General features: G+C 71.6%; 47 protein-coding genes and 1 riboswitch (2 of these 48 only partly in view). Of the genes, 26 read left to right on the forward strand and 21 right to left on the reverse strand.

What is annotated here, in order from left to right:
• Positions 1-143, reverse strand: the 5' portion of a protein-coding gene (locus ACZ7LU_RS00415) for an alpha/beta hydrolase-fold protein (protein WP_471915200.1). The gene continues 1,039 nt to the left of window position 1, outside the view; 143 of the gene's 1,182 nt are visible here — the first part of the coding sequence; it begins with the start codon at positions 141-143; the stop codon falls past the left edge of the window.
• Positions 144-263: 120 nt separating this feature from the next.
• Here ACZ7LU_RS00415 and ACZ7LU_RS00420 point away from each other — a divergent pair, with 120 nt between their 5' ends.
• A complete protein-coding gene (locus tag ACZ7LU_RS00420; protein WP_468085096.1) occupies positions 264-476 on the forward strand; it encodes an MbtH family protein in 213 nt (70 codons plus the stop codon).
• Positions 477-549: 73 nt separating this feature from the next.
• Positions 550-2,115, forward strand: a complete 1,566-nt coding sequence (locus ACZ7LU_RS00425; protein WP_471915201.1) for an amidohydrolase — start codon at positions 550-552, stop codon at positions 2,113-2,115.
• A 42-nt stretch (positions 2,116-2,157) separates the two neighbouring features.
• Here the strand turns inward: ACZ7LU_RS00425 and helR are convergent, their stop codons facing one another.
• Complete coding sequence (gene helR, locus ACZ7LU_RS00430; RefSeq protein ID WP_471916445.1) at positions 2,158-4,368, reverse strand: RNA polymerase recycling motor ATPase HelR; 2,211 nt, start codon at positions 4,366-4,368, stop codon at positions 2,158-2,160.
• Between the two features lie 354 nt (positions 4,369-4,722).
• Between helR and ACZ7LU_RS00435 the strand changes: the two genes are divergently transcribed.
• On the forward strand, positions 4,723-5,280 hold the full coding sequence (locus ACZ7LU_RS00435; RefSeq protein WP_471915202.1) for a GNAT family N-acetyltransferase: 558 nt from the start codon (positions 4,723-4,725) through the stop codon (positions 5,278-5,280).
• A gap of 118 nt (positions 5,281-5,398) precedes the next feature.
• Here the strand turns inward: ACZ7LU_RS00435 and argB are convergent, their stop codons facing one another.
• The 4 genes from argB to ACZ7LU_RS00455 are packed head-to-tail and all read right to left on the reverse strand — an operon-like array spanning position 5,399 to position 9,327.
• Positions 5,399-6,406: an acetylglutamate kinase gene (argB, locus tag ACZ7LU_RS00440; protein WP_471915203.1), complete on the reverse strand. Its 1,008-nt coding sequence runs from the start codon at positions 6,404-6,406 to the stop codon at positions 5,399-5,401.
• A gap of 17 nt (positions 6,407-6,423) precedes the next feature.
• The gene (gene argJ, locus ACZ7LU_RS00445; RefSeq protein ID WP_471915204.1) at positions 6,424-7,575 is read right to left on the reverse strand and encodes a bifunctional glutamate N-acetyltransferase/amino-acid acetyltransferase ArgJ; all 1,152 of its coding nucleotides are present in this window, start codon (positions 7,573-7,575) and stop codon (positions 6,424-6,426) included.
• Complete coding sequence (gene argC / locus ACZ7LU_RS00450; RefSeq protein ID WP_471915205.1) at positions 7,572-8,612, reverse strand: N-acetyl-gamma-glutamyl-phosphate reductase; 1,041 nt, start codon at positions 8,610-8,612, stop codon at positions 7,572-7,574. Before argC ends, argJ begins: the two co-directional genes overlap by 4 nt.
• A 58-nt stretch (positions 8,613-8,670) precedes the next feature.
• Complete coding sequence (locus ACZ7LU_RS00455; RefSeq protein ID WP_471915206.1) at positions 8,671-9,327, reverse strand: isochorismatase family protein; 657 nt, start codon at positions 9,325-9,327, stop codon at positions 8,671-8,673.
• Positions 9,328-9,574: 247 nt separating this feature from the next.
• Between ACZ7LU_RS00455 and ACZ7LU_RS00460 the strand changes: the two genes are divergently transcribed.
• The 7 genes from ACZ7LU_RS00460 (at position 9,575) to ACZ7LU_RS00490 (ending at position 20,241) form a co-directional block, all read left to right on the forward strand.
• On the forward strand, positions 9,575-10,948 hold the full coding sequence (locus ACZ7LU_RS00460; RefSeq protein WP_471915207.1) for a DUF4192 domain-containing protein: 1,374 nt from the start codon (positions 9,575-9,577) through the stop codon (positions 10,946-10,948).
• 162 nt (positions 10,949-11,110) lie between these two features.
• Positions 11,111-13,183: a glycogen debranching N-terminal domain-containing protein gene (locus tag ACZ7LU_RS00465; RefSeq protein ID WP_471915208.1), complete on the forward strand. Its 2,073-nt coding sequence runs from the start codon at positions 11,111-11,113 to the stop codon at positions 13,181-13,183.
• Positions 13,184-13,300: 117 nt separating this feature from the next.
• Positions 13,301-14,062: an NUDIX hydrolase gene (locus ACZ7LU_RS00470; RefSeq protein ID WP_362992694.1), complete on the forward strand. Its 762-nt coding sequence runs from the start codon at positions 13,301-13,303 to the stop codon at positions 14,060-14,062.
• Positions 14,063-14,215: 153 nt separating this feature from the next.
• Positions 14,216-16,183 (forward strand): ATP-binding cassette domain-containing protein, encoded by a 1,968-nt coding sequence (locus ACZ7LU_RS00475; RefSeq protein ID WP_471915209.1) that lies wholly within the window; start codon positions 14,216-14,218, stop codon positions 16,181-16,183.
• Positions 16,184-16,345: 162 nt separating this feature from the next.
• Positions 16,346-17,233: a FadR/GntR family transcriptional regulator gene (locus ACZ7LU_RS00480; RefSeq protein ID WP_398305134.1), complete on the forward strand. Its 888-nt coding sequence runs from the start codon at positions 16,346-16,348 to the stop codon at positions 17,231-17,233.
• A gap of 468 nt (positions 17,234-17,701) precedes the next feature.
• Positions 17,702-19,246, forward strand: a complete 1,545-nt coding sequence (locus tag ACZ7LU_RS00485) for an RNA polymerase sigma factor (protein ID WP_468085107.1) — start codon at positions 17,702-17,704, stop codon at positions 19,244-19,246.
• 164 nt (positions 19,247-19,410) lie between these two features.
• Positions 19,411-20,241: a S1 family serine peptidase gene (locus ACZ7LU_RS00490; RefSeq protein WP_471915210.1), complete on the forward strand. Its 831-nt coding sequence runs from the start codon at positions 19,411-19,413 to the stop codon at positions 20,239-20,241.
• A gap of 174 nt (positions 20,242-20,415) precedes the next feature.
• Here ACZ7LU_RS00490 and ACZ7LU_RS00495 read toward each other — a convergent pair whose 3' ends face one another.
• Entirely contained in the window at positions 20,416-20,646 is a 231-nt protein-coding gene (locus ACZ7LU_RS00495; RefSeq protein ID WP_362992703.1) for a DUF7455 domain-containing protein, read from the reverse strand.
• Between the two features lie 443 nt (positions 20,647-21,089).
• Between ACZ7LU_RS00495 and ACZ7LU_RS00500 the strand changes: the two genes are divergently transcribed.
• From ACZ7LU_RS00500 to ACZ7LU_RS00510, 3 genes are all read left to right on the forward strand, one after another.
• Complete coding sequence (locus tag ACZ7LU_RS00500; protein ID WP_398305143.1) at positions 21,090-23,213, forward strand: type IIA DNA topoisomerase subunit B; 2,124 nt, start codon at positions 21,090-21,092, stop codon at positions 23,211-23,213.
• Positions 23,214-23,345: 132 nt separating this feature from the next.
• Positions 23,346-23,876, forward strand: a complete 531-nt coding sequence (locus tag ACZ7LU_RS00505; protein WP_471915211.1) for a DUF485 domain-containing protein — start codon at positions 23,346-23,348, stop codon at positions 23,874-23,876.
• Complete coding sequence (locus ACZ7LU_RS00510; RefSeq protein ID WP_471915212.1) at positions 23,873-25,465, forward strand: solute symporter family protein; 1,593 nt, start codon at positions 23,873-23,875, stop codon at positions 25,463-25,465. Before ACZ7LU_RS00505 ends, ACZ7LU_RS00510 begins: the two co-directional genes overlap by 4 nt.
• 46 nt (positions 25,466-25,511) lie before the next feature.
• Here ACZ7LU_RS00510 and ACZ7LU_RS00515 read toward each other — a convergent pair whose 3' ends face one another.
• From ACZ7LU_RS00515 to ACZ7LU_RS00530, 4 genes are read right to left on the reverse strand one after another with little or no spacing between them, the layout of a single operon-like run.
• Entirely contained in the window at positions 25,512-26,189 is a 678-nt protein-coding gene (locus ACZ7LU_RS00515) for a response regulator (RefSeq protein ID WP_471915213.1), read from the reverse strand.
• Positions 26,186-27,877 carry a sensor histidine kinase gene (locus ACZ7LU_RS00520; RefSeq protein WP_468562725.1) on the reverse strand — a complete coding sequence of 564 codons (1,692 nt, stop codon included), beginning with the start codon at positions 27,875-27,877 and terminating at the stop codon, positions 26,186-26,188. Before ACZ7LU_RS00520 ends, ACZ7LU_RS00515 begins: the two co-directional genes overlap by 4 nt.
• A gap of 28 nt (positions 27,878-27,905) precedes the next feature.
• The gene (locus tag ACZ7LU_RS00525; RefSeq protein WP_471915214.1) at positions 27,906-28,922 is read right to left on the reverse strand and encodes a sucrase ferredoxin; all 1,017 of its coding nucleotides are present in this window, start codon (positions 28,920-28,922) and stop codon (positions 27,906-27,908) included.
• A gap of 36 nt (positions 28,923-28,958) precedes the next feature.
• Complete coding sequence (locus ACZ7LU_RS00530) at positions 28,959-30,215, reverse strand: citrate synthase family protein (protein WP_468562721.1); 1,257 nt, start codon at positions 30,213-30,215, stop codon at positions 28,959-28,961.
• A 120-nt stretch (positions 30,216-30,335) separates the two neighbouring features.
• Between ACZ7LU_RS00530 and ACZ7LU_RS00535 the strand changes: the two genes are divergently transcribed.
• Positions 30,336-31,541: a citrate synthase/methylcitrate synthase gene (locus ACZ7LU_RS00535; protein ID WP_471915215.1), complete on the forward strand. Its 1,206-nt coding sequence runs from the start codon at positions 30,336-30,338 to the stop codon at positions 31,539-31,541.
• A 143-nt stretch (positions 31,542-31,684) separates the two neighbouring features.
• Here ACZ7LU_RS00535 and ACZ7LU_RS00540 read toward each other — a convergent pair whose 3' ends face one another.
• From ACZ7LU_RS00540 to ACZ7LU_RS00555, 4 genes are all read right to left on the reverse strand, one after another.
• On the reverse strand, positions 31,685-31,930 hold the full coding sequence (locus ACZ7LU_RS00540; RefSeq protein WP_471915216.1) for a hypothetical protein: 246 nt from the start codon (positions 31,928-31,930) through the stop codon (positions 31,685-31,687).
• A 132-nt stretch (positions 31,931-32,062) separates the two neighbouring features.
• On the reverse strand, positions 32,063-32,725 hold the full coding sequence (locus ACZ7LU_RS00545; protein WP_471915217.1) for a DUF6082 family protein: 663 nt from the start codon (positions 32,723-32,725) through the stop codon (positions 32,063-32,065).
• A gap of 116 nt (positions 32,726-32,841) precedes the next feature.
• Complete coding sequence (locus ACZ7LU_RS00550; RefSeq protein ID WP_471915218.1) at positions 32,842-33,078, reverse strand: hypothetical protein; 237 nt, start codon at positions 33,076-33,078, stop codon at positions 32,842-32,844.
• Positions 33,079-33,217: 139 nt separating this feature from the next.
• Complete coding sequence (locus ACZ7LU_RS00555; protein ID WP_471915219.1) at positions 33,218-33,715, reverse strand: DUF6082 family protein; 498 nt, start codon at positions 33,713-33,715, stop codon at positions 33,218-33,220.
• A gap of 388 nt (positions 33,716-34,103) precedes the next feature.
• On the opposite strand from ACZ7LU_RS00555, the gene ACZ7LU_RS00560 reads away from it, so the two are divergent.
• Positions 34,104-35,168 carry a CobW family GTP-binding protein gene (locus ACZ7LU_RS00560; RefSeq protein ID WP_471915220.1) on the forward strand — a complete coding sequence of 355 codons (1,065 nt, stop codon included), beginning with the start codon at positions 34,104-34,106 and terminating at the stop codon, positions 35,166-35,168.
• 57 nt (positions 35,169-35,225) lie between these two features.
• On the opposite strand, the gene ACZ7LU_RS00565 is transcribed toward ACZ7LU_RS00560, so the two are convergent.
• The gene (locus ACZ7LU_RS00565; protein ID WP_398305173.1) at positions 35,226-37,679 is read right to left on the reverse strand and encodes a DNA topoisomerase (ATP-hydrolyzing) subunit A; all 2,454 of its coding nucleotides are present in this window, start codon (positions 37,677-37,679) and stop codon (positions 35,226-35,228) included.
• A gap of 213 nt (positions 37,680-37,892) precedes the next feature.
• Here ACZ7LU_RS00565 and ACZ7LU_RS00570 point away from each other — a divergent pair, with 213 nt between their 5' ends.
• The 4 genes from ACZ7LU_RS00570 to ACZ7LU_RS00585 all read left to right on the forward strand — a co-directional run bounded on the left by ACZ7LU_RS00570 (position 37,893) and on the right by ACZ7LU_RS00585 (position 42,696).
• Positions 37,893-39,248: a M16 family metallopeptidase gene (locus ACZ7LU_RS00570; protein ID WP_398305176.1), complete on the forward strand. Its 1,356-nt coding sequence runs from the start codon at positions 37,893-37,895 to the stop codon at positions 39,246-39,248.
• Positions 39,245-40,630, forward strand: coding sequence for a M16 family metallopeptidase (locus ACZ7LU_RS00575; RefSeq protein ID WP_471915221.1), 1,386 nt, complete (start codon positions 39,245-39,247; stop codon positions 40,628-40,630). Before ACZ7LU_RS00570 ends, ACZ7LU_RS00575 begins: the two co-directional genes overlap by 4 nt.
• A gap of 206 nt (positions 40,631-40,836) precedes the next feature.
• Positions 40,837-40,998, forward strand: a riboswitch (cyclic di-AMP (ydaO/yuaA leader).
• A 13-nt stretch (positions 40,999-41,011) separates the two neighbouring features.
• Positions 41,012-41,815 carry a M23 family metallopeptidase gene (locus ACZ7LU_RS00580; RefSeq protein WP_468085119.1) on the forward strand — a complete coding sequence of 268 codons (804 nt, stop codon included), beginning with the start codon at positions 41,012-41,014 and terminating at the stop codon, positions 41,813-41,815.
• A 194-nt stretch (positions 41,816-42,009) separates the two neighbouring features.
• A complete protein-coding gene (locus ACZ7LU_RS00585) occupies positions 42,010-42,696 on the forward strand; it encodes a GntR family transcriptional regulator (protein ID WP_471915222.1) in 687 nt (228 codons plus the stop codon).
• Between the two features lie 176 nt (positions 42,697-42,872).
• On the opposite strand, the gene ACZ7LU_RS00590 is transcribed toward ACZ7LU_RS00585, so the two are convergent.
• Entirely contained in the window at positions 42,873-43,154 is a 282-nt protein-coding gene (locus tag ACZ7LU_RS00590; protein ID WP_362992734.1) for an HPr family phosphocarrier protein, read from the reverse strand.
• Positions 43,155-43,306: 152 nt separating this feature from the next.
• Between ACZ7LU_RS00590 and ACZ7LU_RS00595 the strand changes: the two genes are divergently transcribed.
• Genes ACZ7LU_RS00595 through ACZ7LU_RS00610 form a run of 4 tightly spaced genes read left to right on the forward strand, consistent with a single transcriptional unit; the run spans position 43,307 to position 48,724 of the window.
• A complete protein-coding gene (locus tag ACZ7LU_RS00595; protein WP_471915223.1) occupies positions 43,307-46,168 on the forward strand; it encodes a bifunctional acetate--CoA ligase family protein/GNAT family N-acetyltransferase in 2,862 nt (953 codons plus the stop codon).
• 47 nt (positions 46,169-46,215) lie between these two features.
• Positions 46,216-46,803, forward strand: coding sequence for a DUF5998 family protein (locus ACZ7LU_RS00600; protein WP_362992738.1), 588 nt, complete (start codon positions 46,216-46,218; stop codon positions 46,801-46,803).
• Positions 46,803-47,990 carry an alkaline phosphatase family protein gene (locus ACZ7LU_RS00605; protein WP_471915224.1) on the forward strand — a complete coding sequence of 396 codons (1,188 nt, stop codon included), beginning with the start codon at positions 46,803-46,805 and terminating at the stop codon, positions 47,988-47,990. Before ACZ7LU_RS00600 ends, ACZ7LU_RS00605 begins: the two co-directional genes overlap by 1 nt.
• 53 nt (positions 47,991-48,043) lie before the next feature.
• Complete coding sequence (locus tag ACZ7LU_RS00610) at positions 48,044-48,724, forward strand: thymidine kinase (protein WP_468085122.1); 681 nt, start codon at positions 48,044-48,046, stop codon at positions 48,722-48,724.
• Here ACZ7LU_RS00610 and ACZ7LU_RS00615 read toward each other — a convergent pair.
• Positions 48,707-49,432 carry a VOC family protein gene (locus tag ACZ7LU_RS00615; RefSeq protein ID WP_470977699.1) on the reverse strand — a complete coding sequence of 242 codons (726 nt, stop codon included), beginning with the start codon at positions 49,430-49,432 and terminating at the stop codon, positions 48,707-48,709. The genes ACZ7LU_RS00610 and ACZ7LU_RS00615 overlap by 18 nt on opposite strands.
• A 498-nt stretch (positions 49,433-49,930) precedes the next feature.
• On the opposite strand from ACZ7LU_RS00615, the gene ACZ7LU_RS00620 reads away from it, so the two are divergent.
• Entirely contained in the window at positions 49,931-50,758 is an 828-nt protein-coding gene (locus tag ACZ7LU_RS00620) for a sulfurtransferase (protein ID WP_471915225.1), read from the forward strand.
• A 53-nt stretch (positions 50,759-50,811) separates the two neighbouring features.
• Here ACZ7LU_RS00620 and sepH read toward each other — a convergent pair whose 3' ends face one another.
• Positions 50,812-51,912: a septation protein SepH gene (sepH, locus tag ACZ7LU_RS00625; protein WP_362992748.1), complete on the reverse strand. Its 1,101-nt coding sequence runs from the start codon at positions 51,910-51,912 to the stop codon at positions 50,812-50,814.
• Between the two features lie 481 nt (positions 51,913-52,393).
• Here sepH and ACZ7LU_RS00630 point away from each other — a divergent pair, with 481 nt between their 5' ends.
• Positions 52,394-53,629, forward strand: coding sequence for a hypothetical protein (locus ACZ7LU_RS00630; protein ID WP_471915226.1), 1,236 nt, complete (start codon positions 52,394-52,396; stop codon positions 53,627-53,629).
• Positions 53,630-53,638: 9 nt separating this feature from the next.
• Here ACZ7LU_RS00630 and ACZ7LU_RS00635 read toward each other — a convergent pair whose 3' ends face one another.
• Both ACZ7LU_RS00635 and ACZ7LU_RS00640 read right to left on the reverse strand, forming a co-directional pair.
• Positions 53,639-54,964 (reverse strand): D-arabinono-1,4-lactone oxidase, encoded by a 1,326-nt coding sequence (locus ACZ7LU_RS00635; RefSeq protein WP_468085127.1) that lies wholly within the window; start codon positions 54,962-54,964, stop codon positions 53,639-53,641.
• Entirely contained in the window at positions 54,918-56,162 is a 1,245-nt protein-coding gene (locus ACZ7LU_RS00640; protein ID WP_398305208.1) for an MFS transporter, read from the reverse strand. The genes ACZ7LU_RS00635 and ACZ7LU_RS00640 overlap by 47 nt, the downstream gene beginning before the upstream one ends.
• A gap of 165 nt (positions 56,163-56,327) precedes the next feature.
• On the opposite strand from ACZ7LU_RS00640, the gene ACZ7LU_RS00645 reads away from it, so the two are divergent.
• Positions 56,328-57,417 carry the 5' portion of a ferrochelatase gene (locus tag ACZ7LU_RS00645; RefSeq protein WP_471148510.1) on the forward strand. The gene runs 38 nt beyond the window's last position, so the window shows 1,090 of its 1,128 coding nt (coding positions 1-1,090); it begins with the start codon at positions 56,328-56,330; its stop codon lies beyond the right edge, outside the window.

Consider the following 57,417-nt stretch of genomic DNA (forward strand, 5'->3'; position numbering starts at 1 on the left):
ACACCATCCCCGTCCCCGTCCCCGTCGTCGTCGGCGGCCACGCACACAGGGGTGCGAGCAGCCGCCCAGAACGCCTCGGTGCCGGGTTCGCCGGCCAGTCCGAACTCGGCGAAGGCGCTGTCCGTGTCGGCCGCCAGGCGCATGAACGTCTCCTTGTGAGAGGGAAGGAAGAAAGGCTAAGCTCGCATTAATTTAGGGGAGCCTAACCTAATCCCTCGGTCCTGCCCAAGATACGTCCGTCCCGCCCAAGGAGGCACCGACACATGAGCACCAACCCCTTCGACGACCCCGATGGCCGCTTCCTGGTCCTGGTGAACGACGAGGGGCAGCACTCGCTCTGGCCGTCCTTCGCCGAGGTCCCCGGCGGGTGGACCATCGCCTTCGAGGAGAACACGCGGGACGCCTGCCTGGCGTACATCGAGACCAACTGGACCGACCTGCGCCCGCGTTCCCTCGCGGCCTCCGTGGACGGCTGACCTCCTCGGCGCCCCGCGCCCGGCGCGCCCCGCCCGCCCCGTACGCGTTCCACACCGCGGAGGGACACCGTCGATGCTCTGCACCAGACTGACGAACGCGCGCTTCCTCACCATGGATCCGGACCACCCCGTCGCCCACGACCTGGGGATCTGGCGGGGCCGGATCGCGGGCCTGGACGAGGCCGTGACCTCGCTGCCCGCGCGCGAGGTGATCGACCTGCAGGGCGCCACCGTGCTGCCCGGCTTCGTCGACGCCCATGTGCACCTGGCCTGGACCGGGCTCAAGGAGGCGACCCCGAGCATCGCGGGCCGCACGCGGATCGACGACGTGCTCGCCGTGGTGGACGCGGTGGCCGCCCGCGAGGGCGCCCCCGGCTCCTGGCTGAGCGTCGCCGGCTACGACCAGCGGCCCCTCGGCCGCCATCTGACCGCCGCCGAACTGGACCGGGTCAGCCACGGCCGCAAGGTGTTCCTGCTGCACGACTCCGGGCACGGGTGCGTCGTCAACTCCGCCGTACTGGACCTGCTCCCCGCCGATGTCCCGCACGAGAACGGCTTCCTGGCCGAGGGTGCGATGGGCGCCGCCCGCGCGCTGCGGCTGCCGTATTCCCAGCGCGAGTTGGCCGAGGCGATCGGGCGCGCCGCCCGGACCTGTCTGGCCGAGGGCGTCACCGCCTGCGCGGAGGCGGGCATCGGCGGCACCCTCTTCGGCCACAGCCCGGTTGAGCTGGGCGCCTACCAACTGGCCCGTGATGAGGGCCTGCTGCCGCTGCGCGTCCAACTCATGGTCTCCGCGGACCGGCTGAACCCGGTCGCCGCGCACCCGGCCGACGGCATCCCCAGGGCGCTCGACCTCGGCCTGCGCACCGGGTTCGGCGACGACCGGCTCTCCGTGGGCGCGCTCAAGATCTACACCGACGGCGGCATGATGGCCCGTACCGCCGCGCTCACCTGTCCGTACGAAGGCCTCGACCACGCGGGCCAGTTGCAGGACGACCCGCGGGCGCTCGCCGACACGATCGTGGACGGTCACCTGGCGGGCTGGCAGCTCGCCGTCCACGCGATCGGCGACCGCGCGGCCGACCTCGCTTTGGACGCCCTGGAGCGCGCCCAGCGCCTGCGGCCGCGCCCGGCGGCCCGGCACCGTGTCGAGCACGCCGGACTGATCCGCCCCGACCAGCTCCCGCGCTTCGCACGGCTCGGCGTCACTGCGGTCGTCCAGCCCAACTTCCTGCGCTACTTCGGCGACGACTACGCGGCGATCATGGGTGAGGAAAGGGCACCCTGGCTCTACCGCGGCCGAGGCTTCCTCGACCACGGCATCCCTCTCGTCGGCAGCTCCGACCGGCCCGTCACGGACGGCTCCCCGTTGCGCGCCGTCCAGTTCATGGTCGAGCGCGCCTCAGCGTCGGGCCAGGTGATCGGCCCGGACGAGGGCATCACGGTCGACGAGGCCCTGCACGCCTACACGGTCGCCGGCGCCCACGCCTGCCACTGGGAGGACACTTTGGGCAGCCTCACCCCGGGCAAGCGCGCCGACCTGGTCGTCCTCGGCGACGACCCCCGCCGCGTCGACCCGTCGCGCATCGGCGCCATCGAGGTGGCGGCGACGTACGTCGACGGGCGCGCGACGGGGTAGTAGGCACACAGTGACACGGCAGCAGGCGCGCCGCCCCCGGCCTCAGGAGCCCGTGAGGATCACGAGTTGCCGGGTCGCCCGCGTCATCGCGACATAGCGGTCGACCGCCCCCTCGATCCCCGCACCGAACGTGTCCGGCTCGACGAGGACGACCAGGTCGAACTCAAGGCCCTTCGACAGCTCGGGGGTCAGGCAGCTCACCCGTGGCGGGGCCTGGAACTTCTCGTGGAACGCGGGGTTGCCGATGACGCACGCCACCCCGCCCTCGTGCGCGGCGAGCCAGTCGTCGAGGACCGACTCCAGGTCCACGACCGCCCCGTGGACGACGGGGACGCCGCTGCTGCGGATGGACGTCGGCACGTTCGCGTCAGGGAGCTCGGCCCGGATGACCGGCTCGGCCTCCGCCATGACCTCTTCCGGCGTGCGGTAGTTGATGCTCAGGGAAGCCATCGTGATCCGGTCGATCCCGGCCCGTGCCAGACGCTCCTCCCACGACTCGGTGAAGCCGTGCCTCGCCTGGGCGCGGTCGCCGACGATGGTGAAGCTCCGGGACGGGCAGCGCAGCAGCAGCATCTGCCACTCCGCGTCGGTCAGTTCCTGCGCCTCGTCCACGACGACGTGCACGAACGGGCCCGCGAGCCGGTCCGGGTCCTCGGTCGGCAGGGCGCTCTCGTCGATCAGGCTGTCCTGGAGGTCCTTGCCGTGCAGCATGCGCACGGCGCCTTCGCTGTCGTCACCGGCCGAGGCGAAGTCGGCGGCCGCCAGGATCTGGTCGATGACGCCGGACATGCGCTCGCGCTCGGCGGCGACCGCGATGTCGTGCCGCCGCCTGCGCCGCGCGGCCGCCGGGTCGCCGAGCCGCTGCCGCGCCGCGTCCAGGATCGGCAGGTCGGACACGGTCCAGGCCTGGGGGGCGTCCTTGCGCTGCAGCCGCATGACGTCGTCACGGTCGAGCCAGGGCGCGCACATCCGCAGATACGCGGGGACCGTCCACAGGTCGGAGACGACATCGGCGGCTTCGAGCAGCGGCCACGCGCGGTTGAGAGTCGTGACGAGTTCCCTGTCCTGCCGCAGCGACCGCAGGAACATCTCGGGGGATACGCCGTCCTCCTCCTCGTCCATGCCCTGCTTGTCCATGAGGATCGTGGCCAGCTCCTCCCAGATCAGCTCACGCGCCTCGTTGTGCGCGGTGGCAGGACCCGGTGCCCGGAACGCCTCGGCCCAGTCCGCTTTGCTCACCCTCACCTCGGACCAGGGTGTCCTGACCGTGACGGCCTCGGTCGGCGGCTCCTCGTAGAACGCGACGGCCTTCTCGACCGCCTTCACCATGTCCGCCGACGACTTCAGGCGGGCCACCGCGGGATCGGCCTCCGGGGCCGCCGCGGCGCCCTCGGCGACGAGGTCCCGCAGCGTGCAGGTCTGCACGCCCTCCTCGCCCAGGCTGGGCAGGACGTCGGCGACGTAACCGAGGTAGGGCTCGTGCGGCCCGACGAAGAGCACGCTGCCGCGGCGGTTCTTGCCGAGGCGGGGGTCGGAGTAGAGGAGGTACGCGGAGCGGTGCAGCGCGACGACGGTCTTGCCGGTGCCGGGACCGCCGTCGACGACGAGGGCGCCGCGGGAGCTCGCGCGGATGATGGCGTCCTGGTCGGCCTGGATGGTGCCGAGCACGTCACGCATCCGGGCCGACCGGTTGCCGCCGAGGCTGGCGATGAAGGCGGACTGGTCGTCGAGGGCGGCGTGGTGTTCGAGGCCGTCGGCGGTGAACACCTCGTCCCAGTAGTCGCTGATCCGGCCGCTGGTCCAGCGGTACCTGCGGCGGCTCGCGAGACCCATCGGGTTGGCGTGGGTCGCCGCGAAGAACGGCTCGGCCGCGGGCGACCGCCAGTCGACGAGGAGCCGGTTGCCCTCGCTGTCGGTGAGGCCGAGCCGTCCGATGTAGAGGGGCTCCGCGTCGGCGTCGTCCGTGGTGACGACGTGCCCCAGGCACAGGTCGAGACCGAAGCGGCGCAGGGTGCGCAGCCGGCTGCTCAGCCGGTGGATCTCCGAGTCCCGGTCCATCGCCTCCCGGCCGATGCCGCCGGGCGCCTTGCGCAGGACGTCGAGACGGCCGGAGAGTTCGCCGATGGCCTGGTCGAGGCTCTCCGCGATGGCGGCGAAGTGTTGTTCGTCGCGGCCGATCAGCGCCGGGTCGGCCTTGGCCGAAAGGTTGGCGGGCAGGTTGAACGCACTGGTGGTCAGGGGGGTCTCCGATATCCGCAGGATCAGGCCTAGGCCCAGGATCAGGCTTAGGCGAGTGATTGTCCGGGACGACCGGGGCCTTGCCGCAAGCCCCCCAGTGCGCTATAAGTTGAGAGTGGCAAGAGGTGAGTACACCCTCTTGCCTTTCGTTGTTTTCGGACCTGTGCTCCCTCGATGCCCTGCGCTCCCCGTCGGGGATCGCCTCGTGCTCCCCGGTCGGCCGTGCCCGTCGAGGTGGAAGATCACCCCAACTGGACTCGCTAGTTAGGTAAGGCTAGCCTTATCTCGCTTGTCCCGTTGACGTGACACGGCAGTGAAACACGGCGACGAGCCGTTCTCCTACCGTGGAACACCGAGGAAGGTACAGCCTTGATCACGGCTACGCCGCGCCCAGCCCCGCCGCAGTACGAGCTCCCAGCCCCGCTGCGGCACGAGTTCCCCGAGGGGATGCCCACCGTGCGCGCCGCCCGTGAGGAGGACGCCGCCGCGCTCGTCGCCCTGTCCCGGCCCTTCGTGCGCTCCGGTGCGCTGCGGGAGCGCCCGCCCTCGCTCTACGCGGCCCATGCCGCCGACTTCCTCGTGATGGACGTGCCAGGCAGCCCTCTTGAAGGCTGCGTGGGCCTCCGCGTGCACCCGGCCGAGCCTGCGGAGGGCTGTGAGGAGGGCCGTGGGGCCGCCGGCGTCCTGTACAACTTCTGCGTGGCCGGGCACCGGCAGGGCCGCGGAGTGGGCGCGGGGCTGCTGCGCGCCGTACTGGCCGTGGCGCACGCCAAATCGCTCACCGCCCTGTTCACGGCGACGACGGGCGGTGGCGACCTCTTCCTCCGGTACGGCTTCGCCCCCGCGGACGCGCGCCTGGCGCCCCCGTCCTGGACACGCTCCCTCGACCCCCGGCGCAACGCGCGGATACTCGCGCGGCACCTCTGACACGTCGCGACACGTACGGCTCCCGTCCCGGATCACACCCCGGGACGGGAGCCTTCGTCTTCCTTCGTCCGCTTCCTTCGTCCGCTTCCTTCGTCCGCTTCCTTCGTCCGCGACGCGCTCAGACAGCGCACTCCGCGAGGTCCGCACTGCTGTCGGGAACCACGGTCGTGCCGGGGCTGGTCCTGCCCAGGACGCCCCGCAGCACCGCGTGCGGCACCCGCCCGTCGAGGACGTGCGCCTTGCGCACGCCGCCGCGGACGGCCCGCAGGCACCCCTCCATCTTCGGCAGCATCCCGCTCGCCAGCTCCGGCAGCAGCCCGTCCAGCGCATCGGCCGTCAGGCGCTCGATCACCTCGGTGCTGTGCGGCCAGTTCGCGTACAGGCCCTCCACGTCGGTGAGCATCACCAGGCGTTCGGCGTCGAGGGCCACGGCGAGGGCCGACGCCGCGAGATCGGCGTTGACGTTGTAGACCTGCCCGTCCTCGCCGCGTGCCACGGGCGAGACGACCGGTATGTGCCCCTGCTCCAGAAGCGTGCGCACCGCGCCGGTGTTCACGTCCACGATGTCGCCGACGAGACCGATGTCCACCGGCCGTCCGTCCACCCGGGCGGACCGCCGCACGGCCGTCATGGTGTGCGCGTCCTCGCCCGTCATGCCCACGGCGAAGGGCCCGTGGGCGTTGATGTGGCCGACCAGATCCCGCTGGACCCGGCCGGTCAGCACCATGCGGACCACCTCCATGGTCTCCGGCGTGGTCACCCGCATGCCCGCCGCGAACCGGGTCTCCAGGCCGAGGCGGTCGAGCATCGCGTTGATCTGCGGGCCGCCCCCGTGCACGACGACGGGGCGCAGGCCCGCGTGCCACAGGTCCACGACGTCACGCGCGAAGGTCCGCTGCAGATCCGCGTCCACCATGGCGTGACCGCCGAACTTCACGACGACCACGCTGCCGCGCAGCTCCTCGGGGACCTGCGGTTCCCCGGAGCCTTGCGGTGCCTCCGACCGGAGAAGCGAGGCGACGGCTGAATCCGCCGCGCCCGAACCCGTGCCCGAATCCGCGCCCGAACCCGCGCCCGCATCCGTGTCCGAGGCAGGACCCGCGTGCTCCCTGACGACCGTTCGCATGTCTGTCCCTACTCCGTTCACGAGCTGTACGCGCTGTTCTCGTGGACGTACGCCGCGGTGAGGTCGTTCGTCCAGATCGTCGCCGACGCCTCGCCCGAGCGCAGGTCGACGGTGACCGTCACCTGGCGCCCCGACAGGTCCACCCGGTCCCGCGGCTCGCCCGCCGCGCCGTCCCGGCACACCCATACGCCGTTGATCGCCACGTCGAGGCGGTCCGGGTCGAAGACGGCGGAGGTCGTACCGATCGCCGAAAGGACCCGGCCCCAGTTCGGGTCCTCGCCGTACAGGGCGCACTTGAGGAGGTTGTTGCGGGCCACCGACCGGCCGACCGTCACGGCATCCTGCTCGGACGCGGCGCCGACCACTCGTATCTCGATGTCCTTGGAGGCGCCCTCCGCGTCCGCGACGAGCCGGAGCGCCAGGTCGAGACAGACGCGGTGCACGGCCTCGGTGAACTCGGCCGGGTCCGGCCGCACCCCCGAGGCGCCCGACGCGAGCAGCAGCACGGTGTCGTTGGTGGACATGCAGCCGTCGGAGTCCACCCGGTCGAAGGTGGTGCGCACCGCCTCCCTGAGGGTGGAGTCGAGCACCGGGGCGGTCACGTCGGCATCAGTGGTGAGGACCACCAGCATGGTCGCGAGGCCGGGGGCCAGCATGCCCGCGCCCTTCGCCATGCCGCCCACGGTCCAGCCGGGGCCGGAGGCCACCGCTGTCTTATGGACCGAGTCGGTCGTCTTGATCGCCACGGCGGCGTGTTCACCGCCGTCCTCCGACAGCTGTGCCGCAGCGGCTTCGATGCCGGCCGTCACGCGCTCCATCGGCAGCCGAACACCGATGAGCCCGGTGGAACACACCGCGACCCGCCCGGGTTCGGAGCCCACCGCACGCGCCGTGCGCTCGGCCATCACCCGGGTGTCGTCCTCGCCCGCCGGGCCCGTACAGGCGTTGGCGCCACCGGAGTTGAGGACGACCGCGGTCAGCGTGCCGTCCGCGAGCACGCGCCGGGACCAGCGCACGGGTGCGGCCTGGACGCGGTTCGAGGTGAAGACGCCGGCCGCGGTGCTCGAAGGGCCGCGGTTCACCACCAGCGCCAGGTCCGGGGCGCCGGACTCCTTGATCCCGGCGGAGACTCCGCTCGCGAGGAATCCCCGGGCAGCGGTCACGCTCACGGAGCCACTCCGTTCATGGGCAGGCCCGTTCCTTCGGGAAGGCCGAGGGCGACGTTCATGCTCTGCACCGCGCCACCCGCGGTGCCCTTGGTCAGGTTGTCGATGGCGCTGACACAGACGACGCGACGAGCGGCCGTGTCCACCGCCACCTGCAGCTGGGCGGTGTTGGAACCGAGGACGGCGCCCGTCGACGGCCAGGCGCCGGGCGGCAGCAGGCGAACGAAAGGCTCGCCGGCGTAGGCGTTTTCGTAGGCGGCACGCACCTCGTCCTCGGCGGTGTCGGCCGGTATGCCCGGGCGCAGGCGCGCTGAGCAGGTCGCCAGGATGCCCCGGGGCATCGGTGCCAGGGTCGGAGTGAAGGACACGGTCACGCGCTCACCCGCGACGTGGGACAGGTTCTGCGTCAGCTCCGGGGTGTGCCGGTGGCCGCCGCCGACTCCGTAGGGCGTCATCGAGCCCATCACCTCGGAACCGACCAGGTGGGGCTTGGCCACCCGGCCCGCCCCCGACGTGCCGCTGGCGGCGACGACGACGGCTTCCGGCTCCACCAGCCGTGCCAGGAAGGCCGGGAAGAGCGCCAGGGTCACCGCCGTCGGATAGCAGCCCGGCACGGCGACGCGGTCGGCCCCCTTCAACGCCTCCCGTGCTCCCGGTAGTTCGGGAAGCCCATAGGGCCAGGTCCCGGCGTGCGGGGAGCCGTAGAACCGCTCCCAGTCGTCCGGGTCCCGCAGCCGGAAATCCGCCCCGCAGTCCACGACGAGCGTGCTCGCCTCCAACTGGCGAGCCAGTGCGGCGGACTGGCCGTGCGGCAGCGCGAGGAACACCACGTCGTGGCCGCGCAGGGACGCGGCCGACGTCTCCTCCAGGATCCGGTCCGCGACGGCGGACAGGTGCGGTTGTACGTCCCCGAGTCGCCGCCCCGCGCTGCTGTGCGCGGTCACCGCGCCGATCTCGACCTCCGGATGCGACAACAGCAGGCGGAGGATCTCCCCGCCGGCATAGCCACTGGCTCCGGCCACCGCGGCCCGTACTGTCATGGTCTCCGTCTCTCGTGGTGTCCGTCTGTCCGTGCGCCCTTGCGTGTCTCGGCGTGCCTCAGGCGTGGTTCGGCTCCCTGTGCAGGAGCAGGCCGCGCAGCAGGCCGTCCGTCGTGCAGACCATGCCGGTGCGTGCCGCCCAGCGAAGCGCCAACGTGTGTTCCTCGGCGGAGAGGTCGGCCACCGCGTCGGCGACAACGAACGGCTGTATGTCGTTCATGAAGGCGTCCGCCGCGGTCAGCAGGACACCCAGGTGTGCGTACACCCCGCAGATGATCAGCTGGTCGCGGCCCTTCGACCGCAGCAGCCTGCCGAGGTGGCTGCGCAGGAAGGCGTTGTGGCGCACGTTCGACAACAGGTGCTCGCCCGGGCGGGGCGTGAGCGGCGCGACGATGGCGGCGGCGCCCGGCTCGTCCCCGATGCCAGGCCCCCACATGTCGGCGACCAATCCTCGCTGCCCGGGGCCCTGCTCGGCCGGCTCCGCGCTGAAGACCACGGGTATGCCCAGGGTCGCCGCGAGTTCCCTGAGTGTGGCGATGTTGTCGACGAGCTCCACCACCGGGGAACGCCCCGTGGGGAACGCGCCCACGAAGTGGTTCTGCATGTCGTGGACCAACAGCGCGGCACGCACCGGATCGATCCTCCAGGAGACATGCGACCGGGGGAGGGCGGTGCGGTCCGGCATCGGGTAGGAGCCGATGGCGGGTAGGCCCATGGGTGATTTCCCTCCCCTGAAGACGCGCGCACCGCTGGGTCCGAACTGCGAATTGACCTTAGCTTAGCCTAACCTAAATAGCCTCATGGCTGGTTGGGTCGGCCGGTCAGCCGTGCGCTGGTGTGAGACACATCCTGACGCCGGAGCGGGCTAGTTCGCTGAGCCTGTGGATAACCATTGGCGTGCTCCTGGCCGGGGTTATCCACAGGGCCAACAGGAATCCCGCGATCCGCGGGAGAGTCGGCGCATGACGAATCACAGCGAAGCAGCCGACTCGCTCGACGAGCCGGTGGTCACCCTGCGCACCCCGGCCGAACTGGCGGACGCCTTGCCGTACTTGCTCGGATTCAAGCCCGAGGAAAGCGTCGTGCTCATCGCCCTGCACGGCGAGCGGGGGCGGTTCGGCGGTCGTGTGCGCCTCGGCGTTCCCGAGCGCGCGGGGGACTGGCCCTGCGTCGCGGAGCAGCTGGCGCAGTGCCTGGTGAGCGGATGCGAGAGGAGGGGAGAGCGCCCCGACGGGATCGTCGCCTTCCTCTGTCAGGAGCCCGTCGGGGCGGAGACCGGACAGCAGGTCGTGGCGCGCCTGCGGCCGCTGGCCCAGGTGCTGCGCACCGCGTGCGGCCGCCTCGACGTCCCGGTGCTCGAAGTCGTGTGCATCTCGGCAGGCCGCTTCTGGACGTACTGCTGCCCGGACACCCGCTGCTGCCCGCCGGAGGGCACCCCTCTGCTCAGGCCGGGCACCTCGGTCCTGGCCGCCGCCGCGACCTACATGGGCGTCCGGGCGAGCGCCACACAGAGCGAGATCAGGGGACGGCTGACCCCTTGGAACACCGCCGCGGCGACGGACCAGGAGCGAGCGCTCGACGCGGCAGCACGCGAACTCGTTCCCAGAATGCTGAGCGAGGAGGGCCTCGAATACGACGGAGGCGATCAGGACGTCCACGGAGTCGCCGCCGAGACACTCGACCTGGCCCGCCGGATCATGGCACGGCTGATGGCCGGTCCCGCGCTGCCCCATCCCCTCGACGCGGACAACAGGGACGACGAGCTGATCGCGCACGACGAAGCGGCTGCCCTGATCCTCGGCCTCCAGGACAGGGAGACCCGCGACCGCGCGGCGGAATGGATGGAGGGCGCCGACGGGCCGCCCGCACTGCGCCTCTGGAGGGCCCTGGCCAGGCGCTGTGTCGGTGCGTATGCAGAGCACGCGGCCGCACCGCTGTCCCTCGCCGGCTGGGTCGCCTGGTCCCTCGGAGACCTCGCGGAAGGCCAGGAGGCCCTCGACATGGCGCTGCGCGCCGACGCCGACTACACCTTCGCCGTGCTCCTCAACCGCGCCTGCAACGAAGACTTGGACCCCGAGTCGATCCGCCGCTGCCTGCGCAGGAGGCGCGACGAACGCGGCGGCGAGGCGGCGCCGGGCGCCCCGGCCCCCGAGACAGCGGAAGACGCTTCTCCCCGGCGCCGCCGCCGACGGCCGCACCGCCCGGCGGCGGGCGACGGACCCCGGGCTTCCGGCGGCCCTCGGACAGTCGGCGGTCCGCGCACCCCCGGCGGCCAGGGCCAAGGCTCGCGCAATCGCCGCCACACCACCAGGCGCGGTGCGAGGGACGACCAGTGAGCGCACGGTTCCGGTGCTGGGCCAGATGGTCGGCTTCCTGGCAGGGGGCGTTACTTGGGGCCGGGTCGGCCCGTTCACCTGAGTGGCGGTACCCGCAGGCGGGTCGCGCCGCCGCACCGCCCCCGACCTCCCGTAGCGCAGACAACGCAGAAGAAGCTGCCCATGTCTCTTCCCGCTCCGTCTTCCGTCTTCGACAGAGAGGGGCGGCGGCGAGCCCCGTCGGCCCCCGCCCCCTTCTCCGGCGGACCGGCACCGGCTCTGCCGCCGGCCCCGGTGCCGCGCGGCCCCGGCGAGCTCCCGCCCGCGCACGCCGTGCTGACCTGCGTCGCCCTGCCCGCCTTCGCGATCTCGACCGACCAGGGACAACTGACCGGCCGAGGACTGGAGGGTTTCTACCGCGCGGGGCGCCGCACCCTGTCCCGGTGCCAGGTGCGCGTGGCGGGACGCGAGCCGGTCGCCGTGCAGGCCCGCATGCTGTCCGCGGACAGCGCCCGCTTCGTCGCGACGCTGCGCCTATCGACGGACAGCGGCCCGGACCCCGAGATCGTCGTCGAGCGGATCCGCCACGCCGACGGCACGGAGCGCATCACACTGCACAGCGCGTCCGGGCGCCCCCTGCGGCTGCCCCTCGAAGTCTCACTCGGCACGGACCTCGCCGAGGTCGGCGCGGTTGCCTCGGGCAGAGCCGGCCCCGAACTGCCCGCCACCGTGCACGACTCCGGCATGCGCTGGTCCTCCGCCACGGCCCACTGCCTCGTCACGGCCGACCCCGCGCCCGCGGACGCCCTGGCCTCCGCGGGCCTGCTGCGCTGGGAGATGCACCTGCCGCCGGGCGCCTCCCGCAGTGTGGAACTGCGGGTGCGGCCCGACGGCGCCGGGCCGGTCCGGGCCGCGGCCCACGGCGCGTCGCGCTCGGGACCCGGGGCGCGGGCCGTCGGGGACGACCCGCGGGTCCAACCGCTCCTCGCCCGGTCCGTCGAGGATCTGCAGGCGCTGCTGCTGCGCGACCCCCGGCATCCGACCGACCTGTATCCGGCCGCGGGGGCGCCGTGGCGCTGCGGACTCGCGCCGGCCGAGGCACTGGCCGCCGCCCGCATGGCGCTGCCGCTGGGCACCCGCATCGCCACCGGGACGCTGCGCACTCTCGCCCGCAGCCAGCTCACGGAATCGGGCCCCCGCTCCGGCATGATCCCCGGCCCGTTGCGGGACGCCGGACCCCACCTGCCACCCGGCTGCACAGGCACCGAGGCGACCCTGCTCTTCCCTGCGCTCCTCGCGGAGGCATGGCGCTGGGGGCTCCCCGAGCCCGAGGTCGAGGAGCTGCTGCCCGCCGCGGAGCGGTGCCTGCGGTGGCTGCGCACCTCGGTCGGCGACGGCACGTTCCTGTCCGACGCCCGCCCGGGTGGGCTCGCGCGCGGCGAGATCCAGGCCCACGCCCACCGCGCCGCGCTCCTCGGCGCCGACCTGCTCGACGCGCACGGCCGCGCGGACCCCACCGGACTGCGGCAGTGGGCCGCACGGCTGCGGTCCGCGTTTCAGGACGAGTTCTGGGTGGAGGACCGGGCCGGTGGCAGACCTGCCGCCGCCCGCCTCGCCGACGGACGGCCCGTGCCCCACCTCACCGGCGGAGCCGCCCACCTGCTGGACACCGGCCTGCTCGGATCCGGCACCCACGCCCCCGGACTGCTCGACAAGGTCAGGACCGAACAACTCGCCCGGCTCCTCGGCGGCCCCGCCATGGACTCCGGTTGGGGGCTGCGCAGTCTCGGCGCGAAGGAAGCCGCGTACAACCCGTTCGGACACCGGGGAGGAGCGGTCCGCGTGCACGAGACGGCGATCGCCGTCTCGGGACTGGCCACGGCGGGATACGAGAAGGAGGCCGACTCGCTGCTGCGCGGCCTGCTCCGCGCGGCCGAGTCCTTCGACCACCGGCTCCCCGAGATGTACGCGGGGGAGCAGCGCACCGAAGGCGGGGCTCCGCTGCCGCACCCAGCTGCCTGCCGCCCGGCCGCCACCGCCGCGGCCGCAGGGGTGCACGTCCTCGCGGCACTCGCGGGGATCCGGCCCGACGCGCCCGCCCGCACGGTGAAGCTGACCCCGGTCCGCAGCGCCCCGCTGGGCGAGCTGGGGCTGAGCGCGCTGAGCGTCGCGGGTGCCCCGTTCTCCGTGCGGGTCACCAGGCTCGGCCTCGCCATGGTCGAGGAGGCGGCCGACGGGCTGCAGTTGGGGGTGTGACCCCGCCGAACCACGCGGCGGCGCGCGGAGGAACGGCCGGGCGGGCCCGGTGCCCCGAACCGTGAAGCAATGGACGAAGGAGGTGTTTATCGTCAGGCAGACGACTATGATCGCGGCATGTCGCCCTACGACCCGTCGGCCTTTCCGCCCTTCGCAGTCACCGTCGACCTGGTCGTGCTGACCGTGCGCCGGCACGCGCTCTGCGCGCTGGCCGTGCGGCGTGGTGAGCAGCCGTTCCAGGGACGTTGGGCGCTCCCCGGAGGTTTCGTACGAGCCGATGAGGACCTGTCGGCGGCGGCCGCGCGCGAGCTGATCGAGGAAACGGGCCTGTGCGCCCACGACCCCGACGCACCCGCCCAGGCCAACGGAGCGCATCTCGAACAGCTCGCCACCTACGGCGACCCCAAGCGCGACCCGCGCATGCGCGTGGTCAGCGTGGCCCACCTCGCCCTCGCGCCCGACCTGCCCGCGCCCCGGGCCGGCGGCGACGCCCACAGCGCCCGCTGGGCCCCGGTCGAGGCCCTGCTCCAGCAGGGGGGCTATGGCCGCGAGGACGAACAGGCCGCGCCGCTCGCCTTCGACCACGCCCAGATCCTCGCGGACGGCGTGGAGCGCGCCCGCTCCAAGATCGAGTACTCCTCGCTGGCCACCGCGTTCTGCCCGCCGGAGTTCACCGTCGGCGAGTTGCGGCGGGTGTACGAGGCGGTCTGGGGCGTCGTCCTCGACCCGCGCAACTTCCACCGCAAGGTCACCGGCACGCCGGGCTTCCTCGTGCCCACCGGCGGGACCACCACCCGGCAGGGCGGCCGCCCCGCCCAGCTCTTCCGCGCCGGCGGCGCGACGCTTCTCAACCCGCCGATGCTGCGCCCCGAGGTCTGACAGCGGTCAGGCAGGGACACAACTGGCCCAAGCCCTGACCGAAAAGCCGTAAATGTCGCGTTATCTTGCTGCAGTACCCACGGGGTTCGTCCGTCCCCGATCCGGCGGACGGGCCCCGGCCGCCGAGCGGTCGCACATCCTGCGAGAGAAGCGATGATCCAGGCCATCGGACTGACCAGCAATCCCCGCCAGGAGCTCCCGCCCGCCGTGGACGACGTGTCCTTCGAGGCGCGCACCGGCCGCGTGACGGCGCTGCTCGACGCCGACACCGCCGACGCGACCACGGTGCTGCGGCTGATGCTCGAACTCCAACAAGGCCGTGGAATCACCTACTTCAGAGGCCGCCCACTGCACCGCATCGCCCGGCCCTCGCGCGAGGTGGGCGTCCTCCTCGGCGAGGTCCCCGGTCACCCCGCGCGCTCGGTCCGCGGCCATCTGCGCATGCTCTGCGCGGCCGTGGGCGTGCCCGCCGGGCGCGCCGACGACGTCCTGGAGGTCGTCGGACTCGTCAGCCTCAGGGAGGAGCGCCTCGGCACCCTCTCACGCGGCATGGACCGCCGTCTGGGGCTCGCGTGTGCGCTGCTCGCCGACCCGCACGCGCTCGTCCTGGACGGGCCGGGTGACGGTCTCTCGGCCCGCGAGAGCGCGTGGCTGCACGGAATCCTGCGGGCCCACGCCGACCGCGGCGGCACGGTCCTGTTCACCACCAACGATTCCAAGGAGGCCGCCCGGACCGCCGACCGCGTCGTCACTCTGGAGTCGGGACGGCTGGTCGCCGACCAGGAGGCCGCGGACTTCGCCCGGACCAGGCTCCGCCCCCGCGTCGCCGTCCGGAGCCCGCACGCCGCCCGCCTCGGCGCCCTGCTCGCCAAAGAGGCACGCGCCGGTCGACGCTCGATCGAGGTGGTCACGGAGGACGGCAACAGGCTCTCCGTGTACGGAAGCAACTGCGCCGACGTGGGGGAGACCGCGTACCGGCACGGCATCCTCGTCCACCAACTCGCCGACGAAATCGGCGACACGAGCCCGCAGCCGCCATCGGAGCCGCAGCAGCCGCAGCAGCCGGAGCCCGCGGAGCCACCCCGCACCGCCATCACGGTCGCTGCCTCCACCGAACCCGACACCCCACTCGACACTCCACTCGGCACCGCGCGCGACACCGCACCCGGCGCCGACCCCGACCCCGGGCTCCCCGCCAGGGCCCCGCAAGAAGCCCTATCGCTCACGCTCCCGCTCCCAGTCGAAGGCGACGACACCGTCCCGCTCTCCGAGGTCGCGCACGTCGCGCAGGCCCCGCACGCCCCGCGAGGCGCGCTGTCCCCCCTGCCGCCCCCCATCACCGTCCGCCCCAGCCGAAGCCCCCTCAACCCCCTCCGCTACGAAGTGCGTCGTCTGCTGGGCGTCGGCGCGGGCTACTTCACCCTGGCCGCCGTCCTCGCCGGCTCCGCCCTGCTCTGCGTCCTCCTGGCGCGGACCGGACACACGCCACAGCCGCGCCTCCTCGCGGCCTGGCCGCACGAACTCCCCCTGCCGCCCGCGGCCCTTGGCGCCGGGCTGCTGGGAGCCCTCGCCTTCGGCGACGAGTTCCGCCATCCCGCGCTCGCCGCGGACCGGGGCACCGTCCCGCGCCGCCTCGGGCTGCTCGGCGCCAAACTGCTCGTCGCGGCCGCCACCGCACTGCTCCTGAGCATCGTCGCGGTGGCCTCCGACGCCGCGCTGCTCCACCTTGTATACGGAGACGAGCTCACAAAGGTTCCCGCCGACTGGCTTTCCTTGGGCGCGAGTTGGGTGGCGCTGGTGACGGGCTGCGCCTGGGCCGGGGTGCTGGCCGCGGGTGTCTTCCGGTCCACGGCGGCCGGCCTCGCCGCAGTGCTCGCGGTGCCGATCGTCGTCGTACCCCTCGTACAGAAAGCCGTCGAGGGGCCGTCTGTGCGATCCGCGGCCGGACTTCCCGCGCGGCTCAGGGACCTCGCTCTGGTGCAGTGGCCGTTCGGTGCCGAGCGGTATCTGGCGGCGGGAGTGCGCATGATCGCTCAACCCGTGGGCGGCGCGCTGATGTTGTCGCTGACCGCTCTGCTCTGCACGTATCTGCTCACGGCGACGCGTGCCAGGGTCCGCTGAGGGCCGTCCGTGGCCTTCCGGTGAGGCGTTGTGCACAACTCCCCGGAGGGCGTCCGTTTCTTTCCGATAAGGCGTCAATTGCGGCGGGGTAAGCGATCACCCTTTCGTGTGCTTTTCACCAAAGACCTCAAGGGAGTTGGAGGCAACGCCGACAACTGATCCGTGAGTACCCTTGCGCACACCATGATGACCACCGCCCGCTCCGCCGACTCCGGCCTCGCAGGACCGGGCGACCTCGACCGATACCCGTACGCGGAGCCCGCCGGTGGCGACCGCGTCGTCGCCCCCGTGTGGGACGGCCCCGACCAGGATCTGGGGCGCATGGGCCGGCGCGCCGCCGGAAGTCGCGGCCGCGGGCTGCACGGCCAACTCGTCCAGCAGCTGGGCCAGATGATCGTCTCCGGCGACCTCGGAGCCGACCGCCCCCTCGTTCCCGAGGAGATCGGCCAGCGCTTCGAGGTCTCCCGGACCGTCGTCCGCGAGTCCCTCCGCGTGCTCGAGGCCAAGGGCCTCGTCAGCGCCCGGCCCAACGTCGGCACGCGCGTGCGCCCCGTCAGCGACTGGAACCTGCTCGATCCCGACATCATCGAGTGGCGGGCCTTCGGCCCGCAGCGCGACGACCAGCGGCGCGAGCTCGGCGAGCTGCGCTGGATGATCGAGCCCCTCGCCGCCCGCCTCGCCGCGGGCCACGGCCGCGAGGAGGTGCAGCAGCGCCTCTCCGACATGGTCGAGATCATGGGGCACGCGCTGGGCCAGGGCGACGTGATCACCTTCTCCCGCGCCGACGCGGAGTTTCACTCGCTGCTCATCCAGGTCGCGGGCAACCGCATGCTGGAGCATCTGTCCGGCATCGTCTCGGCCGCCCTCCAGGTCTCGGGCGGGCCGATCACCGGCTGCGACCGTCCCAGCGAGGCCTCCCTCGTGCACCACTCCCGCGTCGTCGAGGGCCTCGCGGCGGGCGACGGAGCCGGGGCCGAGGCCGCCATGCGGCAGCTGCTCGTCGTCCACCCCGAGGTGGAGCGCGTCGTGCCCGCCCCGCGCGAGCACTGACCGCGCGGCCACCCCGGCGCCGCTGTCGTGCGCGTGCCCCGCGGCGGCGCTGAGCCGTCGCGTACGCCACTCCGCGACCGTCGACCACTCCCGCCCCGCTGTCCCGTGTCGCCGGACCTCCGCGGGCTCCTCAGGAGCCCCACGGAGTCCGGCGACACGATTGTGGGGGTTTCTTCGCCGGGCATCCGGGGATCATTCGTGCATGCGTATAGGTGGCTTCTGACCGTGTCTGGATGCTTTTGTGCGCTTACGTGGTGTGACTCGGGCCACGTAGATTGGGCGTAACGCTCCAAGGAACAGCGCGATGACCTAAGAGGTGATAGCCGAGGAGGGAATACAGACGTCGTCCGCGACGCTGTGCAGCTCCCCGGCCCCCGCCCGCGCCGTCGGCACAATCCCCAGCCGCCGGTCGTCGGCTCCGGTCCACAATGGACGGGGCCGGAAGCCGTTTTCCAACGTTCCGAGAGGTTGTTCGTGTCGGCCAGCACATCCCGTACGCTCCCGCCGGAGATCGCCGAATCCGTCTCTGTCATGGCGCTCATCGAGCGGGGAAAGGCTGATGGGCAGATCGCCGGCGATGACGTGCGTCGTGCCTTCGAAGCTGACCAGATCCCGGCCACCCAGTGGAAGAACGTTCTGCGCAGCCTCAACCAGATCCTCGAGGAAGAGGGTGTGACGCTGATGGTCAGTGCCGCGGAGCCCAAGCGCCCCCGCAAGAGCGTCGCAGCGAAGAGCCCGGCCAAGCGCACCGCGACCAGGACGGTCGCCGCCAAGGCCGCCACGGCGAAGCCCACCGCCACCGCCGCCACTGAGACACCGACCGCGGACGGTGCCTCCGAGGACGCGCCCGCGAAGAAGGTCGCAGCCAAGAAGACGACGGCAAAGAAGGCCGTCGCCAAGAAGACCACCGCCAAGAAGACGGCGGCCAAGAAGACCACCTCCAAGAAGGACGCCGACGAGCTCCTGGACGAAGAGGTCACCGAGGAGGCACCCGCCGCCGGCAAGCCCGGCGAGGGCGAGCCCGCCGAGGAGGGCGCCCAGGGCTTCGTCCTGTCCGACGAGGACGAGGACGACGCGCCGGCCCAGCAGGTCGCCGCGGCCGGCGCCACCGCCGACCCGGTCAAGGACTACCTGAAGCAGATCGGCAAGGTCCCGCTGCTCAACGCCGAGCAGGAGGTCGAGCTCGCCAAGCGCATCGAGGCCGGCCTGTTCGCCGAGGACAAGCTGGCCAACGCCGACAAGCTCGCCCCGAAGCTCAAGCGCGAGCTGGAGATCATCGCCGAGGACGGCCGCCGCGCCAAGAACCACCTCCTGGAGGCCAACCTCCGCCTGGTGGTCTCCCTGGCCAAGCGCTACACCGGCCGCGGCATGCTCTTCCTGGACCTCATCCAGGAGGGCAACCTCGGTCTGATCCGCGCGGTCGAGAAGTTCGACTACACCAAGGGCTACAAGTTCTCCACGTACGCCACCTGGTGGATCCGTCAGGCGATCACCCGCGCCATGGCCGACCAGGCCCGCACCATCCGTATCCCGGTGCACATGGTCGAGGTCATCAACAAGCTGGCCCGTGTCCAGCGCCAGATGCTCCAGGACCTGGGCCGTGAGCCCACTCCGGAGGAGCTGGCCAAGGAACTCGACATGACCCCGGAGAAGGTCATCGAGGTCCAGAAGTACGGCCGTGAGCCGATCTCCCTCCACACCCCTCTGGGTGAGGACGGCGACAGCGAGTTCGGTGACCTCATCGAGGACTCCGAAGCGGTCGTGCCGGCCGACGCGGTCAGCTTCACGCTCCTCCAGGAGCAGCTGCACTCCGTCCTGGACACCCTCTCCGAGCGTGAGGCGGGCGTGGTCTCCATGCGCTTCGGCCTCACGGACGGCCAGCCCAAGACCCTCGACGAGATCGGCAAGGTCTACGGAGTGACGCGTGAGCGCATCCGTCAGATCGAGTCGAAGACGATGTCGAAGCTGCGTCACCCGTCGCGTTCGCAGGTCCTGCGCGACTACCTCGACTAGGCACGTCGGCCGCCCCGGCGGCTGACGAAGCACTCCACGAAAGGCCCGGAGCCCGCCACACGCGGCTCCGGGCCTTTCGCGCGCATGCGCGGGGTGCGGGTGCGGGGCGGGTGATACTGCATGACTCTGGGGTACTAACTGGCAACCCAGAGTGAGGAGATCGCATGCGTCGTCCCTTCGCCCGAGCGTGGACCGGGGCGCTGGTCGCGGCGGCCACAGCCGCCGCCCTGCCGCTGGCCGCACCGGCGCCCGCGGCGGCCGACAGCGTGATCGTCGGGGGCAGCCCGGTGGAGGTGTCCGAGAGTCCGTGGGTGGTGGCGATCGCCAGTCGTGACCGGTTCGGCGGTGACCGCTCCGGGCAGTTCTGCGGTGGCGTGGTCACCGGGCGCTCGACCGTCCTGACGGCGGCCCACTGCATGAGCAAGGAGGTCCTGGGGGTGCCGCTGGGCCAGGTGCCGGACCTGAGGGTCATCGTCGGCCGCGGAGACCTGCGGTCGACGGAGGGCCAGGAGGTCCGCGTGAGCAAGGTCTGGGTCAACCCGGAGTATGACAGCTACACGAACTCCGGCGACGTGGCGGCGCTGACCCTGGCCGAGCCGCTCTCCGAGACGCACACGATCCGCATGGCGGGCCGGGGCGATGCCGCGTACGAGGCGGGGACGGGCGCCACCGTGTACGGCTGGGGCGACACCACGGGCAGCGGCGACTACGCCCGTACGCTGCACGCGGCGCGTGTGGAGGTCCTGGCCGACGCGGAGTGTGAGAAGGCGTATCCGGGCAGTGCCGACGGGCGCTTCGTGGCCCGCGGCATGCTCTGTGCCGGTGAGGCGGGCGGTGGGCGGGACGCCTGCCAAGGGGACAGCGGCGGGCCGCTGGTCGCGCGAGGGCGGCTCATCGGGCTCGTGTCCTGGGGGAGCGGCTGTGGGCGCCCCGGCAGGCCGGGCGTCTATACGCGGATCTCCGAGGTCGTCGACGCGGTGAACGCCCGCGGCTGAGGCTCAGGCGGCCCCAGGGCTGGAGATCGGGCCAGGAGGGGGCTCAGGAGGCCCGGGAAGGGGCCTGGGAGGCCCTGAGACGAGAGCGGGCGGCCGCTCCTGCTTGTCGAGCAGGAGCGGCCGCCCGTTCACCGGCCTGGTGTGCCGGAGCTGGCTCGTCGTGGATGCGAAGTGTCAGCGTTCCTCTTCGGTGCTGCTGTCGGGAACGGCGGTCAGTCGCTCCGTCTCATCCTGTATCTCAGCGGCGATCTTCTTGAGTTCCGGCTCGAACTTGCGTCCGTGGTGGGCGCAGAAGAGCAGTTCACCGCCGCTCAACAGGACGACGCGCAGGTATGCCTGGGCGCCGCAGCGGTCGCAGCGATCAGCGGCCGTCAGGGGGCTCGCGGGGGTCAGAACAGTAGTCACGTCGCCTCTTCTCTAGCTCGACGAGCTGTCGTACCAGGGTCAACATCCAACCAGGCCGAAAACGTTCCCGCTCGTGGCTTTTCCTCGAATGTTTCTTTCCGAGGAGGTTGTCCGTTGCCGGTTGGCGGCGAATGTGCCGTATTGCGTCTCTTACGTGTCTTACGGTTTCGCGCTGTCTGTCAGGGTCAGATCCTCCCCGGCTGGCTTGCCGGTTGTTCATGAGGACGTGCCCGGAGCCTAAATGGTTCATGCCTCGAAGGGAACGTGACGTGCGCTTCACTCCATCGAGGGATCGAACATGTATGCGAGTCTGGACTAGTCTGAGTTGAGACGAGGGTGGCGTTACAACGGCTCTACCAGGCCTCGGTACCCTCGGACCGGCAACCGAAGCCGCGTCCTTACCCCAAAGGACTCCCCTTGAAATTCAGCGAGGAGCGAACCGCGTGACCGCCGAGACGTCCGTGCCGTCCACAGCATTGCTGACAGGAGCAGACCGGGACGGTTCCAACTACACCGCGCGGCACCTGCTCGTCCTGGAGGGGCTCGAGGCGGTCCGCAAGCGTCCGGGCATGTACATCGGGTCGACGGACAGCCGCGGCTTGATGCACTGCCTCTGGGAGATCATCGACAACTCCGTCGACGAGGCCCTGGGCGGGTACTGCGACCACATCGAGGTCATCCTCCACGACGACGCCTCCGTAGAGGTCCGGGACAACGGCCGGGGCATCCCGGTCGACGTCGAGCCCAAGACCGGCCTCTCCGGAGTCGAGGTCGTCATGACCAAGCTGCACGCGGGCGGAAAGTTCGGCGGCGGTTCGTACGCCGCGTCGGGCGGTCTGCACGGCGTGGGCGCCTCCGTGGTGAACGCGCTCTCCGCGCGGCTGGACGTCGAGGTCGACCGCGCCGGGCACACCCACGCCATCAGCTTCCGGCGCGGCGTCCCCGGCGCTTTCGCCAAGACCGGGCCCGACGCGCCCTTCGACCCCTCCGCCAAGCTGACCAAGGTCAAGAAGATCCCCAAGGCCCGCAGCGGCACCCGTGTGCGCTACTGGGCGGACCGGCAGATCTTCCTCAAGGACGCCAAGCTCTCCCTGGAGAACCTGCACCAGCGGGCGCGGCAGACCGCGTTCCTGGTGCCGGGCCTGACCATCATCGTGCGGGACGAGTTCGGTCTCGGCGAGGGCGGCACGAAGGGCGAGGAATCCTTCCGCTTCGACGGCGGCATCAGCGAGTTCTGCGAGTACCTGGCGCAGGACAAGGCGGTCTGCGACGTCCTGCGGTTCTCCGGGCAGGGCAGCTTCAAGGAGACCGTCCCCGTTCTGGACGACCACGGCCAGATGACGCCGACCGAGGTCACCCGTGAGCTCGGCGTGGACGTGGCGATGCGCTGGGGCACCGGTTACGACACGACTATCAAGTCGTTCGTCAACATCATCGCCACTCCGAAGGGCGGCACCCATGTCAGCGGTTTCGAGCGTTCGCTGACCAAGACGATGAACGAGGCGATGCGCGCCCAGAAGGTGCTCCGCGTCGCCGAGGACGACATCGTCAAGGACGACGCCCTGGAGGGCCTCACGGCGGTCGTCACGGTGCGTCTGGCGGAGCCGCAGTTCGAGGGGCAGACGAAGGAGGTGCTCGGCACCTCCGCGGCCAACCGCATCGTCGCCAATGTGATCGCCAAGGAGCTGAAGGCGTTCCTGACGTCGACCAAGCGGGACGCGAAGGCGCAGGCCCGCGCGGTCATGGACAAGGCGGTCGCGGCCGCGAGGACGCGTATCGCGGCGCGCCAGCACAAGGACGCCCAGCGGCGCAAGACCGCCCTGGAGTCCTCGTCGCTGCCCGCGAAGCTGGCGGACTGCCGCAGCGACGACGTGGAGCGCAGCGAGCTGTTCATCGTGGAGGGCGACTCCGCGCTCGGCACCGCGAAGCTCGCGCGGAACTCTGAATTCCAGGCGCTGCTGCCGATCCGGGGCAAGATCCTGAACGTGCAGAAGGCGTCCGTGACGGACATGCTGAAGAACGCCGAGTGCGGTGCGATCATCCAGGTGATAGGAGCCGGGTCGGGCCGGACCTTCGACATCGACGCGGCGCGCTACGGAAAGATCATCCTGCTCGTGGACGCCGACGTCGACGGCGCGCACATCCGGATCCTGCTGCTGACGCTGTTCCAGCGGTACATGCGGCCGATGGTGGAGGCGGGGCGGGTGTTCGCCGCGGTGCCGCCGCTGCACCGCATCGAGCTGAGCCAGCCGAAGAAGGGCCAGGACAAGTACATCTACACGTACTCGGACCGGGAGCTGCGGGAGACGCTCCTGGAGCTGCAGCGCAAGAACGTGCGGTACAAGGACTCCATCCAGCGGTACAAGGGCCTGGGTGAGATGGACGCCGACCAGCTGGCCGAGACGACGATGGACCCGCGGTTCCGCACCCTGCGCCGGATCAACATCTCGGACCTGGACTCGGCCGAGCAGGTCTTCGACCTCCTGATGGGCAACGACGTCGCGCCCCGCAAGGAATTCATCACCAGCTCCGCCGCGACGCTCGACCGCTCCCGCATCGACGCGTAGCCCGGCTCCTGCCGGGAGCTGGGCGGCTTCACCTGATGGGGTGAAGAGCGCTGGGAGGAGAGTCACGGATCTTCCCGTTCTGCCCATCCTTGGGCACGTGGCCGAACAGGGCCGCGGGCTAAGGAGAGTTCGGTGGAGAAGCACGACGGGCCCGATGTGGTGCCGGGCCGGGCCGATGCCGGCCGGGGCCGGTCCGGAGACCTGAGGGATCCCTGGTACGACGCGCTCGCGTCCGGCTGGGGGGAACCGGACGGCACGGGGGCGCCGGCCTCCGTGGTGTCGCCCCGGACCGTGGCCTCCCAGCGGAGCGCGAGCCCGGCCGACATCTACCTGGAAGTGCAGCGCAGCGACGCCTTCCAGGAGGTGCGCGGCAGGTACCGGCGGTTCGTCGTCCCGGCCTGCGCCGTCTTCTTCACCTGGTACGTCGCGTACGTCGTGACCGCGACGTCGGCGCCGGCCCTGATGGCACGCCCCGTCGCCGGAGCCGTGAACGTGGCGATGCTGGCGGGGCTCGGACAGTTCCTCACCACGTTCCTGCTGACCTGGGCGTACGCGCGACACGCGAGGCTGCGGCGGGACCGGGCGGCGCTCGACCTGCGCTGGGCCGTCTTCGAGCAGAAGAGGCAGCAGGAGCAGCGGCGGGAGCAGGGGGCCGGCCGATGACGGGGGATCACCAGGGCCTGGCCCTGCTGCTGTTCGGGGTGTTCGTGGCCGTCACCCTCGCGATCACCACCTGGGCGAGCCGCAACCGCCACGGCACCGCGGAGGAGTTCTACGCGGGCGGGCGGCTCTTCTCCCCCATGGAGAACGGTTTCGCCATCGCCGGTGACTACATGTCGGCCGCCTCCTTCCTCGGCATCTCCGGCCTGATCGCCCTCTTCGGATACGACGGGCTGCTCTACTCGGTGGGCTTCCTCGTCGCCTGGCTGGTCGTGCTGTTCCTCGTGGCCGAACTGGTGCGCAACTGCGGCCGGTTCACGCTCGGGGACGTCGTCGCCGCACGGATGAGGGAGCGTCCGGTGCGGATCGCGTCGGGAACTTCCTCGGTGACCGTGTCCGTTCTCTACCTGGTGGCGCAGATGGTGGGGGCGGGCTCACTGGTGGCGCTGCTGCTCGGCGGGACGAGCGGTGCGGCGCAGACCTGGACGGTGGTCGGCGTCGGCGCGCTCATGGTGTTCTACGTGTCGTTCGGAGGGATGAGGGCCACCACCTGGATCCAGATCGTCAAGGCGGTCCTGCTGATGGGCGGGGCGATCGCGCTGACCGTGCTCGTCCTGGTGCGCTTCCACGGGGACTTCGACCAGCTGCTGCGGACCGCGGCGGACCGGAGCGGCCACGGCGACCGGTTCCTCGCCCCCGGTCTGCGGTACGGCGGCGACTGGACCGCGCGCCTCGACTTCATCAGTCTCGGTCTCGCGCTCGTGCTCGGCACCGCCGGTCTGCCGCACATCCTGTCCCGCTTCTACACCGTGCCGACCGCGCGCGCCGCCCGCCGCTCGGTCGTCTGGTCCATCGGTCTCATCGGCAGCTTCTACCTGATGACGATCGTGCTCGGCTTCGGCGCGGCGGCCTTGGTGGGCCCGGACGCGGTGCGCGGGTCGAACGCCGCGGGGAACACGGCGGTTCCGCTCCTCGCGCTCGACCTGGGAGGCGGCGCCTACACCACAGGCGGAACGGTTCTGTTCGCGGTCGTCGCCGCCATCGCCTTCGCCACGATCCTCGCCGTGGTCGCCGGCATCACCCTCGCCTCCTCGGCGTCCGTGGCCCACGACCTGTACGCCTCCTTGCGGCGGCGGAACGCGAAGCCGCGCAGCGAGGTGGCGGTCGCCCGGCTCGCCGCGGCCGGGATCGGCGTGGTCGCGATCGGCCTCGGCCTGCTGGCCCGCGACCTCAACGTCGCGTTCCTGGTGGGCCTCGCCTTCGCGGTCGCCGCCTCCGCCAACCTGCCCGTGCTGCTCTACTCGCTGTTCTGGCGGAACTTCACCACGCGGGGTGCGGTCTGGTCGGTGTACGGGGGACTGCTGCCCGCTCTCGCGCTGGTGATTCTGTCGCCCGTCGTCTCCGGAGAGCCCGGTTCGCTGTTCCCCGGGGTGGACTTCCAGTACTTCCCCCTGGAGAACCCCGGCCTCGTCTCCATCCCGCTGGGCTTCCTCGCGGGGTGGCTCGGCACGGTGACCTCGCGCGAGGAGGCGGACGAGGCCAAGCACGCGGAGACGGAGGTGCGGTCGCTCACGGGCGCGGGCGCGGCGTAACGGTTCCGCCGATGACCCGGGGGCCACTGGACCGCTCCCGGAGCGCTCAGGCGCCGGCCGTCCACTCGTAGCGGTGCTCCGGACGGCCCGTGTCGCCGTACTTGAGACTGAGCCTGACCCGGCCCGTGCGCTCCAGGAGCTTCAGATAGCGCTGTGCCGTCTGCCGGCTGAGCCGGGTGCGGTCCGCCAGCTCCTGGGCCGAGAGCGGCCCCTCAGCGGCCATCAGGGCCCGCCGCACCAGCTCCGCCGTGGTGGGGGAGTGGCCCTTGGGCAGCTCGGGCGCCGGGGTGGCCGAGAGGGCGCCGAAGATGCGGTCCACTTCGGCCTGCTCCGCCTCGCCACCGCCCTCCAGGGTGCGGCGCAGCGTCGCGTAGGCGTCGAGCTTGGCGCGGAGCCCGGCGTACGAGAACGGTTTGACGAGGTACTGGAGTGCGCCGTGCCGCATCGCCGCCTGCACCGTGGCGACGTCACGCGCCGCGGTCACCATGATCACGTCGGTCTGATGGCCGCGCTCCCGCAGACTGCGTACGACCGAGAGGCCCGTCTCGTCCGGCAGATAGTGATCCAGCAGCACCAGATCGACGGGGACGTCCTCGACGAGCCGCAGGGCCTCGGCGGCGTTGTGCGCCTTCGCCGCCACCCGGAAGCCGGGGATCTTCGCCACATAGGCGGCGTTGACGTCCGCGACCCGGACGTCGTCGTCCACGACGAGTACCTCGATCATCGTGGCTCCTTCGGGGCCCTGGTCATCGTCGCTCCTTCGTGCGCGCGGTCATCGTGCTCCTCCGGCGCGGCGAGCTCGGGCCGCGTGAGCGCCTCGGGCAGGACGACGGTGAACTCCGCGCCCCCGTCCGGCGCCTCACCGGCCCGGGCGGAGCCGCCCTGCCGTTCGGCGAGCCTGCGGACCAGCGCGAGGCCGATGCCGCGCTTGCCGTGAGCCGGCGGCTCCTTGGTGGTCCAGCCCTCGGTGAAGATGGTCTCGCGCTGCTCGGCGGGGACTCCCGGGCCGGAATCGCAGACCTGGAGGACCACGGTTCGCCCTTCGGCGCGCACGTCGACCTCCACGCGCGCGTGGCGGGTGCCCGCTGCGGCGTCGAGCGCGTTGTCGACGAGGTTGCCGACGATCGTGACGAGCCCGCCCGGATCGACGAGCCGGTCCGGCAGAGCGGTCTCGCGCCGCACAGAGAGCGCGACGCCCCGCTCAGCGGCCACCGTGGCCTTGCCGACCAGCAGGGCCGCGAGCAGCGGATCGTGGATCTTCTCGGTGATCTGCTCGGCGGTCACGCGGTGGGCCCCGGCCACCTCGCCGACGAACTCCGCCGCCTCCTCGTACATCTCCAGTTCGAGCAGGCCGAGGAGCGTGTGCATGCGGTTGGCGTGTTCGTGGTCCTGGGCGCGCAGGGCGTCGATGAGGCCGCGGGTGGAGTCGAGCTCGCGGCCGAGCTGCTCCAGCTCCGTCCGGTCGCGCAGGGTGGCGACGGCGCCCCCGTCGTCGGTGGGCATGCGGTTGGCGACCAGGACGCGCTGCCCGCGCACCGTCAGGAGGTCGGTGCCGGTCACCCGGCCGGCGAGTACGTCGGTCGTCCGGCCGGGGCCGAGCGCCGCGTCGAGCGGCTGGCCGATCACTTCGGTGCCGAGACCGAGGAGGCGCTGCGCCTCGTCGTTGAGCAGCCGGATCCGGCCGGTGCGGTCGAGGGCGACGACGCCCTCACGGATGCCGTGCAACATCGCCTCGCGCTCCGCGAGCAGCGCGGAGATGTCCGAGAAGGCCAGGTCGCGGGTCTGCCGCTGCACCCTGCGGGAGATCAGATACGCCGCCAGCGCGCCGACGGCGAGAGCCCCGCCCGCGTAGGCGAGCAGCCCCGGGATCGCGTGGACCAGGCGAGCCCGCACACTGTCGTACTCGATGCCTACGGAGACGGCGCCCACGATGTCCCCGTGCGCGTCCCGCAGTGCCACCTTGCCCCGGGCCGAGCGGCCCAGGGTGCCGTTGTCGATCTCCATGACGTCGCGGCCCGCGAGGGCGTCGCTCGGGTCCGTCGAGACGACCTTGCCGATCTGGGTGCGGTCGGTGTGGGACCAGCGCACACCCTTCTTGTTCATGATCACCACGTACTCGGCGCCGCTGGCCCGCCGGATCCGCTCGGCCGCCGCCTGGACCGGCCCGTCGGCCGTGGGCCGCGAGGCCGACAGGTCCTCGGCGATCTCCGGCTGGGCGGCCGTCGTCTGGGCGATGGCGAGCGCGCGGCGCATCGCCTGGTCGTCGAGCTGATCGCTCAGCGGTGCGAGGAAGAGGCCGGTGGCGAGCACCGCGACCCCGGCGGCGATGGCCAGCTGCATCAGCAGCACCTGCGAGAACACGCGCCGCGGCAGACCGAGGCGGAGGCGTCGCGCAGGGGAGGTGGGGCTCATGTGTACGAACGGTACGGCGGTGAGCGGCCTACTCCGAAGTCACTGTGGCGGGGATCTCGTCCCCCGGTCCGCCGGGGCCGTCAGGGAGCGCCCGGATCGCCACCACGTCCATCCGCGCGGGCGACGCGAGGGCCGCGCCGCAGCTCTCCGGGCGGGGTGGCAGGGAAGCGCCCTGCTCGACGGTGACCCGCCACCGGCGGCCGTCGGAGTGCGCGACGGTCACCTCCAGACGCGGAGCCGTGCCATGCGGATCCGTGTCGTCCGAACCTGTCCCGCGTGAACCCGTCCCGTGCGAGTCCGTGCCCTCCGTGGCGACGACGTTCAGCGTGCCCGCCGCGTCCTCCCCGGTGGACCTGCGCACCGCCAGCTCGGCGGCCTGTCCCGGCCGCTCCCAGGCCGAGCTGCCCCGGCAGCCCTCGGTGACGACGCGGTCCGCGCGCACCGCCTCCAGGACTTCCTTGACGGCCGGCACGTCCATCCGGCCGTACGCGTATCCGTGGGGCAGCACGAGCAGGGTCGGGGAGAACCGATGACCGCCCAGATGAGTGATTTCCCAGGCGCCCTCTTCACCCGAGGCGGTGAGTGCGGCGGCGAGCGGCCTGCCGAGCAGGGCACAACAGCGGTCGCGCTTGCCGTTCGTGCAGACGAGTGCGAGCGGGGCGCCGGTGTGCGGGGCCCCGAAGCCGCCGTGGTCGCCCGCGCCGAGGGCGGCGAAGTCGAGGTCCAGCAGTCGCCGCGGGTCGTCGAGCACGGCGCCGCGCAGCCAGGTGCGACCGGGGACGGTGTGTCCCACGTACACCTGGTGGCGGCGCGGCGTGTGACAGTCCGCGTGGCGTCCGGGGCGGCGGATGAGGGCGACGCGCACGCCGGTTCCCTCAGCGGCCTTCTCCAGGGCGCGGCCGACCTCCGGGTCGAGATGGCTGGACTTCAGTGCCTTGGCGCCCCAGGGGCCCGGCTGTTCCAGCAGGAGCCATGTCCTGGCGGTGGCGGCGGTTCCCGCGAGAGGCTCGGCCAGGTCCCGCGAGGCAGTCGCACACGTACTCACACAGGCGAGCCTAAGCTACGCCTCACGTCGGGCGGTTCACCCCTCCGGGGAGGGCATCGGCCGGGGCGGACGCAGGCCCACGTACTGGCCGCTGGGGCGCATGCGCAGCGGTCGTTCCTCGTACTCCTCCAGGGCGTGCGCGATCCAGCCCGCCGTGCGCGCCACCGCGAAGATCGTCTCGCCCGCCTCCGCCGGCATGCCCGAGGAGACCGTGAAGACGGCCAGCGCCAGGTCGACGTTGGCGTGCAGATCGGTGTGGCGGGCGGTGGTGGCCACCACGTCGCGGGCCGCGGCGAGGGCGGGTCCTGCCTTCGGCATCGCCTCCAGGAGGGCGAACAGCGCCTGCGCGCGCGGGTCCTCGCCCTGGTAGAGGCGGTGGCCGAGGCCGGGGACGCGGCGTCCTGCCCGGAGTTCGTCGGCGACCACGGGGCTCGCGCTGCCCCGGTCGAGCACGTCGAGCAGCATGCGGTGGGCGAGGCCGCTCGCCGCACCGTGCAGGGGGCCCTCCAGGACGCCGAGCCCCGCCGACACCGCGGCGTAGGGATGGGCGCGCGCCGAGGCGGCGACCCTGACGGCGAGCGTCGAGGCGGCCAGGTCGTGGTCGACGAGCAGCGCGAGTGCCGTGTCCAGCGCGTGCAGCGCTGCCTCGTCGGGCTTGCTGCCGGTCAGCCGCGCCCACAGGCGGCGGGCCAGGGGGCCCTCGTCGCGGTGGCCGGACAGGACCGGCGGCAGCGCGGTCACGAGGGTGGGGATCAGCGTGCGCGCGGTCCCGATGACCGCCTCTTCGGAGAGGTCGAAGCGGAGCGGGTCGGCGGCCGCGGCGGAGATGGCGGCGACGCGGAGCCGGTCGGTGGGTCCGCTGTGCTCGGGCAGCGCGTTGACGGCGCGACGGGCCGCGGCGACGGTCTCCTTCGGGGCGGTGAAGTGGATGCCGGGGCGCAGGACACCGGTCCACAGCCACTCGGCGACCTCTTCGTAGGAGTGGTTCAGGGCGAGCTCCGCGGCGTCGACACCGCGGAAGTAGTAGCGGTCCTCGTCGATGAGCGTGATGCGGGTGCGCACGGAGAGTTCGTTGCCCGTGGTCGGTGTCGCGGGCTCCCGCCTGTTCCTGCGGGCCAGCGCCTCGACCTCCCCGGCGTCGAACGTACTGCCCCGGGACCCCGGGCCGCGGCGGCTGCTGAGCTGGCCGCGGCTCACGTACGCGTACACGGTCTCGGGCTTCACGCCGAGCAGCTCGGCGGCTTCCTTGGTGCTGAGCCGACGGCCTTCGCGCGTGGCTCCTTGATCCGTCATGGGCGTCACCGTATCCGCATCCCGACAACTGTATGCGTACATTGATTCAATCAATATTGACAGACTTCCAGTCAAGCATGGACAGTCGAATCAAGTCCAGGGAGGAAGTCGAGGAACAACATGCCGATCAATGGCTCCGCCGCCACCCCCACCGAGCCCGTGGAGGTCCCACGAGGACTCGCGGGTGTCGTCGTCACCGAGACCGAAGTCGGAGACGTCAGGGGATACGAGGGCTTCTACCACTACCGCCAGTACTCGGCCGTCGAGCTCGCGCAGAGCCGCAGCTTCGAGGACGTGTGGCACCTGATGCTCCACGGCGAGCTGCCGGACGCCGGGCAGAGCGCCGCCTTCGCCGCGCACACGGCGTCGCTGCGCCACCTGCCCACGGAGGTGAGCGCCGCGCTGCCCGCCGTGGCGCGCGCGAGCGTGCTGTCGGGTCCGCTCTCCGGACTCCGCACCGCCCTGTCGCTCTTCGGGGCGTCGAAAGGCTTCCGCCCGGTGTACGACATCGACGACGACCGGCGCCGCGCGGACGCCCTCGCCGCGTCCGCCGTCGTGCCGACGCTGCTCACCGCGCTGTACCGGCTCGGCCAGGGCCTCGACCCCGTCGAACCCCGCGACGACCTGTCGTACGCCGCCAACTACCTCTACATGCTCACCGGTTCGGAGCCGGACGCCACCCGCGCCCGGGCGATCGAGCAGTACTTGATCTCAACGATTGACCACGGCTTCAACGCGTCGACGTTCACCGCCCGGGTCATCACCTCGACCGGCGCGGACGTGGCCGCCTGCCTGGTGGGCGCGGTCGGCGCGCTGTCGGGACCGCTGCACGGCGGTGCGCCGAGCCGCGCCCTCGACACCCTCGACGCGATCGGCACGCGCGACCGCATCGACGGCTGGATCCGCGAGCGCGTCCTGGCGGGTGACCGCATCATGGGCTTCGGGCACCCCGTCTACCGCACGGAGGACCCGCGCTCGGGCATGTTGCGGGGCATCGCCCAGCGGTTCGGCGGCGAGCTGGTCGAGTTCGCGGTCGAGGTCGAACGGCACGTCGAGGCGATCCTGGCGGAACTGAAGCCGGGTCGCGAACTGCACACGAACGTGGAGTTCTACGCGGGCGTGGTCATGGAGTTGTGCGGGCTGCCCCGCGAGATGTTTACGCCCACGTTCGCCTCGGCGCGCGTGGTCGGCTGGAGCGCCAACATCCTGGAACAGGCCCGCGACCCGAAAATCATCCGGCCGGCGGCGCGGTATGTGGGGGTGGCTCCTCCGGTGCCGGTTCCTCCGACACAGGCTCCTTCGGCGCCGGTTCCCGCGGGCGGCTGACCGAGGTCCGCTCCTGGGGCCGGAGGACTGACGTGGGAAGGCCTGGCCACTCCGGATGGTGGTGACCAGGCCTCGATGGATGCGGACACAGGGAACTCCCGGGACGCCAACGTGATGCGGCATACCGGAGTGCGGTTCAGTGATCAGACATCAGGAATGTCGATCTTGGCGCGAATTAGTGTCTCGCGGGTGATGACCACGATCCGCTCGTCACTCGAACGCCCAGCGTCGGCCGGAAGTTTGCTGTCGAGTGTCGCTGTCCTGTCGGCGCCGATGACGGCGAACGAGCCGTCACTCAGCTCGAAGATGTCGGGGCACGTGTTGCCGTCGAGGCTGCCGCGCTGACGGGGAGAGGCACCAATACGGCGAGTGATGTCTGGTGTGGTCACGAGCGGTAGGTTCCCATCCGCCGAGGGCCCGTCCTCGCCGATTCCGCTCGCGGCGACCGGCGAGAATCAGCCAACCTGTGTATGTCCTGTGTGCTGGCCATGAGCTGTCTGTACCTCGCCTGTGGTGCGGTCTCAGCCGCCGTTCGGCGGAGCGGCATGAGGCGGTGTGAAGTATGCGGCGGATGGCACGGCGGGACCGGACGCCACGGAGGTCGCGTGCACCTCATCGGCGATGCGCACGAAGGCACACAGGCGGCGGTCGGAACCCGGTTCCGCGAGCCGATGCCAGGACGGCCCGCTGTTCGCCCAGTAGGCACGGCCGACCTCACCGCGGAAGTAGTCCTTCAGGATCGCCCGCAAGGCGGGTTCGCCGCACAGGTCGAGCTTGAAGTCGCTCCACCACATGCTGACGATCAGGTTGCTCACGAGAAGCTGCCGCCAGCGTTCCTGCGTGACAGGCATGTTGGGTGGCTCCCAGCACACCAGGAAGGCCGGGCTCTCCAGGGTGAGCAGCGTGAGCTGGTGATGAGTGGAGCGGTGGATCCCCTCGTTTTGTATGCGGGTCTGTCGCGACTGGTGGGCCAACGAGAGGGCGACGCCCACCAGCGCGGCGCCCGAGAAGAGGACGGACAGGGCGCCGTAGGTCTGGCTGATGTCACTGAGACGGTTCCAGTCCAGCGATCGCGGCGCGAGGCCATTGAGCAGGAAGGGGGTTATGCAGATGACGGTGAGTGAGGCCAGGGCCGCGCCGGCCCATGCGACCGCGCCGTGCGGTCTGCCGTTGTGTCGTGTCACTGGGGCGCCCTCCTCCGGCCTTCGCCAATGGGTGGCTGGGGCCATCCGGTTGGTCGCGGGAGCCGTTCGAAGGCGTCTGAGTGTCCGTTCCGCGCCCTCGCACGGCTCCCACATGGCTACATGTCAGGGATGTCCGCCTTGGCCCGGATCAATGTTTCACGGCTGACGACGACGATGCGTTCGTAGTCGGCGCGTCCGGCATCGGGCGGCAGCTCCGTATCCAGCACGTCGGTCTCGTCCCTCCCGATGACGGCGAAGGTTCCGTCGGTCAACTCGAAGATGTCGGGGCATGTCTGGCCGGAGGTGCAACCTCGTTCGCGCGGGGGTACACCGATGCGGCGCATGATCTTCAAGGGGATCCTGGTCCTCTGGGTGACGGCGGATGGGTGCTGCGTGCCAGAACGGCGTGGGCGGCAGAACGTTACTGCCCATGCGGTGGGCTAAACCGCAGATATGACATTTTCCGGGCCGTTCGCCCGCTCGGTCACCTGCTCACTCGGGCGGAGTCCCCACCACCCACCACTCATCCGTGTCGGCTTCGTCCAAGTCATGGATCAAGTGGTCCACCATCCGTCCCACTTGGGCTTCCACGGAGTCCTCTTCGAGGCTCGCCCTGGCGTCCCGGGTGACCTCCCAGTACTCACGGAAGATGGGGTTCTGGAGCGTTCCGCGCAGATGGCCGAAGAGCTCTGCCCGGGAGACGTTGCCGATGCGGTAGGCAAGCAGGGCGTTGGTGTACAGGGCGTTGGCGAAGAGGAACTGGCGGTGTTTGGCGGGCGGGACTGAGCCCTCGGACGTGTCGAGCACCGCGGCCAGCGTGGGGTCCTCCATCGCCTTGCTCAGCAGTTCCCACTGGAGCCGCTGCTGGTTGGCCAAGTCGACGTGCCGCTGCTGGCCCCGGTCCATCTGCTCGCATCGCTTGAGCCGCAGACTTAATTTCCTGAGCTGGTGTTGCTGCTTGATGAGGGCACCGACGGTGCCGACGGCCAAGGCCAGCCCCGCTGCGGCGGCAGGACCCACCCCCCGTACCCAAGCTTTTTGTGTGGCCATGTCAACCCCCGATTCGGGCGACCGTCCGCCGGTCGTCGGGTGCGGGTCGACGGGGAGCGGACCGGCGAGCGGTGGGCGGTGCGCTTGCCGTCTCCCAGAGTGCCGAGCGGCTCTGATCGGCGGGGAGGTGGCACGGCGGCGCACGGGGAGCAGAAGCAGTCGCGCATCCCGGCGCCGTGTCTGACGTGTGCCCCGCGAGCGCCGCTAACAATCGTTCACTTCGCGGCCCGGCTACGCCCGCCTATCCTTGGCCGGTCTTCATTCGTCGTACGGGATCCGTCGCGGGATCCGCCGCGGTCCGTACCAGCGTCGACACGAGAGGTCCGCGTTGAACAAGCAGCAGATTCCGGTCGTCGTCCTCGCCGGCTTCCTGGGCTCGGGCAAGACCACCCTGCTCAACCATCTGCTGCACCGCAGCGGCGGCAGCCGGATCGGAGCGATCGTCAACGACTTCGGTTCGATCGAGATCGACGCCATGTCGGTCGCGGGGCAGCTCGGCGACTCGACCGTCTCCCTCGGCAACGGGTGTCTGTGCTGTGCCGTGGACGGCAGTGAGCTCGACGAGTACCTGGAGCGGCTCGCCCGGCCCGCCGCCGGGATCGACGTCATCGTCATCGAGGCGAGCGGGCTCGCGGAGCCGCAGGAACTCGTGAAGATGCTGCTCGCCAGCGAGAACCCGCACATCGTCTACGGAGGGCTCGTCGAGGTCGTCGACGCCGCCGAGTTCGACGCCACCAGGGAGCGGCACCCCGAGGTGGACCGGCACCTGGGCATCGCCGATCTCGTCGTGGTCAACAAGACCGACCGTGTGCCCGCGGAGGAGCGTGAGCGCGTCCTGGATATCGTGCGCGGGCTCGCGGGGCGCGCGGCCGTCGTCGCCGCCTCCTACGGCCGCGTCGACGTCGAGCTGTTCTTCGACCGCGCGCCGGTGGGGGAGCGGGTCGGGCAGCTCTCCTTCGACGATCTGCACGATCACGACGCAGACGGTGAGGACCATGAGGGCGGTCATCACGACCACCTGCACTCCGCCTACGAAAGCCTCGCCTTCACCTCGGACGTGCCCATGGGGCCGCGCGCCTTGATGGCCCTGCTCGACAGCCGTCCCAAAGGGCTCTACCGCATCAAGGGGTACGTCGATTTCGGCCCCGCCGACCCGCGCAACCGGTACGAGGTGCACGCCGTGGGGCGGTTCCTCCGCTTCTACCTGGAGCCGTGGGCTCCGGACGAGCCGCGGCTGACCCAGCTCGTGCTCATCGGGTCACACATCGACGTACCGGCCCTGGAGAAGGAGCTGGAGGGGTGTCGCGAATACGCCCCACAGGCCGACGAGCGTGGCATGTGGGGCGTACTGCGGTACGTGCAGGAGCCTGACGAGGCTGACGAGGAGGTGTAGCCGCTGCGGCTGCACCGGTCCGCGGCTGCAGCGGGCCCGCGCTACACCGGTCCCGCGCTACACCGGTCCCGCCACCGCCGTCACCGGCTTGCCCAGCGAGACGCCCGAGCCGTCGCGGCGCGGGTCGATCTCCGGCAGCTCCGCCGGGGAGCCGTTGCGCTGGGCCGCGCGCGGCGGCGTCGGGCCCGCCCAGGCGAAGCTCAGGCAGTCCTCGCCCTTCAGGAACCGCTGGACGCGCACACCGCCCGTGGCGCGGCCCTTGCGCGGGTACTGGTCGAAGGGCGTGAGCTTGGCCGTCGTCTGCACCGAGTCGTCGAGCGTGCCGCGCGAGCCCGCCACCGTGAAGACCACGGCGTCCACCGCCGGGTCCACCGCCGCGAAGGAGATGACCTTCGCGCCCGCGGCCAGCTTGATGCCCGTCATGCCGCCCGCGGGCCGGCCCTGCGGGCGGACCTGGGAGGCCTGGTAACGCAGGAGCTGGGCGTCGTCCGTGACGAAGACCAGGTCCTCCTCGCCGGTGCGCAGCTCGGCCGCGCCGACGATCCGGTCACCGTCCTTGAGGGTGATGACCTCCAGCTCTTCCTTGTTGGACGGATAGTCGGGGACCACGCGCTTGACGACGCCCTGCTCGGTGCCGAGCGCGAGGCCCGGCGAGGACTCGTCGAGCGTCATCAGGCAGATCAGCTTCTCGTCCTTCTCCAGGGTGAGCAGCTCCGCGACGGGCGCTCCTCCGGAGAGGTTGGGCGCGCTCGCCGTCTCCGGCAGCTGGGGAAGGTCCACTACGGAGAGGCGCAGCAGCCGCCCCTGGGAGGTGACCGCACCCACCTCGCCGCGCGCCGTCGCCGGCACCGCCGAGACGATCACGTCGTGCTTGACGCGCTTGGTGTCGCCGTCGGCGAAGGGGTCGCCGTTGGCCGTGCGGGCCAGGAGGCCCGTCGAGGACAGGAGCACCCGGCACGGGTCGTCCGCCACCTGGAGCGAGACCGTGGCGGCCGGGGAGCCGGCCGACTCCAGGAGCACGGTGCGCCGGTCGGTGCCGAACTTCTTGGCGACGGCGGCCAGTTCGGAGGAGACCAGCTTGCGCAGCTCCGCGTCCGATTCGAGGATGCCGGTCAGCTCGTCGATCTCGCCGTTGAGCTTGTCGCGCTCGGACTCCAGCTCGATGCGGTCGTACTTGGTCAGCCGGCGCAGCGGCGTGTCCAGGATGTACTGCGTCTGGATGTCGCTGAGCGAGAAGCGCTCGATCAGGCGCTCCTTGGCCTGCGCGGAGTTGTCACTGGAGCGGATGAGGCGGATGACCTCGTCGATGTCCAGGAGGGCGACCAAGAGGCCCTCCACCAGGTGCAGGCGGTCGCGCTTCTTGCCGCGGCGGAACTCGCTGCGGCGGCGCACCACGTCGAACCGGTGGTCGAGATAGACCTCAAGGAGCTCCTTGAGGCCGAGGGTGAGGGGCTGACCGTCCACCAGCGCGACGTTGTTGATGCCGAAGGACTCCTCCATCGGCGTCAGTTTGTAGAGCTGCTCAAGGACGGCCTCGGGGACGAAGCCGTTCTTGATCTCGATGACCAGGCGCAGGCCGTGCGAGCGGTCGGTGAGGTCCTTGACGTCCGCGATGCCCTGGAGCTTCTTCGAGCCGACCAGGTCCTTGATCTTGGAGATGACCTTCTCGGGGCCGACCGTGAAGGGCAGTTCGGTGACGACGAGGCCCTTGCGGCGCGCCGTCACGTTCTCCACGGAGACCGTCGCGCGGATCTTGAAGGAGCCGCGGCCCGATTCGTACGCGTCCTTGATGCCGTTGAGCCCGACGATCCGGCCGCCCGTGGGCAGGTCGGGGCCCGGCACGTACTTCATCAGGGTCTCGAGGTCGGCGCCCGGGTGCTTGATCAGGTGGCGGGCGGCGGCGATGACCTCGCCGAGGTTGTGCGGCGGCATGTTCGTCGCCATGCCGACGGCGATGCCCGACGCGCCGTTGACCAGGAGGTTCGGATACGCCGCGGGGAGGGCGGACGGCTCCATCTCCTGGCCGTCGTAGTTCGGCTCGAAGTCGACGGTGTTCTCGTCGATCGACTCCGTCATCAGGGAGGTGGCGTCGGCCATCTTGCACTCGGTGTACCGCATGGCGGCCGGCGGGTCGTCGTTGCCGAGGGAGCCGAAGTTGCCGTGGCCGTCCACCAGGGGGAGGCGCATCGAGAAGGGCTGGGCCATGCGCACCAGCGCGTCGTAGATCGACGCGTCTCCGTGCGGGTGCAACTTACCCATGACCTCGCCGACGACGCGGGCGCACTTCACATAGCCGCGGTCGGGGCGAAGGCCCATCTCGTTCATCTGATAGACGATTCTGCGGTGGACCGGCTTCATGCCGTCGCGGGCGTCCGGCAGGGCGCGGGAGTAGATGACCGAATACGCGTACTCGAGGAAGGAGCCCTGCATCTCGTCGACTACGTCGATGTCGAGGATCTTCTCCTCGTACGCGTCGTCGGGCGGCGGGGTCTTCGTGCTGCGGCGGGCCATCGCTGCTGCGGCTCCTTCACCAAGCAAGTGCGGGTTCTGACGCCGACCATTGTGGACTGTCCCACTGACAACGCCGACCACGACCCGTGCACCGGCGGTGTCACACGCGACTACGCCGAGGGCGGACCGGGAACTTCGTCAGGTGTCCGCACGCTTGCATACAGTGGCAGGACTGGCAGAACCAGCAATGTTTTAGCGATCGAAGGGACGTACATGCCCATGGGTCACACGGCCACAGCCGAGGCCGGCTCCGGCGGCCTGACAGCGACCGAGCACCGGCTGGCCAACGGCCTGCGCGTGGTGCTCTCCGAGGACCACCTGACCCCCGTCGCCGCGGTCTGCCTCTGGTACGACGTCGGCTCACGCCACGAGGTCAAGGGGCGAACCGGCCTCGCGCACCTCTTCGAGCACCTCATGTTCCAGGGCTCGAAGCAGGTGCACGGAAACGGCCATTTCGAGCTGGTCCAGGGCGCGGGCGGCTCGCTCAACGGCACGACGAGCTTCGAGCGCACCAACTATTTCGAGACGATGCCCGCCCACCAGTTGGAGCTCGCCCTCTGGCTCGAGGCCGACCGGATGGGCTCGCTGCTCTCCGCCCTCGACGAGGAGTCCATGGAGAACCAGCGCGACGTCGTCAAGAACGAGCGCCGCCAGCGCTACGACAACGTCCCGTACGGCACCGCCTTCGAAAAGCTGACCGCCCTCTCGTACCCCGAGGGCCACCCGTACCACCACACGCCGATCGGCTCCATGGCCGACCTTGACGCGGCCACCCTGGAGGACGCGCGCGCGTTCTTCCGCACGTACTACGCGCCCAACAACGCCGTCCTCTCGGTCGTCGGCGACATCGACCCGGAGCAGACGCTCGCCTGGATCGAGAAGTACTTCGGGTCGATCCCCGGTCACGACGGCAAGCAGCCGCCGCGTGACGGGTCCCTGCCCGAGCGCATCGGCGAGGAGCTGCGCGAGGTCGTCGAGGAGGACGTCCCGGCCCGCGCCCTGATGGCCGCCTACCGCCTCCCGGAGGACGGCACGCGCGCGTGCGACGCGGCCGACATCGCCCTCACCGTCCTCGGCAGCGGCGAGTCCTCCCGGCTCTACAACCGCCTCGTGCGCCGGGACCGCACCGCGGTCGCCGCGGGCTTCGGCCTGCTGCGCCTCGCCGGGGCGCCCTCGCTCGGCTGGCTGGACGTGAAGACGTCCGGCGACGTCGAGGTCCCCGTGATCGAGGCCGCCGTCGACGAGGAGCTGGCCCGCTTCGCCGCGGAAGGCCCCACTCCGGAGGAGATGGAGCGCGCCCAGGCGCAGTTGGAGCGCGAGTGGCTCGACCGGCTCGGCACGGTCGCGGGCCGCGCCGACGAACTCTGCCGGTACGCCGTCCTGTTCGGCGACCCGCAGCTCGCCCTCACCGCCGTCCAGCGCGTCCTCGACGTCACGGCGGAAGAGGTCCAGGAGGTCGCCAAGGCCCGCCTGCGCCCGGACAACCGCGCCGTGCTCGTGTACGAACCCGTGACCGCCGCCGACGAGGGCGCAGAGGCCGCCGAGGAAGAAGAGGAGGCGGCGAAGTGACCGAGGCCGCGACGATGCAGTTCCACCCCCAGCCCGAGGCCGGACAGGCCAGGCCCTGGGCCTTCCCGGCGCCCGACCGCAGCACGCTGCCCAACGGCCTCACCGTGCTGCGTTGCGACCGCCCCGGTCAGCAGGTCGTCGCCGTCGAGATCAACCTCGCAGCGCCCCTGGACGCCGAGCCCGAGGGCCTCGACGGCGTCGCCACGATCATGGCGAGGGCCTTCAACGAAGGCACCGACAAGCACTCCGCCGAGGAGTTCGCCGCCGAGCTCGACCGCTGCGGCGCGACGCTCGACGCACACGCCGACCACCCGGGCGTGCGGGTCTCCCTGGAGGTCCCGGTCTCCCGGCTCCCGAAGGCGCTCGGCCTGCTCGCCGACGCCCTGCGGGCCCCCGCCTTCGCGGACAGCGAGATCGAGCGGCTCGTCCGCAACCGCCTGGACGAGATCCCGCACGAGGCCGCCAACCCGGCCCGCCGCGCCGCCAAGGAGCTCTCCAAGGAGCTCTTCCCCGCGACCTCGCGCATGTCCCGCCCCCGCCAGGGCACCGAGGAGACGGTCGCGGCCATCGACTCGGCGGCGGTGCGCGCCTTCTACGAGAAACACGTCCGCCCCGCCACGGCCACCCTCGTCGTGGTCGGCGACCTGACCGGGACCGACCTGGACGCCGTCCTCGCGGACACGGTCGGCGCCTGGACGGGCTCCCCGGGCGAGCCGCGCCCGGTGCCGCCGGTGACCGCCGACGACCGCGGCCGCGTCGTCATCGTGGACCGCCCCGGAGCGGTCCAGACGCAGCTGCTGATCGGCCGCATCGGGGCCGACCGGCACGACCGCGTCTGGCCGGCCCAGGTCCTCGGCACGTACTGCCTGGGCGGCACCCTCACCTCGCGTCTCGACCGCGTCCTGCGCGAGGAGAAGGGATACACCTACGGCGTACGGGCGTTCAGCCAGGTCCTTCGTTCGGCGCCGGACGGCTCGGGCGCCGCGATGCTCGCCATCAGCGGCTCCGTGGACACCCCGAACACGGGACCGGCGCTGGAGGACCTGTGGCAGGTCCTGCGCGTCCTCGCCGCTGAGGGCCTCACGGACGCCGAGCGCGACGTGGCCGTGCAGAACCTCGTGGGCGTCGCCCCGCTGAAGTACGAGATGGCGGCCTCCGTGGCGGCCACCCTCGCCGACCAGGTCGAGCAGAACCTCCCGGACGACTTCCAGGCGCAGCTGTACCGCCAGCTGGCCGCCACCGGCACCGTGGAGGCCACCGCCGCCGTCGTGAACGCCTTCCCGGCGGACCGCCTGGTGACGATCCTGGTCGGGGACGCCGCGCAGATCGAGGAGCCCGTCAGGGCGCTCGGCATCGGCGAAGTGAGTGTCGTCACGGGCTGAGTGACGGCTGAGTCACAGTCAGGACATATCGGGACCCCGGTGACCGCTTCAGGCACTGGGGTCCCCATATGTCCGAATTCATACAGTGGTTGCCTGTCTGCCGTGTGGCGTGCGCTACAAAAGGCGACTTCTGTTTGTCGATTGAAGACGGCGCGTTTAGCGTCGACCCGGCTGTTCGTCGCGCAGTACGCCGCATCCGCGGCACCGGACAGTCATCGCCGAGTCCCCGTACGGCGCGAGCCAGGGGAGCCGGGGACCCACATGTCCCCTGGGGTGAATCGGGCACCTTGCCGCGAGGCGAGGGACCCGTAGGAGACCTTCCTGCTCCGAACCCGTCAGCTAACCCGGTAGGCGAGAAGGAAGGAAAGGATCACCCGCCACATGGCGTTCACCCGTGCCACCGGGAAGCACCGTCGTCCGAGCCGCCTCACGCGTACCACCGCGAACGTCGCCGGTGTCGCGGCGCTCACCACCACCGGTGTCATCGGCGGCCTCGCCGCCCCGGCGCTCGCCGCCCCCGACGAAGCCGCCATGGAGCACACCGGCCTCACCCAGGCGATATCCGTCGGTGACTCGCTCGCCGCGAGCATCGACGCGCAGGCCGCGGCGCAGCAGCAGGCCGCCGACGACGCCGCCGCAGCCAAGAAGGCCGAAGAGGCCGCCAAGAAGAAGGCCGCCGAGGAGAAGCGCAAGGCCGAGGCCGAGGCCAAGGCGAAGGCCAAGAAGGAGCGCGAGGCCAAGGAGCGCGCCGCCCGCGAGGCCGAGCGCAAGCGCCTGAACACCTACGTCTCCCCGATCAGCGGCTCGTACGTCTCCACGGGCTACCAGACCGGCGGCGCCATGTGGTCCTCCGGCAGCCACACCGGCGTGGACTTCCACGCGGCGTCCGGCACCCCGGTCCACGCGGTCGGCTCCGGCACCGTCGTCGAGGCCGGCTGGGGCGGCGCCTACGGCAACAACGTGGTCATCAAGATGAACGACGGCACGTACACCCAGTACGGCCACATGTCGTCCCTCGGCGTCACCGTGGGCCAGACGGTCACCCCGGGCCAGCAGATCGGCCTCTCCGGTTCCACCGGCAACTCCAGCGGCCCGCACCTCCACTTCGAGGCCCGCACCGGCGCGGAGTACGGCTCGGACATCGACCCGGTCGCGTACCTCCGCTCGCACGGCGTCAACGTCTGACGGACGACGGACGGCAGACGCCGACCCCGCACAGCTCCGAAAGCCCCGGCTCGCCCAGAGCCGGGGCTTTCGCGTTGGCCAAAAGATATCCATGATTTCCGGCCCGCCGTCGGAAATTCCCGCGCTTTGCAATAGAGTCACTGAATGAGTGTCGGTCGACCGCGTTTCGCGGGGATTAAGGCGGAGGTCCGATCATGCGCGTGCCCGCGCACTCTGTATGCACGGCCATTCGGGACGATATTGTCGCCGGCGTCCACGAAAGGGGCGGCCGGCTCACCGAGGAACTCCTCGCGCGCCGCTACGGCGTCTCCCGGGTGCCCGTGCGCGAGGCCCTGCGCACGCTGGAGGCCGAGGGCTTCGTCGTCACCCGCAGGCACGCGGGCGCCTGCGTCGCCGAGCCCACCGAACAGGAGGCGGCCGACCTCCTGGAGGTCAGGACGCTGCTCGAACCGCTCGCCGCGGCGCGCGCAGCGCAGCGCCGCACGGACGCGCACCTGAAGGTGTTGCGCGGGCTCGTCAGGCTGGGCCAGGAGCGCTCCAGGAGCGGCCTGGGGGAGGAGCTGCGCTCGCTGGGCGGCTGGTTCCACGAGACGCTCGCCCAGGCCTCCGGAAGCCCCGGCCTCAGCGCGCTGCTCACCCAGCTCCGGCACAAGGTCGCCTGGATGTACGTCGTGCAGGCCCCGGCGGCGCCCGGTGAGTCCTGGTCGGAGCACGCCGCGATCCTCGACGCGGTCGCCCGCCGGGACCCCGAGCGGGCCAGGGCACTCACCGCCGCGCACGCCGAACGGGCCGCGGCCGCCCACCGATTGCGCCCCGCACGCCGGGCCGGCCATGTGAGGGATTCGCAACATGCCGTAAACACGGTGGGCCTCCGGAATTAACGGAGGCTCCGTATATTCCGTATACGAGAAGAAAGCTATTTCTCCGAGCGGATAATCCCGCATACGTCGCTGCATCTGTCGAGGCGATGCATCCGTCGATGCGTACGCCCGCATACGTCGATGGGGTCACCCGGGAATTCCGGGTGACCCCATCCACGTAATGCTGGAAACGTGTCCTAGACCGTCTCCGGAAGCTCCTCGAGCCCCTCCGAGACCAGCTTCGCCAGGCGGTCGAGTGCGGCGTCGGCACCCTCGGCGTCGGAGGCGAGCACGATCTCCTCGCCGCCCTGGGCGCCCAGGCCGAGCACGGCGAGCATCGAGCCGGCGTTGACCGGGTTGCCGCCGGCCTTGGCGATCGTCACGGGGACGCCGGCGGCCGTGGCCGCACGGACGAAGATGGAGGCGGGTCGGGCGTGAAGGCCCTCGGCCCAGCCGACGTTGACGCGGCGCTCAGCCATGTGTTGCTGCCCTTCCAGGTGTCTCACACTTGTCTAGACCAGTGTCTCATGCCGTCACGGGTGCTCTGCCGACCCGCGTCCGGCCCGGGCCGCCCTCGACCCGTCCCAGCTTGCCCCGGCCCCGACGGCCGCGCGACCCGTACCCTGGCCCCATGCAGACCCCGTCGGATCAGCAGGATCGGCACGACTACCCCTCCCACTGGGAAGCCGATGTGGTGCTGCGCGACGGAGGCACCGCCCGGATCAGGCCCATCACGGCCGAGGACGCGGACCGCCTGGTCAGCTTCTACGAACAGGTCTCGGACGAGTCGAAGTACTACCGCTTCTTCGCGCCCTACCCACGGCTGTCCGCCAAGGACGTGCACCGCTTCACCCACCACGACCAGGTGGACCGGGTGGGCCTCGCGGCCACGGTGGGCGGCGAGTTCATCGCCACCGTGCGCTACGACCGCATCGACGACCGCGGCATGGCCGCCAGCGCGCCCGCGGACGAGGCCGAGGTCGCCTTCCTCGTGCAGGACGCCCACCAGGGCCGCGGCGTCGCCTCCACGCTCCTGGAGCACATCGCGGCCGTCGCCAGGGAGCGCGGCATCCGGCGCTTCGCCGCCGAGGTGCTGCCCGCCAACACCAAGATGATCAAGGTGTTCACGGACGCGGGCTACCAGCAGAAGCGCAGCTTCGAGGACGGCGTCGTACGCCTGGAGTTCGACCTGGAGCCGACCGCCCGCTCGCTCGCCGTGCAGCGCGCCCGCGAACAGCGCGCCGAGGGACGCTCCGTGCAGCGCCTCCTGACGCCCGGCTCGGTCGCGGTGATCGGCGTGGGCCGGGCCCCCGGCGGTGTGGGCCGCAGCGTGCTCGCCAACCTCCGGGAGTCCGGCTTCACCGGGCGCCTGTACGCGGTGAACAGCGCCTTCGAAGAGGAGCCCGAGGGCGCCCGCGTCGACGGGGTGCCCGCACACCGCTCCGTAGCGGCCATCGAGGAGCCCGTGGACCTCGCGGTGGTCGCCGTGCCTGCCGAGCGCGTCCCCCAGGCCGTCGCCGAGTGCGGTGAGCGCGGCGTGCGCGGCCTCGTGGTGCTCTCCGCGGGCTACGGAGAGAGCGGCCCGCTCGGCCGCGAGCGGCAGCGCGAACTGGTGCGCCAGGCCCGCTCCTACGGCATGCGCATCATCGGCCCGAACGCCTTCGGTGTCATCAACACCTCTCCGGAGACGCGGCTCAACGCCTCACTCGCCCCGCAGTCCCCCGCGCGCGGGCGGATCGGCCTGTTCACCCAGTCCGGCGCGATCGGGATCGCCCTGCTGTCCGGACTGCACCGACGGGGCGCGGGCCTTTCCACGTTCGTCGGATCCGGAAACCGCGCCGACGTGTCCGGCAACGACCTGCTGCAGTACTGGTTCGAGGACCCCGACACCGACGTCACGCTGATGTACCTGGAGACCATCGGCAACCCGCGCAAGTTCACGCGCCTCGCGCGGCGTTCGGCCACCACCAAGCCCCTCGTCGTCGTCCAGGGCGCCCGGCACAGCGGCATCACGCCGACCGGCCACGCCGTGCAGGCCACCCGCCTGCCGCACGCCACCGTCTCGGCGCTGCTGCGCCAGGCGGGCGTCATCCGCGTCGACACCGTCACGGAGATGGTCGACGCGGGGCTGCTGCTCGCCGGGCAGCCGCTGCCCTCAGGACCCCGCGTGGGCATCCTCGGGAACAGCGAGTCCCTCGGCCTCCTCACGTACGACGCCTGCGTCGCCGACGGACTGCGGCCGCTGCCGCCCCGCGACCTCACGACGGCGGCGACGCCGGCCGACTTCCGTGCCGCGCTCGCCGAGGCGCTGTCGGACGACGGCTGCGACGCGGTGATCGTCAACGCGATCCCCTGGGTGGGCGAGGACGGGGCCGCCACCGACCCCGAGACGCTGGCCACGGAGTTGCGGGCCGCCGCCGCGGGCTGCCCGGCGAAGCCCGTCGCCGTGGTTCACGTCGAGCTCGGCGGGCTCGCCGAGGCGCTGGCCGCCGCGGCCAGCACCCGCCCCGACGCCCCCACGCCGCCGGCCGGCCGGCCGCCCGCCGAGGAAGCCGCACCGGACACACCGGGCACACCAAGCACACCGGACGCCCCGGAGGAGCCGGCACCCGCCACGGAGCAGTACCGCATCCCGGCCTATCCCGCCGCCGAGCGGGCCGTCCGCGCCCTCTCCGAAGCCGTCAAGTACGCGCAGTGGCGGCGCGAGGCCGCCGAGCCGGGGCGCGTGCCCGAGTACGACGACATCGACGAGAGCGGGGCCGCCGACCGCATCGCGGAGCTGCTCGCCGAGGACGGCGACCCGCGCGGACTCACCCTCGCCCCGGCCGACGCCCACGAGCTGCTCGGGCGCTACGGCATCCGCGTACGACAGGCGCTGCCCGCGCCGGGACCCGACGCGGCGGCCGAGGCCGCGCGCACCCTCGGCTACCCCGTCGCCCTGAAGACCACGGCCCCGCACCTGCGGCACCGCGCCGACCTCGGCGGAGTGCGCCTCGACCTCGCCGACGAGGAGCAACTGCGCCGGACGTACCAGGAATTGACGGACGCCTTCGGGAGCCCCGCCGAGCTGCGGCCCGTCGTGCAGGGCATGGTGCCGCGCGGCGTCGACACCGTCGTGCGCGCGGTCATCGACCCGGCCGCCGGAGCGGTGCTCTCCTTCGGCCTGGCGGGCGCCGCGTCCGAACTGCTCGGAGACACCGCCCACCGCCTCGTCCCGGTCACCGACCGCGAGGCGGGCTCCATGGTCAGGTCCATCCGGACCGCGCCGCTCCTCTTCGGCTGGCGAGGCTCCGCCCCCGTGGACACCCCGGCCCTGGAAGAACTGCTCCAGCGGGTCTCCCGGCTCGTCGACGACCACCCCGAAGTGGTCACCGTCTCCCTGGAGCCCGTGGTCGTCGCCCAGCGCGGCCTCTCCGTGCTCGACGCCTCGGTCCGGCTCGCGCCCCCGCCCGCCCGCGACGACCTCGGCCCACGCACCCTTCCCGGGTACTGAGGCCGCGGGGCACCGTGCGCCCCGCACCGGGCCGTAGGATGGACGGCATGGCAAAGACCGGTACGACGACCCAGGGGCTGCGCGCGGCGATCGAGCGCAGCGGCTACTACCCGGCCCTCGTGGCCGAGGCGGTGGAGGCCGCGATCGGCGGCGAGGCCATCGGGTCCTACCTGGTCCACCAGGAGACGACGTTCGACGCCAACGAAGTGCGCCGGCACGTCACCGTCCTCGTCCTGACCGGCACGCGCTTCATCGTCAGCCACACCGACGAGCAGGCGGCGGACAGCACGTCCCCGACGCCGTACGCGACGACCTCCACCGAGTCGGTCAAGATCGGCCGCATCTCCTCGGTCGTGGTCAGCCGCGTCGTCGGCAACCCCGAGAAGTACGTTCCGGGCACCCCGCCCCGCGAGGTCGTCCTGACCATCGGCTGGGGCGCCGTGGCGCGCCTCGACCTGGAGCCCGCGGCCTGCGGCGACCCCAACTGCGAGGCGGACCACGGGTACACGGGCAGCTCGACCGCCGACGACCTGAGCCTGCGCGTCAGCGAGGCGGGCGACGGCCCCGACGCCGTGCGGCAGACCCTCGCCTTCGCCCAGGCCCTGTCCGAGGCGACCGCGGACACCGCCCGCTGATGTCGCTGCCCGCCTGGGACGACGTACAACCGCTCGCCCTCGACACCGCCCCCGCGCCCGCGTACGGCACCGGCTCGCTGGCCGACCTGCTGCCCACGCTCGTCGCCCACCAGGGCGTCGACGGCTTCACACCCGTCATCCCCGAACTCACCCCGGCCGACCGGAACTGCGTCTTCCTGATCGACGGCCTGGGCTGGGAGCAGCTCAAGGCGCACCCGGCCGAGGCGCCCTTCCTGACCTCGCTGCTGGAGAGCTCGCGCGGCGGCACCGGGCGGCCCGTCACCGCGGGCTTCCCCGCCACCACCGCGACCTCGCTCGCCTCGGTCGGCACGGGCCTGCCGCCCGGCGCGCACGGCCTGCCCGGCTACACCGTCCGCGATCCCGCGACCGGCGAGCTGATGAATCAGCTCCGCTGGAACCCGTGGACCGACCCGCACGCCTGGCAGCCGTACCCCACCGTCTTCCAGCGCGCCCACGAGGCCGGTGTGCACACCGCGCAGGTCTCCTCGCCGACCTTCGAGCACACCCCGCTCACCAAGGTCGCCCTGAGCGGCGGTTCCTTCCGGGGCAGGGTCTCCGGAGAGGACCGCATGGACCTCGCCGCTGAGCAACTCGCCGCCGGGGACCGCTCATTGGTCTACACGTACTACGCGGAAGTGGACGGCAAGGGCCACCGCTTCGGTGTCGACTCCGACGCCTGGCGCGGCCAGCTCATGTACGTCGACCGGCTCGTGCAGCGCCTCGCCGAGCAGCTGCCCCCGCGCAGCGCCTTGTACGTGACCGCGGACCACGGCATGCTCGACATCCCCTTCGACGACGAGTCCCGCATCGACTTCGACGCGGACTGGGAGCTGCGCGCCGGCGTCGCCCTCCTCGGCGGCGAGGGCCGCGCCCGGCACGTCTACGCGGTCCCGGGTGCCGAGAACGACGTCCTGACGGTCTGGCGCGAGGTCCTCGGCGAGCAGTTCTGGGTGGCCGGACGTGACGAGGCGATCGCCGCGGGCTGGTTCGGTCCACACATTGATCAACGTGTGTACGGGCGCATCGGCGATGTCGTCGCGGCGGCCCACGCGGACGTGGCGATCATCGCCTCTGAGCGTGAGCCCAAGGAGTCCGCCCTGGTCGGTATGCACGGCTCCATGACCCCCGTGGAGCAGCTCGTCCCGCTCCTCGAAGTACGCTCCTGACCGGCCCCCGCCCACCCCTGTCTCCCCGAGTCCCGAAAGGTCTTCGACCCCCCATGCCCGAGCTGGTGTTCTTCTCCGGAACGATGGACTGCGGAAAGAGCACGCTGGCTCTGCAGATCGAGCACAACCGCTCCGCCCGCGGACTCCAGGGGATGATCTTCACTCGGGACGACCGCGCGGGCGAGGGCAAGCTCTCCTCCCGCCTCGGGCTCGTCACCGACGCGACCGAGGCCGCCGACGACTTCGACTTCTACGCCCACCTCGTCGACCACCTCTCACGGGGCGGCCGCGCGGACTACGTGATCGCGGACGAGGCGCAGTTCCTGGCGCCGGACCAGATCGACCAGCTCGCCAGGGTCGTCGACGACCTCGGCCTCGACGTCTTCGCGTTCGGCATCACCACGGACTTCCGCTCCAAGCTCTTCCCGGGCTCGCAGCGCCTGGTCGAGCTCGCCGACCGCGTCGAGGTCCTCCAGGTCGAGGCGCTCTGCTGGTGCGGCGCCCGCGCCACGCACAACGCCCGCACCATAGGCGGCGAGATGGTCGTCGAGGGCGCCCAGGTCGTCGTCGGCGACGTCAACCAGTCGGCGGACGAGGTGGGGTACGAAGTGCTGTGCCGCCGCCATCACCGGCGCAGGACGACGGCGGCGACCGCGCGTGCGGGAGCCCTGTCGCCGGACGTGCTGCCGGTCGACACGGCGGCCGCCGCGCCCGGCTCAGCCGTCCGTGTGTGAGCGTACGAGAGTGAAGGACGCGCCGTCCGGGTCGGCGACCGTCGCCATCCGGCCGTAGGTGCCGACCCAGGCGGGCCTGACGACCTGGCCGCCGAGGTCGATGACCCGCTCCACCGCCTCGTCCACGTCGGCGACTTCGAAGTGCGTCATCCAGTGTGGGCCCCGGTCGCGCGGGAGCGCCTGGCCCACGCCGTGCACGCCCGCCACCGGCCGGTCGTCCACGCACAGCGTCACATAGTCGAAGTCCGCCGAGACGACGGCCTCCACGGTGCAGTGGAAGACGTTCTGGTAGAACTTGACGACGCTCGCCGTCTCCAGGGTCACCAGTTCGTTCCAGGTCGGCGTGCCGGGCCTGCCGATCACCGCGGTGCCCAGGTGGGCCGCCGCCTGCCAGACGCCGAACACGGCGCCCATCGGGTCCGACGCGATGATCAGCCGCCCGGCCTCGCCCGCGTCGAGCGGACCGACGCCGACCGTGCCGCCGCAGTGCCGCACCGCCTCCGCCGTCGCGTCCGCGTCGTCCGTGGCCAGATAGGGCGTCCAGGCGATGGGTAGATGGCGTCCCGCGGGCAGCTGGCCGATGCCCGCCACCTCCTGGTCGTCGAGCAGGGCCCGCACATACGGGCCGAGCTGCTGCGGACCCGGCCGGAACTTCCACCCGAAGAGTGACCCGTAGAACTCCTGGGTCGCGCACAGGTCATGTGTCATCAGACTCACCCAGCAGGGCGTCCCGGGCTTGTCCCGCAGGCCGGTCCACGCACCGTCCCGCCGGACCTTCCCGAAGGGCTCCGACGAGCTCTGTTCAGACGAGCTCCGGTCAGGGGAGACCCCATTCGCCCGCGCCTCGGTCATCGTCACCCTCTCCTCGGTCTTCGTGCGACCGCTCAGCTTCATTCTCGAATGCGCGTACGATGCCGCGCGGACTCGTGCCCGTGCAGATGCTCGCACCGCCTGCCGCCTCACGCGCCCCGACGGCGCCGCTCCGTCCGGCTTCCCGCGGTAGATGCCCGATTTCCCGCTTCTCATCCGTGAACACGTGACCGTGTCCATGAACACGTGACTGCGCTCCGGTAACCATCAGCCGGACAGGCCGTGTCAGCCGAACAGGCCGTGCATGGTTCCGTACGCCCCGTGGTCGGGCGTCGTCCGGCGGGCAGGGTAGCCGGACCTTGGCGAGTCGACCACCCCGTGCGCAAGGATGGGGCCATGAATGCCATCATCTCCGCATCCGAACTCGCGAGCGAGCTGGCCGGCGAGAATCCGCCGGTCGTGCTCGACGTCCGCTGGCAGCACGAGGGCTCCCTGCGTTCCGCATACGAGGAAGGGCACATCCCGTCGGCTGTCTTCGTCGATCTGGACGCCGACCTGGCCGGTCCCGCGGGTGCGGGCGGCCGGCACCCGCTGCCCGACGTGGACCGGTTCGGCGCCGTGATGCGGGCGGCCGGGGTCTCGCAGGACCGGCCCGTCGTCGTCTACGACGGTGGCCAGAACTGGGCGGCGGCCCGGCTGTGGTGGATGCTGCGCTGGACGGGCCACGCGTCCGTCCGTGTCCTCGACGGTGGCATCGGCTTCTGGACGGGCCCGTTGGAGCAGGGCGCGGGCACGGCTCCGGCCGAGGGCTCCTTCGAGCCGGCCCCCAACAGCAAGGACCTGCTGGACGCGGAGTCCGCCGCGGCCCTGGCGCGCTCCGGGCTCCTCCTGGACGCCCGCGCGGCCGAGCGCTACCGCGGCGAGGTCGAGCCGATCGACCGCGTGGCCGGCCACATTCCGGGCGCGGTCTCGGCGCCGACCACGGAGAACGTCGCGGCGGACGGCCGCTTCAAGCCCGCCGAGGAACTGGCGGGCCGCTTCAAGGCGCTCGGCACGTCCGGCACTTCGGAGGTCGGCGTCTACTGCGGCTCGGGCGTCTCGGGCGCCCACGAGGTGCTCGCCCTCGCGGTGGCGGGGATTCCCGCCGCGCTGTACGTCGGCTCGTGGTCGGAGTGGACGGCCGACCCCTCGCGCCCCGTGGCGACGGGCCCTGACCCGCAGTAGGAAGGGGCCGGTCCCCGCACCCGGAGGGCGCGGGGACCGTGGCCGTCCGACGGCTACTCCTGCTTCTTGCGGCGGGTGCCGAAGACGATCTCGTCCCAGCTGGGGACCGCCGCGCGGCGGCCAGGACGCACCCCGTCGGCCTCGGCCTGACGGTCCGTGGAGCCGACGAGCCGGTCGCGGTGGCTGGCCACCGAGCGCGGCATGAGGACGTCCGCATAGGCCGCGCCGGCACCGGCCGACGCCGCCGGGGGCTCCTCGGCGTCCGGCTCCTGCTCGGGCTCCTCCTGGGCAGGCGGCGGCAGTTCCGTGGTGGTCGCGGCCGAGGGGCGCTCGGGCACGACCATGTCGCCGCGGAAGCTGGGCACCGCCTCCAGGAGGCTGGTCAGGGAGTCGCGCTCCTGCTCGGCGACCGCGCCACCGGCACCGGTGCCCTCCTCCGCGGGGTCGGCGGGAGGGGCGGGGATGCTCGGGCGGTCCAGCTGACGGTCCAGGGCGCGGTCGAGCGGCCGGTCCGCAGGGCGGTCCCTGGGGAGGCGCGCGATGCGCGGCACGAACGGGAAGCTGGGCTCGGGCGCGGAGATGTCGTCGGTCTCGCCGATCAGCGAGCGCGCCTCGTCGTCCACGGCCTGGACGAGCCGCCGGGGCGGGTCGTACGTCCAGCACGCGGAGTGCGGCTCGGCCGCGACGCGGTAGACGAGGAGGACTTCCCAGGTGCCGTCGTCGCGGCGCCAGGAGTCCCACTGGACGGTGTCCTTGTCGACGCCCCGCAGCATCAGCCGCTCCTGCACGGCCTCGCCGAGCTGGGGGCCGGTGTTCTCGCCGGGGCGGCGTACGGGCGTCTTTCTGGCGCGCTCCGCCATGAAGGCGCGCTCGGCGAGCACGGGCCCTTCGAAGCGGCGGACACGATCGACGGGGATGCCCGCGAGCTGGGCCACTTCTTCGGCGCTGGCACCCGCGCGTATCCGCGCCTGGATGTCGCGCGGTCGGAGGTGGCTCTCCACCTCGATCTCGATCTGTCCGAGTCGGGGCCTGTCGCCGCGGACGGCCGCACGCAGCCGCTCGTCGATCGGAAGCGTGTACTCCGTGCTGTCCGCAGCCTTCAGCACCAGCCGTGTGCCGTCGTTGCTGACGGCCACGACACGCAGTTCGGGCATGGGGACCTCCCGGGTGGTGCCTGCCGACGTCACGTGCGTCGCTGCTTCCGCTAGTCGAGTGTGGCCTGCCCGGGTGCAGCCTGCCACAACCTTGCCGAGTTGCCCGGCGTGTCGGGCAGGGGCCCTGGATCGCCGTTATGGCACGGTTACCATTTTGCAACGCTAAGTGACGACCTTCGCCACCCTGTGCGGCCAGCCCCCCACCCGGCGGTTCTGGAAGGCCCCGGGCACCCTGGCGGGAGACCGGACCCAGGGCTCGCAACAGTACTCCATTCGGGCCACGCGGGTGGACCGCCGCGCCGCCGAAGTTCTCGTGGTGGAAGGGAGTTGGCGGTCGCCCCGCCCTGCCGCGCCCGCGTGCGCGTGGCGCACTTCACGGAAAAGGCAGAAACGGAACTAATCGCTTCGCCCATACGTCCCTGTCTCGTGTAGTCGGCCGAGAAAAGGTTGAGAGCAGCGAGAAAGCAGGCAAGGGTCGGAGATGCGTGAAAAGCCGGATTCCGGCAAGGAGTCGAAGGACCAGGAGGAGCCGGAGGAGAAGCGGCGCCTCGATCTGAGCGTGCCGCAGGTGGCGGGCAGTGCCATCGCCGCGGTCGTGGCGGCGAAGCTCGCCTCGAACCTCGGGGTCTACGGGACGATCTTCGGCGCCGGTGTCGTCAGCGCGATCGCGACCTGTGGCGGCACCGTCTTCCAGCACTTCTTCAAGCGTACGGGCGAGCAGATACGTGACGTCACGGTGCAGGCCAAGCCGAAGGCTCGGCAGGTGCCGGTGCCGGCCGCGAAGCAGGTGCCCGAGACGTTCAGAACCGCTGCCTACACGGGCGGAACAGCCGCCTATAGGGGAGCCGTCGGCGCGACGGGCCCCGTGACCACGACGTGGGGGAGGCCACAGCCGACCGACGCGGACAAGAGCGCCGAGGCCGACGCGACCACGGTGCTGCCCACGGCCGGTGACGCGGATCCCACGACAGTGCTGCCCACGGCGGGGGACGCGGATCCCACGACGGTGCTGCCCTCCGTGGCGGCCGGGCTCGAGCCCGACGCGGACAGGACCCAGCTCCTCGGCTCGGTGGACCCCGCGGAGCTGGACGCCACGCAGCTGGTGCCGCGGGACGACGCCACGCGCGTACTGCGCACCACGGGCCAGGACCCGGCGCCCTCCTACGAACCGCCGCTGCCGTCGGAGGAGTTCACCGAGGGCACCACGCACCGCTCGCAGGTCCGCAGCTGGAAGCGGCCGTTGATCGCCGCGGCCGTCGTCTTCGGAGTCGCCATGGCGGGGATCACCACGTACGAAGTGGTCTCCGGGCAGGACCTCAGCGGCGGCAAGGGCACCACGATCGGCAACGGCATCTCGGGCCGCAACTCCTCTCCGGAGAAGCCGTCCACGCCCTCCGTGGAACCCTCCGGGCAGCCCTCGGACAACGGCACTCCGGAGACGGGTGACGGTTCGGGGAAGGACGGCGGGGCCACCCAGGACCCGAACGGGACCGGCACCCCCACTCCGGGCACCGGGAACGGCAACGACTCCGGCTCCAAGGACGACCAGGGCACCGGCACCGGCACGGACCCCGACAAGGACCAGGGCAACGACTCCGGAGACGACGGTTCCAAGACGGACCCGACGCCCACGCCGACCCCGACGCCCACTCCGTCGAGCGGCACGGGCACCGGCACGGACGGCGACCCCCAGCAGGGCGGGACACCCACTCCGTAGAGCGGGGGTTCAGTCGCCGAGGACCCGCCGCAGGTAGGCGTTGCCGAACAGGCGGTCCGGGTCGAGGCGGTCGCGCAGGGCCGTGAACTCGCCGAAGCGGGGGTACGCCTTGGCGAAGTACTCCGCGTCGCGCGTGTGCACCTTGCCCCAGTGCGGCCGCCCCTCGTGCGCGGTGAAGATCCGCTCGGCGGCCGTGAAGTACGCCTGGTAGGGCGTGCCGCGGTACATGTGGACGGCGATGTAGGCGCTCTCCCGGCCCGAGGCCGTGGAGAGCGCCATGTCGTCCGCGGGTGCCGTGCGGACCTCCACGGGGAAGCTGATCCGCAGCCGCGAGCGCTCGATCATCGCCCTCAGCTCGCGCAGGGCCGGGACGAGCGCTTCGCGCGGGACGGCGTACTCCATCTCCATGAACCGCACGCGGCGCGGGCTGGTGAAGACCTTGTAGGGGATGTCCGTGTACGTACGCGCGGAGAGCGCCTTGCTGGAGATCTTGGCGATGCCGGGTATGGCGGCAGGGACGGCGCGGCCGAGGGAATTGACCACCTGGAAGAGGCCGTTGGAGAGCAGTTCGTCCTCTACGAAGGCGCTGATCCTGCCGGGCGGCTCCGCCGGTCCTGGGCTGCGGTTGTTGCGCTTGGTGTTGCAGTTGCCGGTGTGCGGGAACCAGTAGAACTCGAAGTGCTCGTTCTCGGTGACGAGCGCGTCGAAGTCGTCGGTGACCTTGTCGAAGGTCATCGGCTCCTCGCGGGCCGTGAGGAAGAAGATCGGCTCCACGGCGAAGGTGATCGCGGTGATCACGCCGAGCGCGCCGAGTCCGACCCGGGCCGCGGCGAAGACCTCGGGGTTCTCATCGGCGGAGCAGGTCAGGACCGTGCCGTCCGCGGTGACCAGTTCAAGGGCCGTGATCTGCGCGGCGATCGAGGCCGAGTCGCGGCCCGTGCCGTGCGTGCCGGTGCTGACGGCTCCGGAGACGGTCTGCTCCATGATGTCGCCCATGTTCGTGAGCGACAGGCCCTCGCGGGCCAGCGCCGCGTTCAGGCGCTTCAGCGGAGTGCCCGCCCCGACGGTGACCGTGCCGGCCGCGCGGTCGATGCCGCGGATGCCCGTGAGCAGGTCGGGGCGTATGAGGACGCCGTCGGTCACGGCGGCCGCCGTGAAGGAGTGCCCGGAGCCGACCGGCTTCACCTTGAGGCCGTCGTCCTTGGCCCGGCGCAGCGCGGCGGACAGTTCATCGACCGACGCGGGAGTGACCTCCCGGGCCGGTCGTGCGGTGACGTTGCCCGCCCAGTTACGCCACGTCGCTGTGTTCTTCCCGCTGCCCGTGCCCCTGCTCATGGGTCCCTCCCTGTTGCGGCACCGGCCTCTTCAGCCGGCGATACCCGAGGAACCCGACCGCGACCGCGACGGCTCCGGAGACCCCCGGCACCCCGTACCCCGCCTCCGAGCCCGCGGCGTCGATGACCCAGCCGGCCGCGGAGGAGCCGAGCGCGACGCCGACCGCGAGGCCTGTGCTCACCCACGTCATGCCCTCGGTCAGTTTCGCGCGTGGTACGTGCTGCTCGACGAGGGCCATCGTCGTGATCATTGTCGGTGCGATGGAGAGGCCCGCTACGAACAACGCCACGGCCAGCAACGGAAGGTTCCCGACCAGTTGAAGCGGGATCATACTCACGGCCATCGCGCAGACACCCAGCAGCCACCGGGGCGCGGGCGCCCCCTTGAAGTGCAGCAGCCCGAAGGCCGCGCCGGCCAGGCACGAGCCGAGCGCGTAGACGGCGAGGACCAGGCTCGCCGCGGACTTGTGGCCCTGGTCCTCCGCGTACGCCACCGTGACCACGTCGATCGACCCGAAGATCGCGCCGGTCGCGACGAAGGTGAGGACGAGCACCTGGAGGCCCACGGAGCGCAGCGCCGACTCCTTGGTGTGGTGCTCGCGCGGGTGCGGCACCGGTTCGGTGGCCCGCTGGGCGGTCAGCCAGAAGACGCCCACGGCGAGGAAGACGCCGGCGAGCAGCGGACCCGCCTCCGGGAACCACACCGTGGACAGGCCGATCGAGATGATCGGTCCGAAGATGAAGCAGACCTCGTCCACCACCGACTCGAACGAGTACGCGGTGTGGAGCTGCGGGGTGTCGCGGTACAGGACGGCCCAGCGCGCGCGGATCATCGAGCCCACGCTCGGCACGCAGCCGACCAGGGCGGCGAAGACGAACAGCGTCCAGTCGGGCGCCTCGAACTTCGCGCAGAGCAACAGCCCGGCGACGGCGGCCAGGGACACCAGCGTCGCGGGCCGCAGCACGCGGCGCTGGCCGTGCCGGTCCACCAGCCGGGAGATCTGCGGTCCGATCGCCGCGGCGGACAGCGCGACGGTCGCCGACAGGGCGCCCGCGAGGCCGTACCGCCCGGTGAGCTGGGACACCATGGTCACGATGCCGATGCCCATCATCGACAGCGGCATGCGGCCGAGGAACCCGGCGCTGGAGAAGGCCTTGGTGCCGGGGGCGGCGAAGATGGCGCGGTAGGGGCTGGGCACGTGGGACTCCGCTGAGGGACCGGAGCGGCTCCCGGGGGAGAGGCTCCGGTAAGGCGTAAAGATGGCCGATACAGCTTACGGCTCCGGGGTGGTCGGCCGCACCGGGTTTTCCGGTCGGCGGAGGCCGTTTTCCGCGTGTCAGTGGCGGGTGGCAGGATCGGAGACATGTCCGATGCGCTGGATCCCACTCCGTACGACGCCCTGCTGCTGCTCTCCTTCGGCGGCCCCGAAGGCCCGGACGACGTCGTCCCGTTCCTGGAGAACGTGACGCGTGGCCGCGGCATCCCCAAGGAGCGGCTCAAGGAGGTGGGGCAGCACTACTTCCTGTTCGGCGGGGTCAGCCCCATCAACGACCAGAACCGCGCCCTGCTCGACGCCCTGCGCAAGGACTTCGCGGAGCACGGCCTCGACCTGCCGGTCTACTGGGGCAACCGCAACTGGGCGCCCTATCTGACCGACACCCTGCGCCAGATGGTCACCGACGGCCACCGCCGCATCCTGGTCCTGGCCACGAGTGCGTACGCCTCGTACTCGGGCTGCCGCCAGTACCGCGAGAACCTCGCGGACTCCCTCGCCGTCCTGGAGTCCGAGGGCCTGGAGCTGCCCAAGGTCGACAAGCTCCGGCACTACTTCAACCACCCCGGCTTCGTCCGCCCCATGATCGACGGCGTCCTGAAGTCCCTCGCCGACCTCCCCGACGACGTGCGGGAGGGCGCGCACCTCGCCTTCACCACGCACTCGATCCCGAACTCCGCGGCGGACACCTCGGGCCCCGTCGAGGAGCACGGCGACGGCGGTGCGTACGTGCGGGAGCACCTGGACGTGGCCCGCCTCATCGCCGACGCCGTCCGCGAGGAGACCGGCGTCGAGCACCCCTGGCAGCTCGTCTACCAGTCGCGCAGCGGCGCCCCGCACATCCCGTGGCTGGAGCCCGACATCTGCGACCACCTGGAGGAGCGGCACGCGGCGGGGGCACCCGCCGTGGTCATGGTCCCCATCGGCTTCGTCTCGGACCACATGGAGGTCCTGTACGACCTCGACACCGAGGCGAAGGCCAAGGCGGCGGAGCTGGGCCTGCCGGTGCGCCGCTCGGCGACCGTCGGCGCCGACCCGCGGTTCGCCGCGGCGATCAGGGATCTCGTCCTGGAGCGGGCCGCCACGGAGAGCGGCACGCCCGGCACCCCCTGCGCCCTGGGCTCCCTCGGCGCGAGCCACGACCTGTGCCCGGTGGGCTGCTGCCCCGCCCGCGCCCCGA

Source organism: Streptomyces sp. NPDC039462 (assembly GCF_055639375.1).

Bases quoted from the DNA above. Each gene is read 5' to 3' on its own strand.
- ACZ7LU_RS00420 (WP_468085096.1), top strand. From the start codon at position 264: ATGAGCACCAACCCCTTCGACGACCCCGATGGCCGCTTCCTGGTCCTG.
- ACZ7LU_RS00425 (WP_471915201.1), top strand. From the start codon at position 550: ATGCTCTGCACCAGACTGACGAACGCGCGCTTCCTCACCATGGATCCG.
- argB (WP_471915203.1), bottom strand. From the start codon at position 6,406: ATGCGAACGGTCGTCAGGGAGCACGCGGGTCCTGCCTCGGACACGGAT.
- argC (WP_471915205.1), bottom strand. From the start codon at position 8,612: ATGACAGTACGGGCCGCGGTGGCCGGAGCCAGTGGCTATGCCGGCGGG.
- ACZ7LU_RS00455 (WP_471915206.1), bottom strand. From the start codon at position 9,327: ATGGGCCTACCCGCCATCGGCTCCTACCCGATGCCGGACCGCACCGCC.
- ACZ7LU_RS00460 (WP_471915207.1), top strand. From the start codon at position 9,575: ATGACGAATCACAGCGAAGCAGCCGACTCGCTCGACGAGCCGGTGGTC.
- ACZ7LU_RS00465 (WP_471915208.1), top strand. From the start codon at position 11,111: ATGTCTCTTCCCGCTCCGTCTTCCGTCTTCGACAGAGAGGGGCGGCGG.
- ACZ7LU_RS00470 (WP_362992694.1), top strand. From the start codon at position 13,301: ATGTCGCCCTACGACCCGTCGGCCTTTCCGCCCTTCGCAGTCACCGTC.
- ACZ7LU_RS00475 (WP_471915209.1), top strand. From the start codon at position 14,216: ATGATCCAGGCCATCGGACTGACCAGCAATCCCCGCCAGGAGCTCCCG.
- ACZ7LU_RS00490 (WP_471915210.1), top strand. From the start codon at position 19,411: ATGCGTCGTCCCTTCGCCCGAGCGTGGACCGGGGCGCTGGTCGCGGCG.
- ACZ7LU_RS00510 (WP_471915212.1), top strand. From the start codon at position 23,873: ATGACGGGGGATCACCAGGGCCTGGCCCTGCTGCTGTTCGGGGTGTTC.
- ACZ7LU_RS00515 (WP_471915213.1), bottom strand. From the start codon at position 26,189: ATGATCGAGGTACTCGTCGTGGACGACGACGTCCGGGTCGCGGACGTC.
- ACZ7LU_RS00520 (WP_468562725.1), bottom strand. From the start codon at position 27,877: ATGAGCCCCACCTCCCCTGCGCGACGCCTCCGCCTCGGTCTGCCGCGG.
- ACZ7LU_RS00530 (WP_468562721.1), bottom strand. From the start codon at position 30,215: ATGACGGATCAAGGAGCCACGCGCGAAGGCCGTCGGCTCAGCACCAAG.
- ACZ7LU_RS00535 (WP_471915215.1), top strand. From the start codon at position 30,336: ATGCCGATCAATGGCTCCGCCGCCACCCCCACCGAGCCCGTGGAGGTC.
- ACZ7LU_RS00565 (WP_398305173.1), bottom strand. From the start codon at position 37,679: ATGGCCCGCCGCAGCACGAAGACCCCGCCGCCCGACGACGCGTACGAG.
- ACZ7LU_RS00570 (WP_398305176.1), top strand. From the start codon at position 37,893: ATGCCCATGGGTCACACGGCCACAGCCGAGGCCGGCTCCGGCGGCCTG.
- ACZ7LU_RS00580 (WP_468085119.1), top strand. From the start codon at position 41,012: ATGGCGTTCACCCGTGCCACCGGGAAGCACCGTCGTCCGAGCCGCCTC.
- ACZ7LU_RS00585 (WP_471915222.1), top strand. From the start codon at position 42,010: ATGCGCGTGCCCGCGCACTCTGTATGCACGGCCATTCGGGACGATATT.
- ACZ7LU_RS00590 (WP_362992734.1), bottom strand. From the start codon at position 43,154: ATGGCTGAGCGCCGCGTCAACGTCGGCTGGGCCGAGGGCCTTCACGCC.
- ACZ7LU_RS00595 (WP_471915223.1), top strand. From the start codon at position 43,307: ATGCAGACCCCGTCGGATCAGCAGGATCGGCACGACTACCCCTCCCAC.
- ACZ7LU_RS00600 (WP_362992738.1), top strand. From the start codon at position 46,216: ATGGCAAAGACCGGTACGACGACCCAGGGGCTGCGCGCGGCGATCGAG.
- ACZ7LU_RS00605 (WP_471915224.1), top strand. From the start codon at position 46,803: ATGTCGCTGCCCGCCTGGGACGACGTACAACCGCTCGCCCTCGACACC.
- ACZ7LU_RS00610 (WP_468085122.1), top strand. From the start codon at position 48,044: ATGCCCGAGCTGGTGTTCTTCTCCGGAACGATGGACTGCGGAAAGAGC.
- ACZ7LU_RS00615 (WP_470977699.1), bottom strand. From the start codon at position 49,432: ATGACACATGACCTGTGCGCGACCCAGGAGTTCTACGGGTCACTCTTC.
- ACZ7LU_RS00620 (WP_471915225.1), top strand. From the start codon at position 49,931: ATGAATGCCATCATCTCCGCATCCGAACTCGCGAGCGAGCTGGCCGGC.
- sepH (WP_362992748.1), bottom strand. From the start codon at position 51,912: ATGCCCGAACTGCGTGTCGTGGCCGTCAGCAACGACGGCACACGGCTG.
- ACZ7LU_RS00630 (WP_471915226.1), top strand. From the start codon at position 52,394: ATGCGTGAAAAGCCGGATTCCGGCAAGGAGTCGAAGGACCAGGAGGAG.
- ACZ7LU_RS00635 (WP_468085127.1), bottom strand. From the start codon at position 54,964: ATGAGCAGGGGCACGGGCAGCGGGAAGAACACAGCGACGTGGCGTAAC.